Here is a 57,381-nt window from a genome sequence, read left to right as displayed (position 1 = left end):
CCCCGACGCGCGGGACAGGAGCACACGGAGTGGCGGCAGGATCGGCGGGTCGCGTCACCGCGCGTTGGCGAACACCGCCAGATTGAGCCGCCGCCCACCATTGTAGTTGGCGGCCTTGATCACGGTGAGGAGCTGAAAGCGCAGGCCGACCTGCTCGGCGCCGAGCGAGAAGGCGCGCTCGTGGCGGCGGTCGACGATCGCCACCCGGCAGTCGCCCTCCCGCAGGAATTCGGCCGCGCCGCGCGCGTCGGTCAGCAGCACGTCGGTACCGCCGAGAAACACCAGGCTGGGCTCGCGGTAGCTCACCGAGGCGATCTTGGTGTCGGCGCAGCCGGGAAGCTGCAGCGCCGCCAGCGTGCCGGCCGGGAAATAGGTGCGCGTTGCCGGAATCAGCACCTGCAGCACCGCCACATAGACGGTGAAGGCCGCAAGCGTCGCCACCAGGAAGCCGCGCTCCGGCCCCTCCACCCGCAGCATCTCGACCGCCTTGAAGCCGAGAAAGCCGGCGGCCAGCATGAACGGCCAGGCCAGGAAGCCGGCACCCTTGTGGAACAGCAGCAGACCGGTCAGCGCCAGCGCCGGCACCAGCACGGCGACACCCGCCCACCACCATTCCGCCCCGCGCGTCCACCAGCGCGCCGCGGGCTCCACCTCGCCCCTCTCCAGCGCCCGCGCCGCCAGGATGGCCAGCGCCGGATAGAGCGGCAGCACGTAGTGCGGCAGCTTGGTCGGCACGAGCTCGAACACCAGCCAGGCCGGTATCACCCAGGCGGCCAGGAACAGCACCTTGGGGTCGAGCCGGTCGCGCCAGGTCGCCGGGGCGGCGAACAGCACCATCGGCGCCGCCGGCCAGAACGTCACCCAGAAGGCGACGAGGTAGTAGCCCGGCGGTCCCCAATGCTTCTCCTGCGCGGTGGCCACCTTGCCCAGCATGTCGCGGCCGACCGCCTCGTCGAAGAAGGTGCCGCCGGTCTTCAGCGTGATCGCGACGAACCAGGGCAGGACCAGCAGCAGCGCCCACGGCGCGCCCCACCCCGGCTTCAGCGCCAGGAGCCAGCGCCAGGAGCGGGTGGCAAAGCCGATGCCGAGAATGGTGAAGGCGGCCACCATCAGGATGATCGGCCCCTTCAGCAGCACGCCGGCACCGATGCCGGTCCAGAATGTCGCCGGAATCAGCCAGTTCTCGCGCTCGCTCCATCTGGCATGCCGGAAATAGGCGTGTGCGAGCGCGCCCTGGGCAGCGATGATGGTGAGGAACAGCATGGCGTCGGTCTTGGCGAGCCGCGCCTCGACCCCAAGCAGGATGCAGCTCGCCATCATCGCCGCAGCCAGCACCGCCCCCCGGCGCGACACGAAGGCCAGCGCCGCCCAATAGGTCAGCAGCACCCCGCCGATCGCCCCGAACAGCGACGGGAGGCGATAGAGCCAGATGCGGGTTCGCGCCTCCGGCACGCCCAGCGCCTCGGCGGCGCCAACCACGCCGGCCTGCAGCCAATAGATGCCGACCGGCTTCTTGTGGCGTGCCTCGGACTGGAAGCGGATGTCGACATAGTCGCCGGTCTCCAGCATCTGCTTGGTGGCCTGGGCGAAGCGCGCCTCGTCGCGGTCGACCGGCGGGATGCTGAAGAAGCCGGGCAGGAAGCAAAGCACCGCCAGCGCCACCAGCAGGGCGCAGGCGCGCCGGTGCGATGCGCTCGCCACGTCCACCAGCCACGACAGCCGGGCGCCAAGGCTCGGCTGCGGCGGAAGATCGTCCTCGACCGTCTCGATCGTCACGACGCCCTGTCTCCTGCCCTCACGCCGAGCCCGTCGTCAGCATGCCAAGTGCCTGCACCGGCCATGCCAAACGTCTCGCGCCAACCGTCTCGTGCCAACCGTCTCGTACCAAGTGCCTCGTCACGCCGGCAAGCCGCCCCTGCCGGCATTGGCGGTTGATGCGTCCGCGCGAGATGCACAAAGGGTCTATACCGCCAAGGATGGGGCCTATATAGCCGAACCTTGGGGTCGGCACCTACCGGCCGCTCGCAAGCCATCACAACCTGTTCCGAATCGCCCTCGGGAAATCCCGTAGGTCGAAAGAACCGGGCCGGGAGCTAGCGAAAACCACCGATCCGTTCCTATAAGGAGCGCTGGCGGATAGACCCGCCGCGGTCGAAGGCAGTTTCTCTGGAGAGGCGAAACGATGAAGATTGCCATTCCCGTCGAGACCGATGAGGCCGAGCCGCGGGTCGCGGCGACGCCCGAAACGGTCAAACGGCTGGTCGGCCTTGGGGCCGACATTGTAGTTCAAGCGGGGGCCGGTCTCGCCTCCGGAATTCGCGACGCCGAGTTCGAGGCGGCCGGCGCCAAACTGGCCCCCACCGCGAAGGATACCGTCGCCAGCGCCGACGTCGTGCTGAAGGTGCGCCGGCCGACCCCCGACGAATTCGCCGACTACAAGTCCGGCGCGCTCGTCATCGCCATCATGGACCCCTACGGCAACGAGGCGGCGCTGAAGGCGATGGCCGAAGCCGGCCTTGTGTCCTTCGCGATGGAGCTGATGCCGCGCATCACCCGCGCTCAGGTCATGGACGTGCTGTCCAGCCAGGCCAACCTCGCCGGCTATCGCGCGGTGATCGACGGCGCCGCCGAATACGGCCGCGCGATGCCGATGATGATGACCGCCGCCGGCACCGTGCCCGCCGCCAAGGTGTTCGTGATGGGCGCAGGCGTCGCGGGCCTGCAGGCCATCGCCACCGCCCGGCGCCTGGGCGCCGTGGTCACCGCCACCGACGTCCGCCCGGCCGCCAAGGAGCAGGTGGAAAGCCTCGGCGCCAAGTTCATCGCCGTCGAGGACGACGAGTTCAAGCAGGCCGAGACCTCCGGCGGCTACGCCAAGGAGATGTCGAAGGAGTACCAGGCCAAGCAGGCGGCGCTGGTCGCCGCGCACATCGCCAAGCAGGACATCGTCATCACCACCGCGCTCATCCCCGGCCGCCCGGCGCCCAAGCTGGTGTCGAAGGAGATGGTCGAGAGCATGAAGCAGGGCTCGGTGGTGGTCGACCTCGCGGTCGAGCGCGGCGGCAATTGCGAGCTGTCGGAGCCCGGCGCGGTCGTGGTCCATGAGGGCGTGAAGATCGTCGGCCACAACAACGTGCCCGGCCGTCTCGCCGCCACCGCCTCCGCCCTTTACGCGAAGAACCTCTTCGCCTTCGTCGAGACGCTGGTGGACAAGGCTGCCAAGGCGCTCGCCGTCAAATGGGATGACGAGCTGGTGAAGGCGACCTGCCTGACCAAGGACGGCGCCGTCGTCCACCCCTCGTTTTCGCCCAAGCATGCGGCCGAGTGAACGCACGGCCGGGTAACCCCCTTCAGTTTTGCAAGCGGAAAATCATCTCATGGCCACAGTGAATGCAGACCAGGCCGCTGAGCAGTTGCGCCAGGCGGCCGAAGCGGCCCGCCAGGCCGCCGAGACCGCGCAGGCCTATGCCGACGCGGCCGGCGCTGCCATCGGCGTCGCCTCCGGCGGGCTCATCGACCCGTTCGTGTTCCGCCTTTCGATCTTCGTGCTGGCGATCTTCGTCGGCTATTACGTGGTGTGGTCGGTGACCCCGGCGCTCCATACGCCGCTGATGTCGGTCACCAACGCCATCTCGTCGGTGATCGTGGTCGGCGCCCTGCTCGCCGTCGGCGTCGACCTCTCCAGCCCCGACGTCTCGGGCTGGTCGCGCACGTTCGGTTTCGTGGCGCTGGTCTTCGCCTCGATCAACATCTTTGGCGGCTTCCTGGTCACCCAGCGCATGCTGGGCATGTACCAGAAGAAGCAGAAGTGAGGGGACGGTCATGAGCGCCAGTTTCGCCGCCCTGCTCTATCTGGTTGCGGCCGTTCTGTTCATCCTGTCGCTGCGCGGGCTCTCCAGCCCGGCAACCTCGCGCCAGGGTAACCTCTATGGCATGATCGGCATGGGCATCGCCGTGCTGACCACGCTGATCCTGAGCCCGCCGTCCGGTTTCTCCGGCTTCCTGCTGACGGTGTTCGGCATTGGCATCGGTGGCGCCATCGGCGCGACGATCGCCAAGCGCGTGGCGATGACCGCGATGCCGCAGCTCGTCGCGGCCTTCCACTCGCTGGTCGGCATGGCCGCGGTGCTGGTCGCCGCCGGCGCGCTCTACTCGCCGACCGCCTTCGGCATCGGCGCACCGGGGCACATCCATGGGGCGAGCCTCATCGAGATGGCGCTCGGCGTGGCCATCGGCGCCGTCACCTTCACCGGCTCGGTGATCGCCTTCCTCAAGCTCGACGGACGGATGAGCGGCGCGCCGATCATCCTGCCGAACCGGCACATGCTCAACATCGGCCTCGGCATCGCGCTGCTGCTGCTGATGCTGATCTTCATGGCCAGCGAGAGCACCACGGTGTTCTGGCTGATCGTGCTGGTGTCGTTCGTGCTCGGCGTCACCCTGATCATCCCGATCGGCGGCGCCGACATGCCGGTGGTGGTGTCGATGCTCAACTCCTATTCGGGGTGGGCGGCGGCCGGCATCGGCTTCACGCTCGGCAACACCGCGCTGATCATCACCGGTGCGCTGGTCGGCTCGTCGGGTGCGATCCTGTCCTACATCATGTGCAAGGGCATGAACCGCAGCTTCATCTCGGTCATCCTCGGCGGCTTCGGCGGCGAGGTGGCGGCGTCCGAGGGCAAGGTCGAGGCGCGTCCGGTGAAGCAGGGGTCGGCCGACGACGCCGCCTTCATCATGAAGAACGCGTCGAAGGTGATCATCGTGCCGGGCTACGGCATGGCGGTCGCCCAGGCCCAGCACGCGGTGCGCGAGATGGCCGACCTGCTCAAGAAGGAAGGCGTCGAGGTCAAGTACGCCATCCACCCGGTGGCGGGCCGCATGCCCGGCCACATGAACGTGCTGCTCGCCGAGGCCAACGTGCCCTATGACGAGGTGTTCGAGCTCGAGGACATCAACAACGACTTCTCGACCGCGGACGTCGCCTATGTCATCGGCGCGAACGACGTCACCAACCCGGCGGCCAAGACCGACCCCAAGTCGGCGATCTACGGCATGCCGATCCTCGACGTCGAAAAGGCCAAGACCGTGCTGTTCGTGAAGCGCTCGATGGCGTCCGGCTATGCCGGCGTCGAGAACGAGCTGTTCTTCCGCGACAACACCATGATGCTGTTCGGCGACGCCAAGAAGATGACCGAGTCGATCGTCAAGGGCCTCGGCCACTGACGGCAGCCTCGTTCGGCAACGAACGGCCGGGCCTCGCGCCCGGCCGTTTTCGTTTCACGTCCGCGCTGCTTTCGGGAATCCCGCTTTCGCGAGCTATGTACTTTCCCGACTGCGGCTGCACGCCACATATTCAAACCTTTCTATTTGTTCATTTTCCAAACTCATGACATCGCCCGGCGATCGTGGCATAGAACGCCGTGGAGATAGACATCTTCCGAGGGATCTCATGACCACCACCAACTCAGCAGGAACCAGCGCCCCCGGCTATGACGGCGTCGCCGTCGTGCTGCACTGGCTGATCTTCTTCATGGTCGTCGGCTTGTTCACGTCCGCCCAGATCGCCGAGGGGATTGGCGACCAGATCAAGCAGCTCCAGAGCCTTGGGACTGACCCGGAAGGGGTCAAGGCGCTGATGGGCCAGCGGATGCAGCTCATGGGCATGCACAAGGCCGGCGGCGTGATCGTGTTCGCGCTGGTCGCTGCGCGCCTGTTCTGGCGGGCCACCCGCGGCGTGCCCGCGCCGGTCGAGACGTCGCCGATGATCGACCTCGCGGCCAAGGCCGCGCACGTCGCGCTCTATGCGCTCCTGATCGTGATGCCGGTGAGCGGCTTCCTGATGTCGATGTATGCCGGCCGCGGCGTCGACCTGCTCGGCATTCCGCCGCTGCTGACCCCCGTCCCCGAACTGGCCAAGCAGTTCAGCGCGGTGCACGGCTTCACCATGAACCTCATCCTGCTCGTCGTGTTCCTGCACGCCGCCGCCGCCCTGTGGCACCACTATGTGCGCCGCGACGCGACGCTCGGCCGCATGGTGCCGTGGCTGCGCGGGCAGGCGTGAGTCCTCGCCCCAAGACGGCTTGACGATCCGGGACGGTGGCGGCCTCGCCACCGTCCCTTTTCGTATCCCGCTGTCGTCATGCGGTTTCCGGTTGATCCCTTCGGGATACCGGAAACGATCTCGCCAAAAAATCCTTGATCCGAAAGGGATTTTTTGGCGATCGGACTACGGTTCTCCGGCTCTGAAGGCCGGAAACCGTATCACCCCGCCTGGGTCGCCAGCATGTTGCGGAAGCGGGCCAGCGCCGCCGCAAGGGCGATGGCGCCGAGCGCCGCCATCACCACGATTTGCGGCCACACCACGTCGAGCCCGGCGCCGCGATAGAGGATCGCCTGGGCGAAGGCGACGTAATGGGTGGTGGGCGAGACCTGCACCGCGGTCTGCAGCGCCTCGGGCATGCTCTCCAGCGGCGTGTTGGCGCCCGACAGCAGGTTCATGACGATGAACACCGGGATCGCCAGGAGGCCGAACTGCGGCATGGTCGGCGCCACGGTGGCCAGCAGCACGCCGAGCGAGGTGGTGGCGAACAGGTAGATCGCCGATCCGGCCAGGAACAGCGGGATCGAGCCGTGGATCGGCACCCCCAGCACCCCCTCGATCATGATGATCAGCGACAGGAAGGCGCCGGCCAGGATCACCGCCCCATTGGCCCAGATCTTGGCGGCGGCGATCTCGGCCGGGGTCACCGGCATCACCAGGAGGTGCTCGATGGTGCCGTGCTCGCGCTCGCGGATCACCGCCGCCGCCACCAGCACGATCGACAGGATGGTGATGAAGTTGATGATCGCCATCACCGAGGTGAAGCGGATCGAGTCGAGATTGGGGTTGAAGAGGGCGCGCGTCGTCACCTTGATCGGCAATTGGGCTTCGATGCCGCGGCCCTGCAGCCAGGTCGTCACCTCGTTCAGCACGATCTGCTGGATGTCGAGCGAGCCGACCCCGGCCTGGGTCATGGCGGTGGCGTCGATCAGGATCTGCACCGCCGGCTTCAAGCCGCGCAGCACGTCGGCCTCGAACGATGGCGGGATGTCGATGACGAAGGTGATGCGCCCCGACTCCATGGCCGCGTCGACCTGATCGCGGTCGAGCATCACCGGCGACTGGAACAGCGGCGCCTGCAGCGCGCCGGCGATGCGGCCGGAGAGCTGCGAATGGTCGGAATCGACGATGCCGATCGAGGCGTTGACCACCTCGGTCGAGATGCCGTGGGCGATGGAATAGATCGCGCCGGTAAAGACGTAGAGCAGCAGCAAGAGCATGACGCGATCGTGGCGCAGGCTGGCGAACTCCTTCAAGCCCAGCGTCCAGACATTGGCGAGCGCGCGCATCAGGTCTCCTGCTTCTTCAGGAACAGCCGCGCCGCCATCAGGAAGCCGATGGCGAACAGGCCGAGCACCACGAGGTCGAGCACGAAGGCCGAGGCCGGCAGGCCCTTGGTGAAGGTTCCCAGGCTGATCTGCTGGAACCAGGCGGCCGGGAAGCCGATGCTGAACAGCTTGGCCGAGCCGGTCAGCGTCGAGGTCGGATAGAGCAGGCCCGAGAAATTGATGGCGATGGTGTTGCACAGCACCGCCGTCACCAGCATCGCCGCGATCTGGCTCTTCACGAAGCTCGACACGAACAGGCCGAACGCGGTGGTGGCGGCAATGTAGAGCAGCCCGCCGCCGAGCAGCGCCAAGACTGAGCCGCGCACCGGCACGCCGAAATGCACGACGACGAGGACGATCAGCAGCAGGAAGCTGACGAAGCCGAGCGCCAGATAGGGAAGCTGCTTGCCGATGAGGAATTCGCCCACCGTGGCCGGCGAGGCGTAGAGATTGGCGATCGAGCCGATCTCGCGCTCGCGCACCACGCCGAGCGCGGTCATCATCGCCGGGATCATCGCCAGCAGCATCATGATGATGCCGGGCGCGATGGCGTAGACGCTGCGGAAGTCCTGATTGTAGCGAAAGCGCGGGCGAAGCTCGATGGCGGTGAGGTCCGGCACCGCGCCTGCGGTGCGCCGCGCCAGATCCTCGGCATAGGCCAGCACCACGCCATTGATATAGCCGCGGGTGGTTTCGGCACGGAACGCGTTGGCGCCGTCGAGCCAGAAGCCGACCTCCGGCCGGCGGTTGTTCAGCAAATCGCGCCCGAAGCCCGGCGGGATGGTGATGGCGAGGCGCAATTCGCCCGCGCGCATGCGCGCGTCGATCTCCGCCTGATCGCGCAGCGGCGGCCGCTCGCGGAAATAGCGCGAGCCGGAAAAGGCTTCGAGAAAGGCGCGGCTCTCGATGCTCTGGTCGCGGTCGAGCACGGCGAAGGGCAGCTTCTCGACGTCGAACGAGATGCCGTAGCCGAAGGTCAGCATCAGGATCAGCGGCCCGATCAGGCCGAAGGCGAGGCGCACCCGGTCGCGCAACAGCTCCACCGCCTCGCGGCGGGCGAAGGCCCAGATGCGGCCCATCGAGACGGCGAGCGGACCGCGCGCGCGCGGCTCCGGCAGGGGATCGACCGGCGGGTCGGCGGGGGAATCGGCTGAAGAATCTTGGGCGCCCTCGGCGTGCCCGATGCTCTCGCCGCTGGCCTCGGTCAGATAGGCGATGAACGCCTCCTCCAGCGAGGGCGCGCCCTTGGCTTGGGTCAGCTCGGCCGGCGGGCCGACCGCCAGCACCTTGCCGGCGTGCATCAGCGAGATGCGGTCGCAGCGCTCGGCCTCGTTCATGAAATGGGTCGAGACGAAGATGGTGACGCCGTCGCGCCGCGCGAGCTCGATCAGGAGCCGCCAGAACAGGTCGCGCGCCGCCGGGTCGACGCCGGAGGTCGGCTCGTCCAGGATCAGCACCTCGGGCTGGTGCAGGCAGGCCGCGGCGAGCTGCAGGCGCTGGCGGATGCCGAGCGGCAGGCTGGCCGGCAGGTCGTCGGCGAAGCCCGCGAGGTCGAAGCGCGCCAACGCATCGGCGATGCGGGCCGAGGCCTCGGCCTTGGGCAGCCGGTAGAGCTTGGCGTGCAGGTCCAGGTTCGCCCGGACCGACAGCTCCTCATAGAGCGAGAACGACTGCGACATGTAGCCGACCCGCATGCGGGTGGCGATGTCGCCCGCATCGACCGGCTTGCCGAGCAGTTCCGCCCTGCCCTCGCTGACCGACAATAGGCCGGTCAGCATCTTCATGGTGGTGGTCTTGCCGCAGCCGTTCGAGCCGAGGAAGCCGAAGATCTCGCCGCGCTCGATGCGGAACGACACGTCGTCGACCGCGACGAAATCGCCGAAGCGGCGGGTGAGATGCTCGGCGATGATGGCCGGTGCGCCGTCATGATGTGTGCGCGGCGGGATCACCAGATCGCCGCTTTGCCCGCGCCGCTCCGGCCGCTGCAGCGCGACATAGGCTGCCTCCAGCGTTGCGGCACCGGTGCGCGCCAGCACGTCGGCGGTCGGCTCCGAAGCGAGGATGCGCCCCTCGTCGATGGCGATCAGCCGCTCGAAGCGCGCCGCCTCCTCCATATAGGCGGTGGCGACCAGCACGGTCATGCCCGGCCGCTCGGCCCGGAGCTGATCGATCAGCGCCCAGAACTGGCGGCGCGACAGCGGATCGACGCCGGTGGTCGGCTCGTCGAGAATCAGCAGGTCCGGGTCGTGGATCAGCGCGCAGCACAGCGACAGCTTCTGCTTCATGCCGCCCGAGAGCTTGCCGGCGGCGCGGTCCGGAAACGGCGCAAGGCCGGTGGCCTCCAGCAGCCGGCCGATGCGTGACGAGCGCTCGGCGGCGCCCTGGCCGTGCAGGCGGCCGAAGAAGTCGATGTTCTCGACCACCGACAGCGTCGGATAGAGGTTCTTGCCGAGCCCCTGGAGCATGTAGGCGATGCGCGGCGCCACCGTGTTGCGGTGGCGGGCCTCGCGCATGTCGCCACCGAGCACGGTGACGCTGCCGGTCTGGATCTTGCGCGTGCCGGAGATCAGCGACAGCAGCGTCGACTTGCCGACACCGTCCGGCCCCACCACCGCGGTGGTGGAACCCGCCGGCAGATCCAGCGTCGCGTCGATCAGCGCCGCCTTGCCGCCGAAGCGGTGGCTCAACGCTTCGATGCGGACGATCGGATCACGGGACATCCGGCAGCTTCGGCTGAAGGTCGGCGGGCCAGGCGGCGGCGGGGTCGATCCTGAGATAGGCGTTGCCGGTGAGGCCCGCCTTCACATAGCTGCGATAGGTGGTGAGCAGCTTGGGCTCGATCGACACCTTGATGCGGTACATCAGCTTCTCGCGCTCGGTCGCGGTCTCGACCGCCTTCGGCGTGAACTGCGCCTCGGAGGCGATGAACGACACCGTGGCGGGTATGACGAACTCAGGCCCGGCGTCGAGGATGATGCGCGCCTCGGCGCCGAGCGCCACCTTGCCCACCTGGGCGGTGGGCAGGAACACCGTCATATAGACGTCGGTAAGGTCGAGCAGCGTGACCACCCGGCCGCCGGCGGCCAGCACGGCGCCCGGCTGGGTGAGCTTGTATTCGACGCGGCCGGCCACCGGCGCCGTGAGGTCGGTCTCGTCCAGCGTCGCCTGGATCTGGTCGACCTGGGCGATCGCCACCGCGCGATAGGCCTTGGCGTCGCCGACCGCGGCCTTGGCGCCGTCGACCACCGCCTTGGCGACGTCGCGCTGGGCCCGGCGCTTGTCGACGTCCGACACCGAGGCCACCGAGCGCTTGCCGAGTTCGGTGCCGCGCGAGAGTTCGAGTTCGGCGAGCGCGAGGCTGGCCTCCTGGCTCGCCACGTCGGCCTCTGCCTTGATGATCGCCTGCTCGGCGCGCAGCACTGCGGCCTTGGCGGCGGCAAGCTGGGCGCGCAGCTCGGTCGAATCGAGCCGCGCGACCAATTCGCCCTTGGTCACGTCATCGCCTTCCCGCACCCGGATTTCGGCGATTCGACCGGCGATCTTGGTGGCGACGTCGACGCGCTCCACCTCGATGCGGCCATTGGCGCGGGCGAAGCCCGCCGGCACGCGGCTCGCCGCATCGCGCGACCACAGCACATAGCCGCCCGCCGCCCCAGCCATGACGATCGCCAGCGCGGCGACAACGGTGGTCATGCGCATGAAAGCCTCCGAACCAATGAGCCGAACGGTAGTGCCGGCACTCCGAATCCGGCAAGGCGGGCAATGCGGGGCTGCTCTGCAGCGGCGGACTCTTGCCGGCGTCGTCCCGGGCGAGCGAGAGCGAGCCCCGGGACCGTCAGCAGGAAAAGGCGCAAACGCCCGCAACGATTCCGGGTCGCGCGGCTTCGCCGCTTGCCCGGGATGACAACCCAGATGTCGTCGCCCCGGACGGCGCGAAGCGCCGAGCCGGGGCCGTCAGCAGAAGAGACCCCTTTCGACGCACGATCCCGGCTCGCGCGGCTTCGCCGCTTGGCCGGGATGACGCAAGAGGAGAGGTCGTCGTCCCGGGCAAGGGCCGCAGGCCCGCGAGCCGGGACCGTCTGCAGCAAGGGGACCTCTTTCTGACGACAGCGCCTCACCTCTCCTTCGGCCACAGCACCACGGCGGCGCGGCCGGTGAGCAGCGGCCGCCCGGCCGGGTCGAGCGCCTCGCCGGTGACGATGAGCTTGGCGCGGGTGCCGGCACTATTGGCGTCGATCTCGGCGACCGTCCAGGCCATCCGCACCGGCGTATCCACCCGCACGGCCTGGTCGAACCGCACCTGGAACTCCTGGCCGATGATCTCCCAGTCCGGGGCAAACCAGTTGGCGATCAGCGCGATGAACACCGCCGAGGTGTGCGGCCCGCAGGCGATCAGTCCGCGAAAGCGCGAGTTGGCGGCGTATTCGGGATCGTGGTGCAGCGGGTTGGTATCGCCGCAGCGGGCGGCGAAGTCGGAGATCTCCGTCGCCGAAAAGGCGAAGGTCTTCTCGAAGCGGTCGCCAAGCTCCGGCCAGCGCGGCCGCGGCGACGACGCATCCGGCCAGGGCGACCGCAGCCTATCGTCGGTCAACGTCAATAGAGCCCACCGGTTCCGGCGCCCACGGCACGGTCTGCCTCCGGCGAGACGGTGAGCGGCCGTCCCTGGGCGTCGACGACGCCGATGATCGAGTAGGAATCCGGCGGCGCGGTGCCCGGCTTGAACGCTTCCAGGATGGTGCCGCCCTCGCCCGGCTGGGCGCGCAGGCCGGTCTTGGCGTTGATGCGGATCAGCTTGATGCCGGGCGGCACGCGGAACGGCACCGCCGGCTTGTCGGCGAGCGCGAGCTTCATGAAGTCGCGCACCACCGGCGCAACGATGCCGCCGCCGGTCGCCTTCTGGCCGAGCGAGCGCGGGCGGTCGTAGCCGAAATAGGCCGCCACCACGAGGTCGGGCGAGAAGCCGACGAACCACACGTCCTTCGCATCGTTGGTGGTGCCGGTCTTGCCGGCGATCGGCTTGCCGACCTCCTTCAGCGCCGTGCCGGTACCACGCTGCACCACGCCTTCCAGCATCGAGGTGATCTGATAGGCGGTCATCGGGTCGAGCACCTGCTCGCGCTTGTCGATCAGCGTGGGCTCGGGCTGGTTGGCCCATTTGTCGGCGTCGCAGCCCTGGCAGCTCCGCTCGTCGTGACGGTAGACGGTGTGGCCGTAGCGGTCCTGCACCCGGTCGATCAGGGTCGGCTTGATGCGCTTGCCGCCATTGGCGAACATGCCGTAGGCGCCGGCCATGCGCAAAAGCGTGGTCTCGCCGGCGCCGAGCGCCATCGACAGCATCGGCAGCATGTCGTCATAGACGCCGAAGCGCTTGGCGTATTCGGCGATCAGCGGCATGCCGACGTCCTGGGCCAGCCGCACTGTCATGACGTTGCGCGACTGCTCGATGCCGAAGCGCAGCGTCTGCGGCCCGTAGAACTTGCGGGAATAGTTTTCCGGCCGCCACGCCTCCTGGCCGGGGCCCTGGTCGATCTCGATCGGCGCGTCCATCACCACGGTGGAGGGCGTGTAGCCATTGTCGAGCGCGGCGGCATAGACGAACGGCTTGAACGAGGAGCCCGGCTGGCGCTGCGCCTGGGTGGCACGGTTGAACTGGCTTTCGTCGAACGAGAAGCCGCCGACCAGCGCCAGCACGCGCCCGGTCCACGGATCGAGCGCGACGATGCCGCCCTCCACGTCCGGAAGCTGGCGCAGCTTGAAGCTCTTCGAGCCCTGCCCCGGCGCGTCGGCGGCCGAGGCATCCTCGACATAGATCACGTCGCCCGGGCGCACCGCCTGGGACACCTTGGTGATCGGCTTGCCCTTGTCCGGCCCCTGGGCCCAGCGCGCCCACTTGGCGCCGTCGAGCGGCAGCAGACCGATCTCGCGCGTGGTGGCGAGCTGGCCGGAGCGCTCGCGCGGCGGCTGCAGGCCGATGCGCGCGGTCTGGTCCCCCGCCTCCAGCACCACCGCGAGCCGCCACGGAATGTCGCCATAGGCCCGCATCTCGCCGAGCTTGACGCCCCAGTCGCCCGAGGCGAGGTCGATGCGATTGACCGGGCCGCGCCAGCCGCGCTGCTCGTCGAAGCGCACCAGATGCTCCATCAGCGTCTTCTTGGCCATCTGCTGCAGCTTGGGGTCGAGCGTGGTGCGCACCGACAGGCCGCCTTCGTAGAGCTTCTTCTCGCCGTAGCGGTCGATCAGCTCGCGCCGCACCTCCTCGGCGAAATACTCGGCCGCGAAGATATGCGCGCCGGTCGGCCGGGTGGTGACGGTCAGCGGCTGCTTCTTGGCGGCCTCGCCGTCCTCGGCGGTGATGAACTTCTCCTCGACCATGCGGTCGATCACCCAGTTGCGGCGCTCGATGGCGCGCTCGCGCTGGCGGAACGGGTGGAACAGGTTCGGCCCCTTGGGCAGCGCGGCGAGATAGGCCGCCTCCGCCACGGTGAGCTCGTGGACCGACTTGTCGAAATAGAGCAGCGAGGCGGCGGCGACGCCATAGGCCTGCATGCCGAGGAAGATCTCGTTGAGGTAGAGTTCGAGGATCTTGTCCTTCGAATAGGTCCGCTCGATGCGCAGCGCCAGCAGCGCTTCCTTGATCTTGCGGTCGATCGACACCTCGTTGGTGAGCAGGAAGTTCTTGGCGACCTGCTGGGTGATGGTGGAGGCGCCCTGCGGCCGGCGATTGGTGCCGAGGTTCTGGAAATAGACCACCGCGGCACGGGCGATGCCGGAAAAGTCGAGGCCGCCGTGCTGGTAGAAGTTCTTGTCCTCGGCCGCCAGGAAGGCGCCGATCACCAGTTTCGGCACCGCCTGGATCGGCAGATACAGCCGCCGCTCGCGGGCATATTCGCCCACCAGCGAGCCGTCCGTGGCATGAACCCGCGTCATGACCGGCGGTTCATAGTCCTGGAGCGTGGAATAGTCCGGCAGATCCTGCGAATACTTCCACGCGAAATAGGAAACCGCCCCCACCCCACCGAGGAAGATCACGGTTCCGATCGCGAACAGAAAGCCGAAGAACCTGATCAGAAATCGCATTTCGTTCCTTGCGGTTCGTGGCGGGCCAGAGCCCTTGCGGTTCGTGCCGGGGTGGCGCCGTGGCAGACGGCCGGCGCTCACGGCAGGTGCCGCCCCGCGTTTCGCGTGCGTGGAGCATGCCTCGCCCGCCTTCATGGCAAAACAGAGGCCCCGGCAACCGGCTCACAATCTCGCGATCACCAGGGGCCGGAACCGCCTCACTTCGGCGTCCGCCCGCCCGCCGTGCGCATCGCCACGAAGCGCTCGATGGCGTCGGCGATCGCCTCCGTGACCTTCGTGCGCCACGCCACCGAGGTGATCTGGCGAAGCTCCTGCCGGTTGGACATGAAGCCGAGCTCAAGCAGCACCGAGGGCACGTCGGGCGCCTTGAGCACCTTGAACCCGGCCGATTTCAGCGGCGTGCGGTGCATGCGGGCGGTCGGTCGGATCTCGCCCACCAGCGTGTGCGCGAAATGGGCGGAGAACGACTTCGTCTCGCGCTGGACGAGATCGATCAGGATGTCGGCGACGTCCTCCGCCTCTTCCTGCAAATTGACGCCGGCGATCAGGTCCGCCTTGTTCTCCGACTCGGCCAGCCGCTCGGCTTCCGCATCGGAGGCCTTCTCCGACAGGGTGTAGACGGAGGCGCCCGAGGCGATGCCGTCGCGGGCGCGGATCGAATCGGCGTGGATCGACAGGAACAGCGCGGCCTCGTTGCGCCGGGCGATTCGAACCCGTTCGCCAAGCGGCACGAACACGTCCTCGGTGCGCGTCATCACCACGTTCACCCGGCCGCCCTTCTCCAGCCTGTCGCGCAGCATCAGGGCGACTTCGAGCACCACGGTCTTTTCGGAGACCCCGCCGCCCGGGGCATTGGCGCCGGTGTCGATTCCGCCATGGCCAGGATCGATCACCACAACCGGAAGACGCGATCGCGCCGGAGAATCGGCCTTTGGCGGCTTGGTCTCGGACAGCTTGGCCTCGGGAGGCTTGCTCTCGGCCGCCGTGCCGGGTTCGGCCGTGGCGTTGCGAATGGCGGCCATCGGATCGACCCGCGACGACGGAACCTCGGCCGAGCGCAGGAAGCTCGTCCGGTCGGTCGGCACGAGATCGATCACCAACCGCGCCGGCTGTTCGTCGATCGCATCGAGCACGAACGACTTGTCGACGCTCACCGGCTCGCGCACCTCCAGCACCAGGCGGGCCTTGCCCGGGCCGACCTGGCCATAGCGGAAGGCCGTGATCAGGCCGCGGCCGTGGTGGCCGGCCGTCGCCGGCAGATTGAAATCGAGGCCGGCGACATCCACCACCACGCGGTAGGGATCGGCGAGCGTGAACACCCGCATCTCGACCGTCGCCGTCAGGTCGAGCACCAGGCGCGTGCGAACGAGATCCCCCGCGAGGCGGACATCGACGGCCGTGACGCCCTTGTCTTTGCCGGAACCGGCGGGCGCGGTGGCCGCAACCGCAGCGTGCTGGGCCACGACCGAAGCGGCCCCTGCCGAGAGCACGGCACAGGCGAAGAGAAGGAGCGCGGCGCAGCGGCGAAACGCAAGCATGACGACCCGACGCAAGATCCCAGCCCAAGATCCCAGCCTCTGTAGCCCAATAGCTCCGCACGGTTAACCCCGTCTTGCCGGACGGAGAATTCGCAGCGAACCTTGCCAATGGGCCACGGCTGCCGCTATTTAAAAGACGGCTCATGGTTCGTGGTTCCGGCAGGCCGCAAACGGTCCCGACCGCACCGACAGCCGACAGCCCGCCACCGGCGGATTGTGGTGCCCTGTCGGCTTGCCTGCCGCGCTGTCTCAGCGCCGGATCAGCCGGACAGCCAGAGTGTTACGGCGGCAATCGTCTTGCCGTACCAAGAGACCCTAGACCTCGATGGATGCACCCACGATAGCCCGACTGCCATCCGATGCCGCTCCGGCGGCCGGCAGCGTCGCGTTTCGGCATCACGGGTCGCCCCCCACCTATTCAGACACGGCTTCAGATACCGCGCGGCGTTCCGCATCGCCTGCACTGACGACGGCGTTCCGCCGTCGCGTTCGCGATGCGATGGCGCGACGCTGCGCAGAGAGAGTTCAATGGCCAACAAAATGCTTATCGATGCCACCCACCCGGAAGAGACGCGGGTGGTGGTGGTCCGCGGCAACCGGGTCGAGGAGTTCGACTTCGAGTCCGCAGCCCGCAAACAGCTGCGCGGCAACATCTATCTTGCCAAGGTAACCCGGGTCGAACCCTCGCTGCAGGCCTGCTTCGTCGAATATGGCGGAAACCGCCACGGATTCCTGGCCTTCAACGAAATCCATCCCGACTACTATCAGATCCCGGTCGCCGACCGGCTGGCGCTGCTGGAAGAGGAGAAGCGCGCCGCGCGCGCCGAGCGCGAGGCCGAGGATGCCAAGCTGAAGCGTGACCGCAAGCGCCGCCGGCGCCGCAAGCCGGAGGCCGACGTGCTCACCGCGCGCGCCTCTGCCGGCGACGCCGTGGTCTCGCAAGCGTTGTCCCCTGAGCAAGCGCTGTCGCCTGAGTCGGACGAGCAGGCCGCCGACGAACCGGCGCCGACCCCCGACTCCGCCGCCGAGCCGGCCGGAACTGTCCAGGACGTTGCGCCGGAGTCCGGGGCGCAGCCCGAGGCCGCCGAAGCGGAGGCCGCCGGGACCGAGGCTGCCGGGGCCGTGACCGTCGAGGTGGCGGCCACGCTCGATGTTTCGGCCGAAGCCGCGCCGCCCGAACTCCCTGACAGCGGACAGGACGACGAAGACGAGGACGAAGAAGAGGACGAGGACGAGGACGAAGAAGACGACGAGGACGAAGAAGACGACGAAGACGAGGACGAGGAAGAAGACGAAGACGAAGACGAAGAGGAGGACGAAGAAGACGACGAGGACGAGGACGACGACGAGGAGGAAGACGACGAGGACGAGGACGAGGGCGGCAAGAAGGCCGACACGGAAAGCGTCGTCGAGATCGTCGGCTCCGGCGAGGCGCTGGAGGACATGCCCGAGCGAGTCGCCCGTCCGCTGCGCCGCCAGTACCGCATCCAGGAGGTGATCAAGCGGCGCCAGGTTCTGCTGGTCCAGGTCGTCAAGGAGGAGCGCGGCACCAAGGGCGCGGCGCTGACCACCTATCTGTCGCTCGCCGGCCGCTACTCGGTGCTGATGCCCAATACCGCCCGCGGCGGCGGCATCTCGCGCAAGATCACCAACGCCGTCGACCGCAAGCGCCTGAAGTCGATTGCCGGCGACCTGGAAGTGCCGGAAGGCATGGGCGTGATCCTGCGCACCGCCGGCGCCAACCGCACCAAGACCGAGATCAAGCGCGATTTCGAATATCTGCTGCGGCTGTGGGAGACGGTGCGCGAGCTGACGCTGCGCTCATCCGCCCCGGCCCTGGTCTATGAGGAGGGTTCGCTGATCAAGCGTGCCATCCGCGACCTCTACAACAAGGACATCGACGAGGTCCTGGTGGCCGGCGAAGATGGCTATCGCGAGGCCAAAGAGTTCATGCGCATGCTCATGCCGAGCCATGCCAAGAGCGTGCAGCCCTATCGCGAGGCGACACCGATCTTCGCCCGCAGCGGCGTCGAGCCGCAGCTCGACGCGATGTTCTCGCCGACCGTGCAGCTCAAGTCGGGCGGCTACATCGTCATCAACCAGACCGAGGCGCTGGTCGCGATCGACGTCAATTCCGGGCGCTCGACGCGCGAGCACTCGATCGAGGAGACCGCGCTCAAGACCAATCTGGAGGCGTCGGACGAGGTGGCGCGTCAGCTTCGCCTGCGCGATCTCGCCGGGCTGATCGTCGTCGACTTCATCGACATGGACGAGAAGCGCAACAACCGCTCGGTCGAGCGCCGGCTGAAGGAGGCGCTGAAGAACGACCGCGCCCGCATCCAGGTCGGCCGCATCTCGCATTTCGGCCTGCTGGAGATGAGCCGCCAGCGCATTCGCACCGGCGTGCTGGAGAGCTCCTCGGAAGTGTGCCCGCACTGCGGCGGCACCGGCCACGTGCGCGCCTCCGCCTCGGTGGCGCTGCATGTGCTGCGGGCGATCGAGGACATGCTGATCAAGTCGGCAAGCCACGACCTGATCGTCCGCACCCGCACCGCGGTGGCGCTCTACTGCCTCAATCAGAAGCGTTCGCACCTCGTCGAGTTCGAGCGCCGGTTCGGCGTGCTGATCGAATTCGAGGCCGACGACGCGCTCAACGGACAGACCCCGTACGCGATCGAGAAGGGAGCGCCGGCCAAGGGACCGGTGATCCGCACCACACCGGCGCCGATTCAGCCCGATGCGATCGAACCCGAGGACGAGATCGAGGACGCGGAGATCGAGGCCGAGGCGGAAGCCGACGAGGAGGGTCCGGACGAGGGCAGCACGGAAGCCGCCCGCGAGGACAATGGTGGCGGACGCCGCCGTCGGCGTCGGCGTCGGCGGCCGCGCAACGGCGAGGACGCCGGCACCGAGACCGGTACGGCCGCGACGGCGGCTGGCGCCGAGGACGACCTCTCCGACGAGGACGAGGGGGATGATGACGAGGCCCGCGAGGGCGCCGAGGCCGGCGATGCCAGTGCCGAGGAACGGCGGCGGCGGCGGCGGCGCGGACGCCGCGGTGGCCGGCGCGGCCGGCGCGACCGCGAGCCGACCGGCGATTCCGATGTGTCCGAAGAGGCCGAGGCCGACGACGGACAGGCCGAAGCTGTGACGTTGCAGCCGGCGGCACCGCACGAAGAGGCGGCCCCAGAGCCCGTGTCGATGGAACCGCCTGCGTTACCGCCGGCAGCGGCCGAGCCGATCGCCGAAGCGGCCAGCGAGCCCGCCCCGGCTGTCAGCGAACCGGCGGCAGCCGAGCCGGCGGCCGAACCGGCCCCCGAAGAGCCGGCGCAGCCGCGCGGCGAGCCGGTGCACATGGTGCTGACGCCGACCGAGGAAGACCCGAACCGGCCCAAGCGGTCCGGCTGGTGGTCGCGCCGGGTCGGCTGAGGCCGGGCGAGCCGACGTTCAGGTCGCCCCGGCCGGCGCGCAGCGCCGCGCCGGGAGCGACCGCAAACCAAAAACGTCGTCCCGGGCAAGGGCCGAAGGCCCGCGACCCGGGACCGCTTGCCGTCAGCCCGTCGCCCCGGCCAAGCGAAGCGCGAGCCGGGGCCGTCTTCCGGGGCCGTCTTCAGGAAGGGGACTTGTTCTGATGACGATCCCGGGTCTCGCTGACGCTCGCCCGGGATGACGGCGCATCCGATATGACGACGTGCCCTGGACAACCAAGGGCGCGTGTCGCCTCACACCGCGAAGGGCTGACCCTTTTCGGGAACGGTGACCTCGATCCCCGAGCCGATCATCTCCTGGCAGAAGCGCTCGGCGGTGGGCTCGATGATCGGGAACGAGCCGTAGTGGCAGGGAATCGCCACCTTCGGCGTCACGAACTTCCGCATCGCCAGCGCCGCGGTGTGCGGCCCCATCGTGAAGCGGTCGCCGATCGGACAGAGGCAGATCTTGACGTCGTGGATCTCGGCCAGGAGCCCCATGTCGGAGAAGACGTCGGTGTCCCCCATGTGCCACAGCACCGGTTCGCCGCGCGCCTTGACGATGACGCCGTTTGCCGAGCCAAGCGGAAAGCCGACGTCGCTCTCGACCATGCCGGCCGAATGATCGGCCCGCACCAGCGTGACGCTGAACTCGCCCTGGTCGGTGGTGCCGCCGGTGTTCATCGGGTCGAAGTGCTCCACCCCCTGCTTGGCCAGCCACATGCAGAGATCGAAATTGGTCACCACCTTGGCGCGGGTCTGCCTGGCCAGCGCCACCGTGTCGCCGACGTGGTCGGAATGGCCGTGGGTGACCAGAATATGGGTTGCGCCGGCCGTCGCTTTGGCCATATCGCCCTCGAACGCCGGATTTCCGGTGAAGAACGGATCGATCAGGACGACCGACCGGCCGAAATCCAGCCGGAACGTGGAATGGCCGAACCAAGTCACTTTCATGCGTTCTATCCTCCCCGAGCAATCTGCCTGCCGGTTATAGAACGCGGCACCCCATTCAACCAGATGACGGCGGGGCCGGACGCCGCAGCAACCGCCCGCAGGGATTGAGCCATGGCCGCCCGCATCGCGCCTCTCGTCGACCTCGCGCCCGATCTCGCAGACGGGCCGCTGATCGGGCTCGACCTCGGCACCAAGACCATCGGCCTCGCCCTCTCCGATCGCACCCGCACCATCGCCAGCGCGGTGCGGACCATCCTTCGCACCAAGTTCAAGGCCGACGCCGCCGAGGTCCTGGCCTTCGCTGCGGCCGAGAAGGCGGCCGCCCTGGTGCTCGGCCTGCCGCTCAACATGGATGGCTCGGAAGGCCCGCGCAGCCAGGCCACCCGGGCCTTCGCCCGCAATCTCTCGGCCCTCACCGAGACCCCGATCGCGCTGTGGGACGAGCGGCTGTCGACCGCCGCCGTCACCCGCACGCTGCTCGATGCCGATGCCTCGCGGGCGCGCCGGGCGGAGGTGGTCGACAAGATGGCCGCCGCCTATCTGCTGCAGGGCGCGCTCGACCGCCTGCGCTTGCTCTAAGGCCTGCCCCCTACCCGCCGCCGTGGCGTTCCGGAGCCGGCCGGGCGAGGCAGCGCGCCTGCCGCGCCGCCCGCCACAGCGTCCATTGCCGCCGCCATTGCGGCACCTGCACCAGGGTGGTGAACGGGTCGTAGCCGGCGCATTCCATCCTGGCCAGGTAGCTGCGGACCAGCGCCACCGGCAGGAACGCCGCCATCACCTCGGCGGGAATCGACCCCATCGTCCGGCTCATCGCCGCCAGATGGCGGTGGACATGGCCGCGCATCTCGGCGAGCGCGGCCTTCAGCGCCGGCGTGTAGCGCCCGGCGAACACGTCGGCGCGGTTGACCCGGTGGCGGTCGAGCACCTCCGCGGGCAGGAACATCTGGCCGCGCGAGGCGTGCAACGGAAACGAGCGCAGCAGGCCGGTCATCGCATAGGCCACCCCGCCGTGCCCGGCGATTTCGGCGGTGTCCTGGTCGCGCCCGCCCGCGAGCAACAGCGCCGCAAGCTGCATCAGCGCCGACGAGGTCTCGCCCGTATAGCCTTCGAGGTCGGCCAGCGTCGGCATCGGATCGTCATAGAGGTCGAACACCCGCGCCTCGATCAGATCGAGGAACGGATCCACCGGCAGCCGGCACTGGGAGATCGTTTCCATCAGCGCCGCCGCCACCGGGTGCGCGGCGACATCGCCCTGCGCGCTGCCGGCCAAGGCGTCGCGCCACCACTGCAGCCGCATCTCGCCGGGCAGCGGATCGGAGACGATCTCGCGCACCCGCGCCACCTCGGCGTTGAACGCGTAGAGCGCAAACAGATGCGGGCGCGCGGCGGCCGGGGCGAACAGGGTCGCAAGGTAGCGGTCCTTGTCGGCCTCGCGCACAAGGCTCTCGCAGTAGGCGAAGGCTTCGCTGGGCATGAGGGGAGAGATAGCGCGCAGGCGGCGTCAGTCCACGGCGATCAGGCCGGCGGCAATGCGTCGCGACTCCGCCAGCAGGATGTTGTAGGTGTGCGCCGCGTGCGCCGTCGCCATGGACTCGACCGCCATACCCAGCCCGCGCAACCGCGCATGCAGGGCCGCCGGCAGCGGTCTGAGGTTCGTGCCGCTGCCGAAGATGAACAGGTCGACCTCCCCGCTTTCGGCGAACAGCCTCTCCAGCGACGCCGCATCGACCGCGGCCGGCTCGCCGACCGGCCACGCCCACATGCCGCTCGGCAGGATCAGCAGCGAGCCGCGGTGCGACATGTCGCCGAAGCGGAACCCACCGGCGCCGAACGACTCGATCGCGTACCGGCCCGGCAGATGTGGTGTGCCGTCAAGCGTTGCCATCAGGCCTTGGCGGGCGCCGCCGTCTCGACCTTGTCCTTGTCCTTCCCCTGGCCCTGGGTCTTGACCCCCAGATAGATGAGGAAGGGCGCGGCGATGAAGGCCGAGGAATAGGTGCCGATCACCACGCCGAAGATCATCGCCGCGGTGAAGGAGCGGATCACCTCGCCGCCGAATGAATAGAGCGCAATCATCGCCAGCAGCGTGGTCGAGCCGGTGTAGACAGTGCGCGACAGGGTCGAGTTCATCGCGATGTCGAGCAGTTCTTCGGTCGAGATACGCTTGTATTTTCGGAGCATCTCGCGAATGCGGTCGTAGATGACCACCGTGTCGTTGACCGAATAGCCCATGATCGTGAGAATCGCCGCAATCGACGTCGAGTTGAACTCGATCTGCGTGATGGCGAAGAAGCCGATGGTCAGCACGATATCGTGCATCGTCGCCACCGTGGCGCCGATCGCGAACTGCCACTCGAAGCGGAACCACAGATAGAGAATGATGCCGAGGATGGCGACGATCGAGCCGATGGTGCCGCCCTGCACCAGCTCCTTCGACACCTGCGGCCCGACCACCTCGACGCGCCGGTACTCGACGTCGGCGCCGAGAACGCCCTTCACCTTGTCGACGACCGCCTGCTGGGCGGCATCGCCCCCCGGCTGGGTCTGGATGCGGATCAGCACGTCGGTCGGCGCACCGAACTGCTGGATCTGCACGTCGCCGAGGTCGAGCGATCCCAACTTGTTGCGCATCTCGCTGATGTTGGCGGGACCGCTCTTGGACTGCACCTCGATCATGGTGCCGCCCATGAAGTCGATGCCGAAATTCATCCCCACCGTGAGGAACAGCAGCAAGGAGAGGATCGACAGCACGGCCGACAGCGGAAAGCTGAGCCGCCGCCATGCCATGAAGGGCAGCTTGGTGTTGGCCGGGACGAGTCTCAGGAGGCGCATCGGGATCGGTTTCCGGATCAGATCGGCAGACGCGTCGGGCGCGCCCAGCGGACCCAGCTTGCGATGATCAGCCGTGTGAACACAAAGGCGGTGAACACGGTGGTGACGATGCCGAGCGACAGCGTCACCGCGAAGCCCTTCACCGACCCCGTGCCGATGAGGAATAGCACGAAGCCGGCGATCAGCGTGGTCATGTTGGCGTCGATGATCGTGGCGAGCGCCTCGCGGAAGCCGTGGTCCAGCGCGGTGATGGCGGACCGGCCGTTGCGCGCCTCCTCGCGGACGCGCTCATAGATGAGCACGTTGGAGTCGACGGCCATGCCGACGGTGAGCAGGATGCCGGCGATGCCGGGCAGCGTCAGCGTCGCCTCCAGCGCCGACAGAATGCCGATCAGCATCAGGATGTTGACGATCATGGCGAGGTTGGCGAACACGCCGAACAGACCGTAGATCAGCAGCATGAAGACGACGACGAAGATCGAGCCGATGATCGAGGCATAGCTGCCCGCGCGCACCGAATCCTGGCCGAGGCTCGGACCGATCGTGCGCTCTTCCACCACGGTCAGCGGCGCCGGCAGCGCGCCGGCCCGCAGCAGGATCGCCAGATCGTTGGCCTGCTGCACCGTGAAGCGGCCGGAGATCTGGCCGGAGCCGCCAAGAATCGGCTCGCGGATCACCGGCGCCGAGATCACCTGATTGTCGAGCACGATGGCAAACGGCCGGCCGACATTCTCCTGGGTGACCGCCGCGAACCGCCGGGCGCCATTGGTGTTGAAGCGGAAGTTCACCACCGGCTCGCGGGTGCGCGAATCGAAGCCGGGCTGGGCGTCGACCAGATCCTCGCCGGCCACCATGACGCGGCGCTCGACCAGAACCGGCCCCGCGCCCTTCTCGGCGCTTTGCAGCACCTCCGAATCGGGCGGCGCACGGCCGGATTCGGCAATCTCCGGGCTCATCGACATATCGACCAGCCGAAAGCTCAGCTTGGCCGTGGTGCCGATGAGCTGCTTGAGGCGGGTCGGATCCTGAAGGCCGGGTACCTGCACCAGGATACGGCTCGATCCCTGGCGCTGGATCGCCGGCTCGGTGGTGCCGAGTTGGTCGATGCGGCGCCGGACGATCTCGATCGACTGCTCGACCGCGTGCTTGACGCGCTCGTTCAGCCCGGCCTGGGTCATGACGAGCTGGATCAGCCCGTCCTCGCCCTCGCGCACGTCGAGGGTGCGCTGCGTGCTGCCGCCGAACATCCCGCCGATCGGCTCCGACAGTTCGCCGAGCTTGCGCACCGCCTCGGCGTAGTTCTCGCCTTCGCGGATGCGCACCTGGACGCTGTCGCCCTGGATGCCGAGCCCGGTGTAGCCGATGCGCCCCTCGCGCAGGACGCGGCGCACATCGTCGCGCAACGCCTCCAGCCGCTCCTTGCGCACCGCCGGGGTATCGACCTCAAGCAGGATGTAGGAGCCGCCCTGCAGATCGAGGCCCAGCACCATGGTGCGCTGGGCCCAGCTCGGCAGCGCGTTCAGCACCGACGCTGGCAGCACATTCGGCACCGCGAACAGGCAGCCGACCAGAGCGACCGCCAAGATCGCAAGCGCTTTCAGGCGTGTGAACACCAGCATCTAGAGCATTCTCCGCAAAAGTGGGACCCGGTTTTGCGAAAGAGAATGCGACAACTCAACAACTTAGAGCGGTCGCTTCGTTCAATGGGATCGTCGGACGCTCTGGACGTCCCCTCGACCGCGCGGCGGAACCCCGGCCGGCGGCTCAGCCGGCGGCGTCGTCCTTCACCGGCTCGCTCTTGGAGCGGACCTCGGTGATCATGCCGCGGATCTGGCGGACCTTGAGCCCCTCGCCGAGCTGCAGCTCGATCTCGTGGTCATCGATCACCTTGGAAATCTTGGCGATCATGCCGCCAGCGGTCACCACCATGTCGCCCCGGCGCAGATTCTTCACCATCTCCTCGTGCGCCTTCGCCCGCTTCTGCTGCGGCCGCAGGATGAGGAAGTACATGATGATGAAGATCAGCACGAACGGCATCAAGGACAGCAGCATGTCTGTGCCGCCACCGGCGCCGAGGGGCGCGCTTTGCGCGAACGCGGGCGAGATGAACATCGATGAACCTCGTGAAACGCTGATCGGACTGCGGCGGCTGTTCAGGCGATCCCGCGCCGCCACCTGCGGCGGCCCGGGAAGGCCTGCAAATCGGCTCGTTTCGACCGGCCCGGACCAGCCGGACTCGCGAACCGGCCCGTCCGGAGCTGCCCGAACGAAGCGGCGCGGACTATAGCCAGCCCCCCCTCGAATGCAATGGCGCGCCTTGCGGCGCGCCGGCCGCCCCATTAAGCACGCCCGGAATTCCGGAATCCACATGACCGACAACGCTTCATCCCCGGCCCCGCCCGCTCTGGCACCCCTCCTCGACCGCATCGCCGCGGCGCTCGAGCGGCTGAGCCCGCCCGCCCCGCCTGCGCCTGACTTCGCCGCGGCGGACGCCTTCGTCTGGCAGGCAGCCGGCCAGCGCCTGCAGCCGGTCGCCAAGGTCAACCGCGTGGCGATCGCGCTGCTCAAGGGCATCGACCGCGTCCGCGACATCCTGCTCGACAACACCGCCCGCTTCGCCGCCGGCCTGCCGGCCAACAACGCGCTCTTGTGGGGCGCGCGCGGCATGGGCAAGTCCTCCCTCGTCAAGGCCGTCCATGCCGAGGTGGTGGCCGCGCGCACCGGCGGCCAGCCGCTCAAGCTGATCGAGATCCACCGCGAGGATATCGAGACCCTGCCCGATCTGATGGCCCGGCTGCGCCCGGCGCCCTGCCGCTTCATCGTGTTCTGCGACGACCTGTCGTTCGATGGCGGCGACACCTCCTACAAATCGCTGAAGGCGGCGCTGGAGGGCGGCCTCGAAGGCCGTCCCGACAACGTGCTGTTCTATGCCACCTCCAACCGCCGCCACCTCATCCCGCGCGACATGGTCGACAACGAGCGCGCGACCGCCATCAATCCCGGCGAGGCGGTGGAGGAGAAGGTGTCGCTGTCGGACCGCTTCGGGCTGTGGCTCGGCTTCCACAATTGCAGCCAGGACGACTACCTCGGAATGGTCGCCGCCTACGCCGCCTATATCGGCCTGCCGGTTCCAGGCGAGGTTCTGACGCGCGAGGCGCTGGAATGGGCGGCGACTCGCGGCTCGCGCTCCGGCCGCGTCGCCTGGCAGTTCATCCAGGATGCCGCCGGCCGCGCCGGGGTGGCCATGCCGGGCTGACGCACAACCCGCGTTGCGTCAAGTCAAGGCAGCGCGTCCGGCAAACCTTACCGTTCCGCCGCTCACGCAGTTTCCGGTTGATCCCTTCGGGATACCGGAAACGGTCTCGCCGAAAACCCCAGGTCTTCAAGAGATTCTCGATAACGGGATTTTCGGCGATCGGAATACGGTTCACCGGCCTGATCGGCCGGAAACCGTATCAGGGGAGGACGGACGATGCTCTCGCTTCTTTCGCGCCGGCAGGCGCTGCTGCTTGCCGCTGCCGCTGTCGTGCCATCCGCAGGCCGGGCCGATCCGGCGGCGCCGGCCTCCCTCGACGGCACCTATGTCGGCAGCTTCGCCGGCGAGGCGACGGGCACGCTGACCTTCACGGTGGAGAACCGCCAGCTCAGCGGTTCCCTCAAGGGCGTTGTGAAGAACGACCCGATCGAAGCCACGTTCTCCGGGGCGATCGGCGAGGATGGTTCCGTCGCCATGCCGCTGGCCGGGACGGTCCGCGACACCAGCCGGTTCAACCTCGGCACCTTCCCGTTCAGCGGCGCCGTGAACGGGCGCATTGCCGGCGAGACCTGCTCCGGCGGCTGGACGGGCGCCAACCAGTTCGCCCGCCACGCCGGCACTTGGAGTGCCTCGCGGAAATAGGCGCCAGAACGAAGCGGCGCAAAGATGCCGGCCCCGGCCGACGCAGGCCGGCGCGTTGCGTCAGATCAAGGCAGAAATTCAGGCAAACCCTAGCGTTCCTCCGTCTTGAGGAGGACCGATGCCGATGCCTTCATGTCCGTCGCGCCGGCAGGCGCTGCTTCTTGCCGCCGCCCTCGCCGCCCTGCCGTCCGAGAGCCGGGCCGCGCAACAGGATTTCGTCGACTCCCTCATCCGACGCATTTCCGGCACCCTCGCCTCGTCCCGCGACAATCCCGACTGGCGCAAGAAGTACGACCTCGCGCTGCGCAACATCGAGGATCTGAAGAAGACCTTGCAATATGGCGGCCGCATCTCGTCCAACCCGGTCGCGCCGCTGCGCGCCGAGCTTGGCGAGCGCCTCAAGGAGCTGCGCGACGAATGGGAGGCCTACACCAAGGCCGAGCAGAAGATCGAAGCGCTGCGCAAGAAGGAGGCGCAGGGCACCATCGCCGACATCGGCGGCGAGATGATCTCCCGCATCGTGCCCAGGCCCGGCGTTCTGACGCCGCTGGCGCAGGCCAAGACCAAGAACGCCGAGATCATCCGCCAGGACTTCGCCCGCCTGAAGACCTTCGACGAGGCGCTGATCAAGATCCGCGAGTACAAGAAATACATGCTGCCGGCGATCCGCGATACCCGCGACCGCTATCATGGCCTGGTGCCGCTGATGGAGGCCTGGGCGGCGCTCACGCCGGTCTCGTTCGACGGCAGCTATTCCGGCAGCTTCCAGGGCACGGCGTCCGGCTCGCTCGCCTTCACCGTCTCGAACGGCCGCATCAGCGGCACGGTTCAGGGCCGCGCGGGTGGCGACCCCGTGCAGGGCAAGTTCTCAGGCTCGGTCACCGAGGATGGCACCATCTCCACCAGCCTGTCGGGCACGCTGCGCGATTCCAGCAAGTACAATCTCGGCACCTTCACGTTCAGCGGCAATCTGAACGGGCGGATCAACAGCGCCATCGCCTCCGGCAATTGGGCCGGCGCCAACAAGCACGGCAGCCAGAGCGGCAGCTGGAGCGCCTCGCGGCGGTGATCCGCCGCCGCGCTCAGCCGCCGCTGAGCAGCGGCACCGGATCGACCGGGTTGGAGCCGCGGCGCACCTCGAAGTGAAGCTGCGGCGAGGTCACCGAACCGCTCTGGCCGGCGCGCGCGATGGACTGGCCGCGCTTCACGCTGTCGCCGCGCTTCACCATCACCTCGCTGTTGTGGGCGTAGGCGGTCACCCAGCCGTCGCTGTGACGGATCAGCACGAGGTTGCCGTAGCCCTTGAGCTCGGAACCGGCATAGGCGACCACGCCGTCCTCGGCTGCCTTGATCGTGGCGCCCTCGGGCACGGCAATATTGATGCCGTCATTCTTCTCGCCGCCCGGCTTGGTACCGTAATTGGCGATCACCCGGCCGCGCACCGGCCAGCGGAAGGCCACGCCCTTGCGCGCGGGCTCCGCCTTGGTCTCCTCGGGCGTCTCGGTCGGCTGGACCATCGCCGCCGTCTCGACCGGCTGCTGGGACTTGTGGGACGGCTCGAGCTTCTGCGCGGGCGCGGCGCTCGCCGTGCGTTCGAACCGGCCGGGCGTCGGGGCCATGGCCTCGGCCCGCAACGGCGAGGCGGAGGCCGGCGGCTGGGCAGCCATCTGGCGCGCGGGCGCCGTGGCGGCGACCTGCTGGGCCGGCGCGGCGCGTCCCGGAATGGTGAGGCGCTGGCCGATGCTGAGGTGCGACTCGGCGCTCAGGCCGTTCGCCGACGCCAGCGCCGTGCGGTTGACCTTGTAGCGGCGGGCGATGGCGTTCAGCGTATCGCCCGAATTGACGATGTGGGTGCCGGCGGCGGCCACGGCCGGCGGCACGCTGGCGGTGGCGAATCGCTCGGCCGGCGGCTGCACCGCCGGTGCGGGCTGGTAGCCGGACCCCGGGATCACCAGCCGCTGGCCGGCGCGCACCAGCCGCGCATCGGCGATGTTGTTGGCGCTCATGATGGCCTTGGACGACACGCCGTAGCGGCGGGCCAGCGAGGCGATCGTCTCGCCCGACTTCACGACCACCGTGGTACCGCCAGCGGCGGGCGCGCCGGCCGGCGGCAGCGATCCGGTGACGTCGGCGCGCGGCGGCGTGACGCTGGACATCGGCCGGTAGGCCGGACCGGGCGAAGCGGACGCCATCACCGGTCCGTTGGAATAGGTGGCCGGCGGCGGCGCGGCACTCGCCTGCCCCCAGCGATTGGCCGGCGGCGGCGGCAGCGCGCCCTGCTGGCCGTAATAGGGCCCTGGCGCCTGCTGCGGCGGCACCGAGGCTGGCGGATACGACGCCGCCGGATACGCCGCCGGATAGGAGGGCGGCGGCAGCGGCTGGTTGGAAACCTGGGTGGTCGGCGCCGCCATCACCGGTGCCGGCGGGGCATTCGAGGCCGACGACGCGCCGGCCTCCCCGGGCCGCGGACCGAACGGCGAATGCAGAGGGTCGGACCCAAAACGAGTATCGGCGCAGCCGCTCACGGCCGCGGCCACCAACCCGGCCACGGCAAACCGCGCGACAATTCGCGACCGAACGACATCGGTAGGGTTACGCATTCCAGCAACTCACTCGCACGCGACCACAATGCGGCGAGTAGAGACCATCGGGGTAAACGGTCGCTTAAGCTTGCCGGAAGATGAACGTTCCGGCGTCGATTTCTGGGGAAGCCGCCATCCGCCACCCGGACCGGGGCCGGAGCGCCGCACGCTAAACACCGGAAAAGTCTTTTCAAGCAAGGGCTTTTGCGGAAATGCTGCTGCGATCCCGAAGCGGGCGCCGGCCGGCGGCCTACAGGGATTTGGCGACGCCGCCGAGCATCGGCACGAAACGCACCGGTAGCAACAGCTTCTTCTCGCAACCCGATTCGGTGCGCCGGATCTGCAGCAGATCCTGGATGCCGCCCTCCGGCCCGATCGGCCCGACCAGCACCCCGCCGACCGCGAGCTGGTCGAGCACCGCGGGCGGAATCTCGGGCGCCGCCGCCGTCATCATGATGCGGTCATAGGGCGCGGCCTCCGGCCAGCCCAGCGTGCCGTCGGCGAGGCGAACCTCGACATTGCCGAGGCCGAGCCGGCGCAGCCGCGCCTCGGCGAGGTCGGCCAGCGTGCGGTAGCGCTCCAGCGTCACCACCCGCTTGGCGAGCTTGCCGAGAATCGCCGCCTGATAGCCCGAGCCGGTGCCGATCTCGAGCACGGTATGATCGGGCCGGACATCGAGCGCCTCGGTCATCGCCGCAACCAGGCTGGGCTGGCTGATGGTCTGGCCGCAGGCGATCGGCAGCGCCCGGTCCTCCCAGGCGACGTCGCGGTCGGCCGGATCGACGAACAACTCGCGCGGCACCGTCTCCATCGCCCGCAGCACGTTCGTGTCGCGGATGCCGCGCTGGCGCAGGCCGAGCAGGAACTGCATGCGGCCGACGCCATCCTCGGGCTTGGGATTGAAGGCGCCCATCTCAACTCCGCACACGACAGCCTCCCCGCGGATGGCCCAGCCGGACCGCAGGGAAGTGTGGGAAATTTACAACAGGCGCGACGAAAGCGCAGCCCTCCGCGTCAGTAGCAGAAAAAGAGCGGGGACCAGCCGAAGACTCGGGACCAGCCAAAACCCCGGAATCAGCCAAAGACTGGGAATCAGCCAAAGACTTGCGCCAGCCGGGTCATGAACGGCTCGTCGGTCATGTCGAGGCGCAGCGGCGTCACCGCCACCTTGCGGGCGTGCACCGCCCACAGATCGGTGCCGTCGGCGCGCTCGGGCTCCTGCCGGTTGAAGGCGATCCAATAGTAAGGCAGCCCCCGCCCGTCGTGGCGGGCGTCGATGCGCAGCAGATCCTGGGCGCGGAAGCCCTGGGTCGCCACCGCGATGCCGGTCACCTCGTCGGGCAGGCAGTCGGGGAAATTGACATTGACCAGCACGCCCTTGGGCAGCCCCTGCCCCAGCACGCGGCGGATCACCTCGGGCGCGAACCGCTCGGCGGTGGCCCAATGCGGGTTCTGGCGGGTCTCGTAGCCATAGAGCTGCGACAGCGCGAACGACGGCACGCCGAGAATCGTGCCCTCGATGGCGCCGGCCACCGTGCCGGAATAGGTGACGTCCTCGGCGATATTGCCGCCTCGATTGACCCCGGACAGCACGAGATCGGGCGGCGTGCCGTTCATCAGGTTGCGCAGGCCCATGATCACGCAGTCGGTCGGCGTGCCCTTCACCGCATAGTGGCGCGGGCCGATCTCGCGCAGCCGCAAGGGATCGTTCAGCGACAGCGAATGCGCCACGCCCGACTGGTCGGTCTCCGGCGCGATCACCCACACGTCGTCGGAGAGCGTGCGGGCGATGCGCTCGCACACCTCCAGGCCGGGGGCGTAGATGCCGTCGTCATTGGTGACCAGGATGCGCATCACGCCGCCCGCTCGATCTTGGCGAGCCCGCCCATATAGGGTTTCAGCACCTCGGGGATGGTGATCGAGCCGTCCTCGTTCTGGTAGTTCTCCAGCACCGCCACCAGCGCGCGGCCGACCGCGACGCCCGAGCCGTTCAGCGTATGGACCGGGCGGATCTTGCCGTCCTTGTTTCGCACCCGCGCCTGCATGCGCCGGGCCTGGAACTCGCCGCAATTGGAGCAGGACGAAATCTCGCGGAACATCCCCTGCCCCGGCAGCCACACCTCGATGTCGTAGGTCTTCTGCGAGGCGAAGCCCATGTCGCCGGTGCACAGCGTCACCACGCGGTAGTGCAGGCCGAGCCGGCGCAGCACCTCCTCGGCGCAAGACAACATGCGCTCGTGCTCGGCGGCGCTCTCCTCGGGCGTGGTGATCGACACCAGCTCGACCTTGTAGAACTGGTGCTGGCGGATCATGCCGCGGGTGTCGCGCCCGGCAGCGCCGGCCTCGGCCCGGAAGCAATAGGTGCCGGCGGTGAAGCGCCTGGGCAGCTCGGCCTCGTCGAGGATGGATTCGCGGACGAGATTGGTCAGCGGAACCTCGGCGGTGGGGATGAGCCAGAAGGCATCCCGATTCTCAAGCTGAGCCCTCATCTCGTCGAGTGCCCGCCCAATGCCAGCTAAGCCCTCTTCTTCAGTAACTTTTTTTACACCTAGGTGCCAAATCTCCGGATCGATAATTCTAGATGCTTGAAACTGATCATCCCGGAACTTCGGCAGTTGCGCGGTGCCGAACATCGCGTGGTCGCGCACCAACAGCGGCGGCGCGACTTCGGTATAGCCATGCTCGTCGGTGTGGGTATTCAGGAAGAACTGGGCAATGGCGCGCTCAAGCCGCGCCAATTGGCCCTTCAGCACCACGAAGCGCGCGCCGGACAGTTTCGCGGCGGCGTCAAAATCCATCAGCTTGAGGTTCTCGCCCAGCTCGAAATGCTGCCTGGGCCGGAACGCCAGCACCGGCGGCGCGCCGAAGCGGTGGCGCTCGACATTGGCGCTCTCGTCCGGGCCGTCGGGCACATCATCTGCCGGAAGATTCGGAATCGCGGCGAGCGCGGCATCCAGCGCCTCGGAGGCCGCCTTCTCGGCCTCGACGAGCCTGGGCAGGTCGTCCTTGAGCTTGGCCACCTCGGCCATCAGCTCGGCGGCCTTCTCCTCGTCCTTCTTGGCCTTGGCCTGGCCGATCTCCTTGGAGGCGGCGTTGCGGCGTGCCTGCGCCGCCTCGACCGCGACGATGGCGGTGCGCCGCACCTCATCCAGCGCGATCAGCCTCGCCGCCTGCGCCTCCAGCCCCCGGCGCCCAAGGCCGGCGTCGAAGGCGTCGGGATTGTCGCGGATCCATTTGATGTCGTGCATGAAACTGGGCCTGGAAGAATTTGATATATTTACGCGATCGATCGCCGACGATTGGTCTTGACGATGGGCCGCCCCGTCCCTCTCCCCTTGCGGGAGAGGGTGGCGAGGATGAGCGAAGCGAACTCCGAGCCGGGTGAGGGGTATTCGGCGTCGTGACCCCTCGCCCGCCTTGCGATCTTATCGAACGCTCGGCACCCATTCCCACAAGGGAGAGGGAAGAGTCGCAGCGTCATAGCGCCGACCGGCGTCGACCGCCAGCCTTTGCGCGTCATACGGTTTCCGGTTGATCCCTTCGGGATACCGGAAACGATCTCGCCGAAAAATCCTTGATCCGGAAGGGATTTTTCGGCGAACAGTATACGGTTCTCCGGCTTGATCAGCCGGAAACCGTATCAAAGGTTTGGCTGCTCGCTCACACCGTGCCCGCGGTGTTGCGCATCTCCCGCGCCCGGCGGATCTCGATCATCCGCACCGCCCAGATCGCCCCCTCGTAGAGCAGCAGCAGCGGCACGGCCAGCGACAACTGGCTGATCACGTCCGGCGGCGTCAGCACAGCGGCGATGACGAAGGCGCCGACGATGAAGTAACGCCGCTTCGCCTTCAGCATCACCGAATCGACGATGCCGATCTGGCCGAGCAGCGTCAGGATGACCGGAAGCTGAAACGCCACGCCAAACGCCAGGATCAGCGTGGTGATCAGCGACAGATACTCGCCGACCTTGGGCAGCAGCGCGATCTCCGCCTGTCCATCGCCGCCCGTCTGCTGCATGCCGAGCGAGAACATCGTCAGCATCGGGATGACGATGAAATAGACCAGCAGTGCCCCGAGCAGGAAGAATACCGGCGTGGCAACGAGATAGGGCCGGAAGGCATTGCGCTCGTGCGCATAGAGGCCGGGCGCCACGAACGCATAGATCTGGATGGCGATGACCGGAAACGACAGGAACAGCGCGCCGAACGCGGCGATCTTCAACTGCGTGAAGAAATATTCCAGCAGCGCCGTATAGATGAACTTGGTGTTACCCGCCCCGGCCACCCAGGTGAACGGCAGCACCAGCACGTTGTAGATCTGCTTCGCGAAGAAGAAGCACAGGATGAACAGCACGAAGAAGGCGATCAGCGACTTGATCAGCCGGGCGCGCAGCTCGACCAGATGATCGAGCAGCGGCGCCTTTGTGGAATCGATGTCTTCCTGCGTCATGCCGACTTGCTCTCGGCCTTGGGCGCGCCCTCGGACCCGGGCACCGTCTCAGACGCAGGCGTGGCCTCAGCCCTCGGTGCATCCCCAGCGCTCGGTGCATCCTCAGTCTTGGGCGCGGCCGTCTCCGCCGCGCCGGCCGCCAACGGGGCGGGCGCCGGTTCGGCCGCCACCTCTGCCAGATCGAGCGGCGCCGCGGGGGCCACTTCCGGCGCCGCGGGGGCCGCTTCCGGCGCCGTTCCGGGCTGCTGCGGCGCCGTTCGGGAACTCTCCGGCGCCGTTACGGCGTTCTCGATCGTCTGCCGCACCTCGTCCTTGAGGGTCTGCAGCGGATTGGCGATCGAGCGGATGTCGTCGACGCTCTTCTTGAGGTCGGTCAGCTCGGCCTCGCGCAGCGCCTCGTTGAACTGGCCCTGGAACTCGGCCGCCATGCCGCGCAGCTTGGCCACCGTGCGGCCGACGCCGCGGATCACGTCCGGCAGCTCCTTGGGGCCGATGACCACGAGGGCCACCACCGCGATCACCAGGAGCTCGCTCCAGCCGATGTCGAACATGCTGTCACTCGGGCTGTCACTCGGGCGCCGGGCCACAAGCCCTCACCCCCACCCCCGCCGCCGCGCGCCGGGTCGCGGCGCTCAGGTCAGCCGGCCTTGCCGGGCTCGACCGGCTGCGACGCGGAGCCCGCGGGCTTCGCCGGCTCGTGGTCGATGATCTTGGCATCGACGATCTTGGCATCAATGGGCTTCGGCTCGACCGGCTTCACCGGCTCGGCCGACGCCGCAGGCTTGTTGAGGTCCGGTTTGGCGTCGTCGTCCTCCGCCATGCCTTTCTTGAACGACTTGATGCCCTTGGCAACGTCGCCCATCAGTTCGGACAGCTTTCCCCGGCCGAACAGCAGCAAGATGACCAGCACAACGACGACCCAGTGCCACAGGCTCATCGAACCCATCAAACATCCTCCCCGCGTGGGCTGCGTGCACCCGCCCGATACGGCTTCCGGCCCAAAGGGCCGGGGAACCGTCGTCCGATCGCCGAAACCCCGTTATCGAACAAGGGTTTTCGGCGAGACCGCTTCCGGCATCCCGAAGGGATCAGCCGGAAACCGCCCGGTACGGCGGATTGCGAGACCTTCGGCCTCTTCGGAAACCCAGCCGCGCCCGAAACCCCATTCGTTTGAAACCTAGGTCGCCGGGCCAGCGAACACAAGCGCCTCTACACCCGCCGGGGCGCGCACCGCACATGGTGGACGCGGCGGCCGGGTTCAACCCGGCCGGCGCTGCCCTACAGCCTGGCGAGCCGCGCCAGCTCCGCCTGCACCGAGTCGCACAGCGCCTGGATGTCGAGGTCGGCGCTGGTGCCGGACGCGCTCTCGTTGACGGCGTGGCCGGTGGAGAACGAGCGCACGAAGGACGAGCGGTTGCCGATCGGCGGGCCGACGCTCTCGCCGAGCATCGCCAGCTCCTCGGCCACCTGCCGGCCTTCGAGGGTGCGCGGATCGACCCGGTTGGGCACGATGATGACCCCGAGCGGCGTCTCCCGCCGCCGGCGCACCTCGTCGATCAGACCGAGGGTGCGGCGCGTGGCCTCGATGTCGAGCCCGGAGGGCGTGCACGGCACCACCACCAGATTGGCCAGCGCGATCGCCGCCCCCAGCGCCCGGTCGTTGGGCGCGGTGTCGATCACCACGATCTCCGCCGTCACCCGCCGCACCCAGTCGGCCCACTGGAGAACCGAGACGTCGCCGAGCCCGATCTCCCACACGGGATATTGCAGGTTTCCCAGTTCCGCCCACTGGCAGGCCGAGCGCTGCGGATCGGCGTCGATCAGGCTGACGTCGGCGCCGCGCTCGCGCAGCTCGGCCGCGACCGAGACCGCAAGCGTGGTCTTGCCGACGCCGCCCTTGCACTGCGCGAATGCGATCACCTGCGTCATCGGCTCATTGAGTCATCGGCTCATTGCGTCATCGAATCGTCCGGGCGGCGCCCGCGACATCCTCCCTGTCCGGCAACCAGACCGGTACGCCGGTTGCGCCAAGGCTTCAAGCGGCCGTCGGGACCTCTGCCGTTCCCGGCCGATCAGCGCGGCTTCTTTCTTCCCTCTCCCCTTGCGGGAGAGGGTGCCGAGCGATCGAAAGATCGCGAGGCGGGTGAGGGGTGAATCTTCCCGCACATGCCGCATGTACCCCTCACCCGGCTCGACCTCGCTTCGCTCGGTCTCGCCACCCTCTCCCGCAAGGGGAGAGGGAAGAACACACCTCCCGGCCGGCGACCATTCCGAGCCGACCAAGCGAAAATCGCAAAATTCGGATTCCGGTCGATCCCTTCGGGATACCGGAAACCGTGCTACGGCCGCGGCGCGCGCGCGGCTGCGGCGGGCAGGCGCCCCTCCCCGGCCGCGCGCGCGCCGCGCGGCATGAAGACGCGCGGCCCGGCACCGGCCGCGCCGGCCAGCGGGATTTCGAGCAGGCGCATCATTTCGGGCAGGCAGCGGCGTTCGAGGTCGAACCGCTCGACAGCCGTCTCGCGCGCCCGCCGGCGCAGGCCCGCAAGCTGCGCGCGGTTGGCCAGCGCCTCGATCACCCGCTCGGCGAGCTGCGCCGTGTCGAAGAACGGCACGAGCATGCCGTTGCTGCCGTCGATCACCTCGCGCACCGGCGCGGTGTCGGAGCCGATGACCAGGCAGCCGGCGCTCATCGCCTCGATCAGCGACCAGGAGAGCACGAAGGGATAGGTGAGATAGACGTGCGCCGACGACACCTGGAGCGCCGCCAGATAGTGCTCGTATGGCAGGGGGCCGGTGAAATGGACGCGGCGCATGTCGAGCCGGCCTGAGACCTCGGCCAGGAACCGCTCGCGCCACGTCGTGCCGGCCGGCGGCGATGCGCCGTACGAGGTGCCGTCGCCGCCGATGATCAGCACCTGCGCATTGGGCCGCGCCGCCAAAATGCGCGGCAAGGCGCGCATGAACACGTGGTAGCCGCGCAGCGGCTCCAGGTTCCGCGCCACGAAGGTCACCACCTCGTCGGCGCGGGTGAGCCGCCGGCCATTGCGCAGCGGAAACGCGGCATCGGGCCTGGGCTTCACCGCGTCGACGTCCACCCCCTCATGGACGACGTCGATCCGCTCCTGGAACGTCTCCGGATAGGTCGATTTCTGCCACAGCGTCGGCGAGATCCCGCGCTCGCAATCGGCGAGCGCCAACAGCGTGGTGGCGTTCTTGAGGTGCAGGCCGACATGGCCGTCGACCCCGGTCGTCGGGAATTCCGCATCGAAGCCGACGTCGCGGCCTTCGACGCCGTAATAGAACTCGCAATAGACGAACAGCTTGGCCTTGGGGAAGATCGTGCGCACCGGCAGGCACTCGCCCCAGCCGGGGTGGCCCATGATCACGTCGGGCACGAAGCCGCCGGCATTGAGCGAGGACAGCGCATAGAGCACCTGCTCGGCCCGCCGGCATTCGAGATCGAAGCGGCGCGCGAACGGATGCGTCAGCGACACGTCGCCGTCGAAGCCGGGATAGCGGACGAGCCTCACCCCCTCGACCGGCCGCGCCGTCACCGAGCCGATGGCCGCCATCTCGACGCCCGGCTCGCGCGCCAGCCGGTTGGCGAGGTGGCGGTACTGCGCAGGAAAGTTCGTATGAACAAACAGAATCTTCATGGCGTGCGATGTCGCTGCCGGGGCACCGCCCGCGGCGGGCCGCAATGTTCCTGCTGCCTTGGCGCAGCTCGTCTTGGCACCAGTTCGCATCTCGCGGCGCGGCCCGACCGGATCGGATCGGGAGACGAGCCGGACCTGCCCTTGGGACAAGGTCTTATACCAACTGCCGTCGAGTATGACCCCGCCGTCGTCATGGCCGGGCTTGTCCCGGCCATCCACGTCTTTGTTTCCAAAGACATTTTAAGTCGTGGATGCCCGCAACAAGTGCGGGCATGACGAGTCATAGTCTGCGGCAGTTGGTCTTAACGCCGAATCGAGCCTCCGATAACTATATGAATCCAGACTGAACGGCCATTGCAGCCGGCTCTCTTGACCCCTCAACACGGCGATCGTTAGGCTGGCCCGACCTGGGGGTTGGCATGAGCAGACCGAAGATTTCCGGACCGCAGAAGACTGTCGACGTCCCGCGGGGCCTATTCGTTCTCCGGTACGACCGCGCCGATGTCGAACGCTTGCAGCCCACCGTGCGCGTCTCGACCAAGGACGCGACGACCGAGATCATCTTCCACCCCGACGTGACCGACGCGACGCTGCACGCACCGGGCGCGGCGGCGGTCATCCATGCCAGCGCGCCGACCACGCTGATCATCGAGGTGGTGCCGGCCGTCGAGAACGGCTCGGAGGCGGCGTCGCTGAAGCTCGACCCGCTCTCCATCGGGCGGGAGGCGCAAGGGCAGCCCGCCGCGCCCCGCGCCGCCGGCAAGACCGCGCGCCGCAGCACGCCTGCGCCCGCGGCGGCCGAGCCCGTCGCGCAGGAGTCCGTGGCCTCTCCGCCCGGCACGGGCGCGCTGAAAATTCTCGGCCACGTCGCCGGCATCGGCGATGTCGTGGTCGAGGCCGACCGCTGGGTCGCCGGTCCGGCGGCGCCCTCGCGCATCGAGGGCATCAAGATCGACTGGCCCGACCGGCCGGCGGACGTCACCTGCCGCTACGCGGTCAAGTTCGCCAAGCCGCGCGGCGCGACCAGCGCCATGACCGACGCCGGCGAATACGCCGGCAGCCGCAAGCGGGCGCTGGCGCTGGTCGGCGTGGTTCTGGAGCTGTCCGGCCCCGGCGCCGCCCGCTACAAGTTCCAGACGGAGGCGCTGTTTCTCGGCTCGCCGGTGATGAAGGCGTCCGGCCAGCGGGTGGTGCTGGGCGGCCCAACCGGCGGCGAGCCGCTGGTGGGCCTGCGCCTCGCCATCCAGCCGGCCAAGGCCGGCGCAGCGGCGGGTGCGGCCAAGGCGGCGCCGGAGAGCCCGCGTTCCCCGGCCTCCGCCAAAGTCGCGCCCACGCCCGCCCCCGGCCCCGCCGAGGCGGCTCCTGCGGCTGCCCGCCCGTCCGGCCGCGTCCGCGTGTTCCGCAGCCGGCCCAAGCCCGAGACGGCGCCCTGACCGCGCAGGGAGCATTTTCAGCAAAAAATGCGACAACTCAAATACCCGGAGCATTTTCAGCAAAAGTGGAAACCGGTTTTGCGAACGAAAATGCGACAACTCAAATATCCAGAGTGTCAGACCGGATGATGCTCCTGGCGTAATCAGCCCGAATTCTGCCCGCCCGAATCGTCTCCGCCGATGTCCCGCGCGCCCATCCATGTCGAACTCGAACGGGGGGCGGTCGCGGCCCTGTCGGCGGGCGACCACCGGCGGGCGTTCCAGCTTGCCGACCGCCGCTGCCGCACCCGGCCGGCCGCCTCGGCGCAGTGCTTCGTGCTGCGTGCCGAGGCGCTCAAGGGCCTGGGCCATCACGCCGACGCGCTGGCCGACCTCGCGCGGGCGCTGGACGTCGATCCCACCGACGTGTCCGCCAACCGGCGGCTCGTGAGCTGGGGCAGCGGGCCGGCGCGGCTGGAGGCCGCCGCGGCGCTGGTCGCCTGCGACCGCGACCTTGAAAGCCTGCGCCGCTGCCTGGAGGTGCTGCGCGAGGCCGGCCGCGTCAATGTGGCGTCCGTCACCGTGCTCGACGGGCGGATTGCCGGCTGGGCGGCGTGGGCCGGCGACGCGCCGATCGAGGTGGTGATCGCCGCCAATGGCGACGCGCAGCGCACCCGCGTTCCTGCCGATCCGTTCCACCCGCTGGCGGGCCCCGGCATGGCGGCGGCGAGCTTCGAGATCGTCCGGCCGCGCTCGCCCACGCCCCAGCGCATCGAGATCCTGCTGGCCGGCGAGCTGCTGCGCGCCGAGACCGCCGCGCCCAACGCCGCGCGTCCCCCGGCCCGCCGCGCCGTGCCGCCCCAGGACACGCTGATCGAGGAGGCACCGAGCGGCGCCGCCACCGTCATCGTGCCGGTCTATGCCGACCCCGAGGCGACCGGCGCCTGCCTCGACAGCCTGTATTCGCAACTGCCGTCAGCCGCCATCGACCGCGTCATCCTGGTCGATGACGCCGCCCCCGACCCACGCATCAAGGCGCTGCTGAAGACGGCGGCCCGCCACCCCTCGGTGCTGGTGATCGAGAACGCCAAGAATCTCGGCTTCGTCGGCTCGGTCAACCGCGCCCTGGCGCTGACCACGACGACCGACGTCATCCTGCTCAATGCCGACACCGTGGTGCCGCCGGGCTTCGCCCAGCGCCTCGCTTCGGCCGCCCACAGCGCGCCCGACATCGGCACGGTGACGCCGCTGTCGAACAATGGCGAATATACCAGCTTCCCGGTGTTCTACCGCTCGGCGCCGCTGCCGGACGCAAGCCTCCTGCAGCGCCTCGACGAGGCCGCCGCCACCGCCAATCGCGGCGTCGTCATCGACATGCCCAACGGCATCGGCTTCTGCCTCTATATCCGGCGCGACTGCCTCGACGCCGTGGGGCCGCTCGCCGAGGTCTACCACCGCGGCTATTTCGAGGACGTCGACATCTGCCTGCTGGCGCGCGAGCGCGGCTACCGCAATGTCTGCGCCGCCTCGGTGTTCGTCGGCCACGCCGGCTCGCGCTCGTTCGGCCTCGACAAGCGGGCGCTGGTGCTGCGCAACCGCAAGGTTCTCGACCAGCGCTTCCCGGAGCACGAGCGCGAGGTGACCGCCTTCCAGGCCGCCGACCCGCTGCGGCGGGCGCGCGCGGCGATCGAGCGGATGGTGCCGCCGGCCGCCCGCCACGCCCGCCTGATCGTCACCGATGCCGGCCCCGGCGAGGCGGTGGCGCGCGAGCGCGCGACCACGCTCGCCACTGCTGGCGAAGCCGTGCTGATCGCCCGCATCGAGCGCGCCGCCCTGGGCTGCGACCTCGCCATCTGCGGCACCGGCGAGGACATGCCGCAGTCGCTGCGCTTCGCGCTGGCTGATGCGTCCGAGCGCCGGGCGCTCAAAGCCTGGCTCGACCTGGCGGCGCCGGCGCGGATCGAATGGGCGGCGCCGGCCGCGGTCGACCCGGCCTTGGTCGACCTGCTCGCCGCGGATGGCCGCCCGTACGACATCCTGATTGCCGATGCCGGCCTCGTCGCGCCGCGCGGCATGCGCTATTCGCCGGCCATGCTGGCCAAACACCCTGCGCACGAATCTCCGGACGCCGCCGCCCATCGCGCGCGGTGGCAGCGCATCGCCGCCGGCGCCGACGCGATCCTGCTGCCCTCGGCGGCAGCCGAGGCGTTCGCCGCCCGCGCCCTGCCGAAGAGCATCCAGGCCAAGCGCGTGCGCCTCGACGCCGCCGACAAGCCGCAACCCGCGCCGAACCGCAATGATGGTGCGCGCCTTGGCCTGCTGGCGCTCGGCGCCACGCTTGCCGACCGGGCGCGGCTGCGCGGCCTCGCGGCCCATCTTGCCGCCGGCACGCCCGGCGTCGTCGTGGTCGGCGACGTGCTGGAGGCGGAGAGCGCCGCATGGCCGCCGGACGTCGCGATGACCGGACGCATCGCGGCCGCGCAGGTGCCGACCTTGATCGAGCGCTACGATATCGGCGCCGTGGCCGCGGTGTCGGCGGCGCCGCTGTTCGGCCATCCGCTGGAAGCCGCAGCGCTCGCCGCCGGTTGCCGGCACGCCGCCTTCGACTGGTCGGGCGCGGCCGCGAAAAACCGCAAGGCGCGGAACCACCTCGCCCTCGATCCGGACGCCGACCTTTCGGCAACCGCAACCCGCCTGAAGCACTGGTGGCTGTCATGACCGCGCGGCGACGCCGCCCCCCGACCGAACAACCGGCCGGCTTCGACACCGCCTTCGTCCGCGACGGCGCGGCGACGTTTGCCGGCCACGCCTTCGACCCCGCCGATCCGGCGCGCCGGCTGGTGCTCGACATCCTCGTCGACGGCGTGGGCTTTGCGACGCTGCGCGCCGACCGGTTCGTGCCGCACCTCGCGGCGCGCGGCCTCGGCGACGGCTGCTGCGGCTTCGCCCTCGACCTCGACCGCGAGGTGCTGGCCACCGCCGGAATGGTCGAGGCGCGCATCGCCAACACCGGCGCGCCGGTCGGCGCACCGATCGCGCTCGACGCCGCACCCGCCGCCAACGACAGCGCGCCGCGCGGCGCCGGCCAGATCCGCTGGGCCGGCGGCCTGCGTTTCCAGGGCTGGGTGGCCGGCGAGGCCGATGGCGTGTGCGTCGACATCCTCGTCAATGGCGAGCGCATCGACCGCGTGGCGGCCACCGGCTGGGGCGAGTCCGGCGCCGATCCGGACGACGCCCGCCTCACCCGCACATTCGACGTGCACCTGCCGGCGCGCTTCGCCGATGGCCGGGTTCGCCGCGTCACGGCCGTCCACGAGAACGGCACGACGCTGGAGGGCAGCCCGGCCGCCTTCGTCGCCTTCGCCGACGGTCTGGCGCGCACGCTTGAAGCGCTCGGCGATCTCGACTCCGAACGTCTGCGCGGCGAGATGTTCGACCGGCTGATGCCCGCCTCCTGGCCGATGGCCGGCCTTGCCGACTGGCGCACGCGCTTTTCGCCGCCGGAGCCCTGCGCCATCGATGTCGAGATCGCGGTGGTGATGGTCGGCCCCGGCGATGCCGAGAAGACGCAGGCGAGCCTGGAGCGCCAGCGCCATGCCGCCTGGGTCGCCGCCGCCATGCCGGCGGCCGAGGCGCAGGCGCAGTTCGACCCGGCGCTGGTGCACGATCTCCTCGCCGACGATGCCGCCGACAGCGAGCTGGTGCTGTTCTGCCTCGCCGGCACCCGGCTCGACGATTTCGCATTGGCGCGCATCGCCGACGCCTTCGCCGCCTTTCCCGATGCCGACGCCGCCTATGGCGATTTCGACCTCGCCGATGACGACGGCCGGCCGTGGCCGGTCGTGCTGCCGGCGTTCGACAATGAGCGCCTGCTCGAACAAGGCTATGGCGCGCATCTCTTCGCGCTGCATCGCGACGTCGCGCTCGATGCGCTGGAGGCCGGCGCTGCGAACCTCTACGCGCTGGCGCTGTTCGCCGCCGGTCAGAACGGCGACAGCGCGAAGACCGTCCACATCCCCGGCAGCCTCGGCGAAGTGCCGCAGATCGCGCGGCACACCGCCGAGCCGCTGCTGGCGGCGGCAACGAAGGCGCACCTGGAGGCGCAGGGCATCGATGCCCAGGTGCAGCGCGCCCATGGCGTGCTGCTGCCGGCGGTGGCCGTGCGGCGCGCCCGCCCCGAGGGCCGCGTCACGCTGGCGGTGCCGTCCCGCAACCGCGGCCGGATGCTGCGCCGCGCAGCCTTGAGCCTGCGTGCCGGGCTCGACGCGGTGGGCGGCGATCTCATCATCGTCGACAACGACTCGACCGATACCGAAACCCTGTCGCTGCTGGCGGAGCTTGAGGGCGAAGGCGCGCATGTGCTGCGCGTGCCCGGCCCGTTCGGTTGGGCGCACCTCGTCAACCGCGCCGCAGCCACGACCAAGACCGAGTTCCTGTGCGTCGCCGATGATGCCGTCGAGGCCGCCGACGACCGCTGGCTCGACGAGATGCTGCGCCGCATGGCCGACCCCGGCATCGCCGCGGTGGGGCCGCTGCTGCTCAGCCCCGGCGGCCTCGTGCGGCATGCCGGCTGCGTGCTCGGCCCCGGCTTCGATGTCGCCGATGCCTTCCGCGGCCAGCTCGGCACCGATGCCGGCTATGGCGATCTGCTGAAGGTGGCGCACGAGGTGAGCGCCCTCTCCGCATCCTGCCTCCTCACCCGGCGCGCCGCGTTCGAGGCGGTGGGCGGCATGGACGAGAGCCGCTTTCCCCGCGTCTACCCCACGGTCGACTATTGCCTGAAGCTGCGCGCCCAAGGCGGCCGTATCGTGCTGACGCCGCGGGCGCGGCTGATCGATCACCGGACGGAAGGACGCGACACCACGCCGGGATCCGTGCTCGCGCCGCAGCACGCGCGCGAGCAGCGCGCCTTGCGGGCCCGCTGGGGCGAGGCGCTTGTCGCCGATCCCTGCTACAGCCCGCTGCTCGGGCTCGACGGAACGCCGTTCTCGGCGCTGGCGTGGCCGCCGCGCAGCTTCGCCCCACGCCTCAATTTTTCGCCGCCACCGGTCGCCGTCCCGCCGGGATGGTGACGTCCTCTACCCGCGCAGTTCGGCGGCGAGGCGATCGAGCTCCGGCTGCAGCGCCGCCTCCCAGTCCGGCGTGGTGACGCCGAACACGGTGCTGAGCCGGCCGAGATCGAGCCGCGAATTGGCCGGGCGGTGCGCCTTGGTCGGATAGTCGGCGGTGGCGATCGCCGTCACCGCCTCGACCTTGAGCGGCACGCCGCGCGCCCGCAGGCCGGCGACGATGGCCGCGGCAAAGCCGTGCCAGCTCGTCTCGCCGCTGGCGGCGAGATGGACGAGCCCCGAGGCGGCGGCGAAGCGCCCGGCGATGTCGTCTTGCGCCGATGCCAGCACCTTAACCAGCGCATCGGAGATCAATGCGGCCGAGGTCGGCGCGCCGATCTGGTCGGCGACGACGCGCAGCTCGCTGCGCTCGCGCGCCAGCCGCGCCATGGTGCGCAGGAAGTTGGCGCCGCTCGCCGCATAGACCCACGACGTCCGCACCACCAGATGCGGCCCGCCGGCCGCCCGCACCGCCGCTTCGCCGGCAAGCTTGCTCGCGCCATAGACGCAGAGCGGCCCGGTCGAGTCGTCCTCGCGCCACGGCTGCGTGCCGCCGCCGTCATAGACGTAGTCGGTCGAGAACTGGACGAGCGGCACGCCGCGCGCGGCCGCCCAGCGCGCCATCGCGCCGGGCGCCTCGGCATTGACGCGGAAGGCGAGGTCGCGCTCGTCCTCGGCGCGGTCGACCGCCGTATAGGCCGCCGGATTGACGATGAGATCGGGCGACAGCGCATCGAGCGCGGCCGCGATCGCCTGCGGCCGAGCGAGATCGAGCCGGGCGCGATCCGCCGCCACCACGGTGCCGAGGCGGCCGAGCACGGGCAAGAGCGCCGCGCCGACCTGTCCGGAAATGCCGGTGAGCAGGATGCGCATCAGACCTCGCCATAGACCGGCAGGCGGTCGCCGAGATCGGCCAGGAGGGCTGCGTCGGCATCGCGCGCCGACAGCTTCGGCGCCTCGATCCCCCAGTCGATGCCCAGCGCCGGGTCGTTCCAGCGCACCACGAACTCGTCGGCGGGGCTGTAGACATCGTCGCACTTGTAGAAGAAGTCGGCGCTCTCCGACAGCACGGCGAAGCCGTGCGCGAAGCCGCGCGGCACCCAGAACTGCCGGCGATTGTCCTCGCTCAGCTCCACCGCCACGTGCCGGCCGAAGGTGGGGCTGCCGCGGCGGACGTCGAGCGCCACGTCGAGCACCCGCCCGCGCAGCACCGTCACCAGCTTGCCCTGCGAATTCGGGTTCTGGATGTGCAGGCCGCGCAGCACGCCGAAGGCGGAGCGGGACAGATTGTCCTGCACGAACGGCCGCTTGAGGCCGGCCTCGGCATAGCGCGCGGCCTGGAACGTCTCCATGAAGAAGCCGCGCGCATCGCCGAACACCTTCGGCTCGATGATCAATACGCCCGGAATGGACGTCTCGACGACCTGCATCTCTCAAGACCCCAATTTGTCGGCAAACCGCTGTCGGCTGCCTGGAAGACCGTCGCGTGAAACGGTCTCCCGTGGTCCGCGCGGCCCTTCCCTCTCCCCTTGCGGGAGAGGGTGCCGAGCGATCATCAGATCGCGAGGCGGGTGAGGGGTAAATACTCAGACGTTCGCCCGCATGCACCCCTCACCCGGCTCAACCTCGCTAACGCTCGGTCTCGCCACCCTCTCCCGCAAGGGGAGAGGGAAGAAAGAAGCCGAGCCCATCACGTGGAACTCGCGTCAGGCGGAGTTCGCCGGAAGACCCCCGCCTACCCAGGCCACCCGCGCCCTGCAAGGAGGATGGCCCACCCTGGTGGCATAAGATTGAAATCCATCGGTGCCATTTGCATCAATGCCACAGCATTCGGCCGGCCGGACGCGGGCCGCCGGGCCGTGCTTGACTTTTCGATAACCAACCTGTGAATAGCCGGCGTGCAGGTGGGCCGGACGACGTCCGGCCCAGGGAACACGGTGAGGAAGGGGTGCGTGCGCCCCGCCTGAATCCGAGGCTGCCCCCGCAACTGTGAGCGGAGAGCCCATCGCCGAGAGCCACTGGGGAAACAACCCTGGGAAGGCGGCGACGGGCGACGACCCGCAAGCCAGGAGACCGACCTGCGCAAGTCACCTTCCGGCGTGCGGGGCGCGCGGCCGGAGCGGTCTCTCCGCACGGTGACAGTGAAACCGTCGCGGAGGCCGGCCGTGCGCCACTCGTCAAGCCTTGCTGAACGCCTGCGCCGGGTGCAAGCCCGAGCCGCCGTGACTCCTGTCGTTTCTTTGACACCCGGAGACACGTCATGGCGGCTATTGCCCGCTCGGCCCTCAAGGGCCTGCTGCTCTCGACATCGCTGATCCCGCTTTCGGCGCTGCCGGCCCTTGCCCAGTCGGCCGCCGGCCAGCCGCCTGCCACCCAATCCGAGCAGTCGCTTCCCGAAGTCGTCATCACCGCCAACCAGGTGCCGGTGGCCGCGGACAAGGTCGGCTCGGCGGTCACCGTGATCAGCGGCGACGAGTTGCGCGCCAACGGCATCATCCTGTTGCCGGATGCGCTGCGCCAAGTGGCGGGCGTTGCCGTCAACACCTCTGGTCCGCGCGGCGGTCTGACCGAAGTGCGCATGCGCGGCCTGAAGCCCACCCAACTGATGGTCATGGTCGACGGGGTGCAGGTGAACGGCGTCGACAACAACATGTTCGATTTCGCCGGCTTCCTGGTCGACGACGTCGAACGCATCGAGGTGCTGCGCGGTCCGCAGTCCGGCGTGTGGGGCGCCGACGCCCAGGCCGGCGTGATCTCGGTGATCACCAGGAGCGGCCGCGGCCTCGCCAAGCCGGAGGTCAACGCCCGGGCCGAGATTGGAACCCACAACTCGGGTGGCGGATCGGCGTCGGTGCGCGGCGCGGTCGGCCCGGTCTATGGCGCGTTCTCGTTTTCGAACGACTCGACGCGCGGCTTCAACACCTCGCGGTTCGGCTCGGAAACCGACGGCGACCACGCGACCGTCGTGTCCGGCAAGGCGGGGATCGATTTCAACGAGTATTTCAACCTGGAAGGCTCGGTCCGCTGGATGGACCGCTGGACCCGCATCGACAACAGCGACTACGCCGCGACCTATCCGCCGCCGTTCTTCATGCCGGTGCCGGTCAACCCGGTGACCTACGGCCTCCTGGTCGATAAGACCGACACCTCGGCCTACGATAATCTTTCGGCCGGCGCGGTTGGCACACTGACGCTGTGGGACGGTCACTATACCCAGACTTTCAGTGCCAACTCCTTCGAGCACAACCTGTTTTCGCGTTCGGAGGACTATGGCAACTATTCCTACGGCGGCCGGCGCACCACGGCGAACACCAAGGGCGCCCTGAAGTTCGACACGCCGTGGCTGGGCGGCGCCCATCACACGCTGGCGCTCGGCGCCGACTACCAGGATGAGGAATACCGGCAGGCCGGTCCGTTCATGGACCCGAGCTGGGCCACCGGCTATTCGCGCACGCAGACCGGGCTGTTCAGCGAGTATCTGCTTGACCTGCCGTTCGGCCTGTCCATCTCGGCGGCAGCGCGCCATGACGATTTCGAAGCGTTCAAGGACGCCGACACCTGGCGCCTGACCGCCTCGCAGAAGCTCGCCGCCACCACGCGCCTCCACACCAGCGTCGGCACCGGCGTCACCGCGCCGACATTCGTGCAGCAGTTCGGCAGCATTCCCGGCACCTTCGTCGGCAATCCCGACCTCAGCCCCGAGAAGTCGACCGGCTGGGACGTCGGCGTCGAGCAGACCCTGATCGAGGGCCGGCTGACCGCCGATGTCACCTATTTCTGGGTGAACCTCACCGACGAAATCGTGACCAAGAACCTCACCGGCGGCCTGAAGACCGTGGTCAACTCGCCGGCGGAAACCAGCCGCCAGGGCGTCGAGGTGACGCTGAGCGCCGACCTGCTGTCTTGGCTGTCGCTGGAGGGCACCTACACCTACACGGACGCCGACGCCTACGACACCAACTTCCTGGCGGTGATGGAGGCGCAGCGGGTTCCCCAAAGCGCCGCTTCCGGCCGCGCCACGGTCAAGTTCGCCGACGGCCGCGGTCGCGCCACGGTGGCGGTGATGTACAACAGCTCGACAATCGATACCTACTGGGGCCTCGCCACCGAGCGGGTGACGCTCGACCCCTACACGGTCGTCAACGGGCTGATCTCCTACGACCTGACGCCGAACACCACGATCTATCTGCGCGGCAACAACCTGTTCGACGAGCACTACGAGCAAGTCTATTCCTATGTCGCGCCCGGGCGGGTGATCTATGCCGGCCTGAAGGCCAAGTTCGGCCATTGATACGGTTCTCCGGCTGATTGGTTCGGCTTCTTCCTTCCCTCTCCCCTTGCGGGAGAGGGTGGCGAGACCGAGCGTCAGCGAGGTCGCGCCGGGTGAGGGGTAAGTACGCGCGCACTTGAGAATTCACCCCTCACCCGCCTCGCGATCTCACGATCGCTCGGCACCCTCTCCCGCAAGGGGAGAGGGAAAGAGCGCGGCTCCCGGCCAGCGGTTGTTCTGATGGGATCAAACGGAAACCGTATGAACAGGCTCGGCCACGGAGCAGGCTCGGCCACGGAGCAGGTTCGGCCAGCGAGGCCGTGCCTGCCCCGGACGCCGGCGCGGCCCCCGGGCGTCAGCCGTCCTTGCCTGAGCCGTCCTTGCCCCCGTCCGGCTGGCGTTCGCGGACCTGCCGGCCGCGGGTGAGGTCGGCCTCGAAGTGCACGCAGTCGCCGCGGATCGAGCTCAGGCCGAGATAGGCCAGCCGGCCGGCGTCGTCGACGATCATGATCCGCGACTCCGCGGTGGGAAAGCCGATGCCGACCTTCAGCAGCTTGGCGATGTGGTTGCTGGCCGAATCGACGGTGAAGGTCTGGCGCGCCCGCGCGATGCGCTCGCCGAGCAGCGAATAGACCACGACGATCACCGTCTCCTTGCGGAAACGGTCGGGCGCCGCCTCGAACAGATCGCTGGCCACCCACAGGCGCGACACCGCGAACGGCAGGGTGTCGCGAAACTGCATGTTCTCGATCTTCACATAGGCTGGCGCCGGCGTGCCCTCGTCCTGCCGCAGGGGCGGCAGCCCGGCCTCCGCCGGCTCGGCGGTCAGCCGCGACGTCACCGTAAAGGCGAAGCGCATCAGCCCGTCGAGGTGCAGGTCCATGACCAGCCACCGCTTGTCGTCAGTCTTTTTAAGAACAAATGTTCCCTTTCCCTGCACTCGCCGCACCAGGCCCTCCTTCTCGAGGATCTCCATGGCCTGGCGGATCGTCACCCGGGCAACGCCGAAATCGTCCTCGAACGCCTCCAGCGGCGGAAGCCGGTCCCCGAACCTCCATTCGCCGGCTTCGATGCGGCGGCGAAGATCGGCAGCAACCTGGGCATAGCGGGGAAAGAGACTGCGATGGTAATTAGGTATACTCATGAATCCATTCACTCAACGAGCACCGGAGGTCAATCGACCCATGTATTCAACCCTCACGATAAATCAAAGGAGGACTGAAGGTGATTTGCAAGAATTTCGTGACGACGATGCGCGCCGATATCCGTAACTTAACTCTTCGACGCATCCCGGCCGAAGCGAGGCGTGACGGATGACAAGGCATAAGCAGGTTCAAGTAAGTTGCGAATGAATTCGCCTTGCACGCTTGGCCGGGGCTTGGCGTCCGGCCGGGCCGGTCGATATCCAGAAGTTGTTACTGTAGATAAATACAATTAGAAATGGTGGATACACTCACGAACAGTTGCTCGCCCCCATATTGCGAATCGTTCGGAGAATTGATTTTCAATTCCAGGTAGACCTCGCTTAGATGTTAGTAGTGCTTTGTGAGGCTTTACCCTGCGGAGTTTTCCACATGAGTTGACTCGCAGGCCTCCTTTCGAATAACCCATCAATTGGTATATGGATTGTCTCGATCAAAAACATATGTTCGTTGAATGAATTAACGAATCTTGCCACTTTCCTGGAGTGCACCTGATGTCCGCGAAGTCCCCGAACCCGATCGACAAGCATGTGGGGGCCCGCGTCCGCATGCGGCGGATGATGATCGGCATGAGTCAGGAGAAACTCGGGGACGCGCTCGGTATAACCTTCCAGCAGGTCCAGAAGTACGAAAAGGGCACCAACCGCATCGGTGCCAGCCGTCTGCAGCAGATCGCCAAGACGCTCGGCGTGTCGGTGTCCTTTTTCTTCGAGGGCGCTCCCGAAATCGGCGAGCCGGGCGGCTTCTCGGACAGCCCCTCCCCCGCCTACGTCGCCGAGTTCCTGGCCTCGTCCGAGGGCCTTGCGCTCACCCGCGCCTTCACCCGGATCAAGAGCCCCAATGTCCGCCGCCGCGTCGTCGATCTGATCGAGGAACTGGCCGACCCGCCGCCGCCGCCGCCGAGCTGAGCGGGCGGGCGCGAGACGGGCGGACCTGCTGTCCAGCCATCGGGCCATCAATATTCGTCAGACGGTTTCCGGCTGATCCCTTCGGGATGCCGGAAGCGGTCTCGCCGAAAACCCCAGTTCTGCAAGAACCTCTCGATAACGGGATTTTCGGCGGTCGGACGACGGCTCGAAGGCTTGATCAGCCGGAAACCGCATCATTCGCCATCCCGTCGCCAAGCAGGCCTTCCAGGGTGACTTCCCGGTCGAGGCCGTCGACTTTCCGGTCCAGGCCGTCGGCCCGCAGCAGGTCGCGAACCCGCCCGTGCGCGCCGACGATGCGCAGAGCGATGCCCCGCGCGGCCAGTTCGTCATGCAGCGCGTGCAGCGCCCGCGAGCCGGCGAGATCGAGATAGGGCGACGCCGAGAGATCGCAGACCACCAGCCGCACGGCGAGGGGGCCGGACGCATCGAGACGGGCCAGAACGGCCTCGAGCACCGCCTCGGTATTCACATAGATCAGCGATGCTTCCGGACGGAAGGCAAGGACGCCGGGCAGCGCCTCGTTCTCGGGGTGGCGGGCAACGTCGGAATAGTGGCTGGTGCCGGGGATGCGGCCAAGAAACGCCACGTGCGGACGCGAAGTGTCGACCAGCAGAATCAGCAGGGACGCCAAAGCGGCGAGCAGAATGCCCTGCAGAATGCCCAGCAGCAGCACGCCAACGAGTGCGACGGCCGCGGCATAGAAATCCGCCCGGCTCACCCGCCACATCCGCGCCAGCGCCGGGACGTCGAGCAGGCCATAGATGGCGGTCAGCACCACGGCGGCCAACACGGCTTTCGGCAGGTTTTCGAGCAGGCCGGTGAGAAACAGCAGGCACGCGGCGAGAGTCGCCGAGGCGATGACGAGCGCCAGCGGCGTGCGCGCGCCGGCCTTGTCGTTGACCGCCGACTGCGACAGGCCGCCCGCCACCGGGAAGCCCTGCCCCACCGCCGTCGCCAGGTTGGCGGCCCCGATGCCGAGCAGCTCCTGCCGCGGATCGAGCGCGTAGCCGTGCTTGGCGGCAAATGTGCGGGCCGCGGAGACCCCTTCGATATAGGCGAGCAGCAGGCAGCCCGCCGCGAGCGGCACGATGCCTTCGACATCGCCAAGCCGCAGCGCCGGCCCCGCCAGCGTCGGCAGCCCCGGCGGAATCGCCCCGGTCGTGGGAACGCCGAGCGCGCCGAGGCCGAACGCCGAGGACACGACGATCGACAGCGCCACCACCGCCAGCGCCACCGGCCGCCCCGGCAACAGGCGCTCGCCGAGCACGAGCAGCGCAATGGCGCCGAGGCCCGTGACCATCACCAGAGGCTGGACGTCCCCGATCTGCCCGGCGAACGCCGCAACACGCTCGAGGACATGATGGCCGCCGCCGGCAACGCCGAACAGGCTCGGAAGCTGGGTCATGGCGATGGTGAGCGCCGCGCCGGCCTTGAAGCCGACGAGGATGCTGTCGCTGATCAGCTTGACGAGCGCGCTCAGCCGCAGCGCCCACGCCACGACGCAGAGCGCGGCAACGGTGAAGGCCGCCAGGCTGGCGATCTGGGCGTAGCGCGCGGCATCGCCATCGGCCATTGCGCCCACCGTGCCGGCGATCATCAGCGATATCGCCGAGGTTGGCCCGATCGCCAATTGCCGCGACGAGCCGAGCAGCGCGTAACCGATACCGCCAAGCAGGTAACCGTAAACTCCGACCTGCGGCGGCAGGCCTGCCAGCCCCGCATAGGCCAGAGAAACCGGGATCGCATAGGCCGCGAGCGTCACACCGGCGATGGCGTCGCCGCGCAGCCAGCCGATTCGGTAGTCCGCCAGCCAGCGAGCCGCCGGAACAAGCCGAACCCATGCCGAGCCGTCCGCGCGGCCGTTCACATCCGTCATGCGCCCTTCCCGGAAGACCTGCTCACAGCGCCGCCCGCCTCCGCCGTCGGCAGGCTGCCGTCAATGTCTCAAGCACCAAATGCCCTTTCGGTTTCGGGTCGATCCCGCCGGGAGACTGGAAGCGGCCTCGCTGGGACTCCGGCCGGGACTCCGCATGTCGGCGCGGGGCAGTCGGCAATCGGCGGAGTGCGCACAGACTCGAACGGTCGGAAAAGCTCGAACGGTCGGAACAGGCTTGATCGGCCGGAAACCGCCTAAATTGAAAGTGTCCGGGCCAACCCCGCCCGACCCCACCGGCTCCCGGCCGCGAGGCGCTTTCATCGCCGGCGGGTCGGGTTTCCGGTGGTGAACTCATACCAACGACCCCAAACGCTGACGCGTGGGGCCGTTGACCCTCGCAGATTTTCTCATCCGAAATCAGATATTTCGCGAAAATCTGCGACCGGAACCAACGGTCCGCGTTCGCGGCCGTTGGCATCAGCCGCCAGCTCCGTCGACGCATCCGTCTCGAAGCCCGGCGCCTGTGGCGGCTGGAAGAGCCGAAAGCCTGACGCCTCAGGCGCCTGGAAGACCCGAAAGCCTGACGCCTCAGGCGCCTGGAAGACCCGAAAGCCCGGCGCCTGTGGCGCCTGGAAGGTCTGGAGCGGGTGAAGGGAATCGAACCCTCGTCATCAGCTTGGAAGGCTGTTGCTCTACCATTGAGCTACACCCGCGCCGCCCTTTGTCGGCCGCGCGCGGCCGGTCGGACCTAGATTTCAAATTTCCCCGGAGGCGTCAAGGATCCCGGCAAGCGGCGGCGATCGTCCGCGCCGCCCGCAAGGGACCTGCAAAGGCATTGGCGCGAGGTCGAAGACGGCGCGGCGGCCGCTGCCGGCGGCAAACGCCGGCGACCCCTGTCCGCGTGGTGCGGCCACGCGTGGCCAACCAGTGTGGTTCGCCGACCTTCGACCCGGTTTAAGTCTTTGATTTTGCTGATGTTTGAAGAAGTGGTGGGGGAGGTAGGACTCGAACCTACGAAGGCATAGCCAGCGGATTTACAGTCCGCCCCCTTTGCCGCTCGGGACACTCCCCCGCACCGCTCGTTCCGCACAGTCGTCGCGCGACCGCCGGCACCGGCTCGGTGGGCGGTCTTATGGTGGTCGGGCCGGCCCCTGTCAACACGCCAGAGCATCCGACCAAGCGATCGCGCCGCTCGGACGCGCCAAGCTTGTGAATTGCCGCATTCCCCACCGCAAAACCGGGTCCCACATTTGCGGAAAACGTTTGCGGGGAAGGCTCGGGAGCAACCCTGTCCGCGGCCGTGCGCGGCGGGCGCCCCTCCCCTGCGTTGCGGGCGTTCGTCTTGCCGGCGCGCGGGCGCCGTGAGAAGAGGGCGTCATGCCCCACACATCCCACACCGCGCCCGGCGACGACCTGCCGGGCAACGATCTGCCCGGCGACGACCTGCCGGGCAACGATCTGCCCGACGACGACCTCCCGGACGACGATCCGCCGGACGATGACGACCCGGCCGCCATCGGCAGCTGGGCCGCCCCGAAGCGTCCCCCCTCCTCCGCCAAGGCCGGCGCGGGCAGGATGGGCCAAGGCAGCATGGCGTCCAAAGGCAGCACGGCCGCCAAAGGCTTCAAGCCGGGCAGCCGGGCGTTCGCGGGCAAGGGCGCGCCGCGCCGCCCCGGCCGGCCGGCGCCGCGCAGTGGCCGCGAGCGGCCGCGCCACGCCGAGAACACCGTCATCCTCTATGGCTGGCACCCGGTGTCCGAGGCGCTGCGCAATCCGGCGCGCCGCATCCGCCGGCTGCTGGCCACCGAGAACGCCGCCAAGCGCCTCGCCGAGGCGGGCCTGCTCGATCCGTCGCCGGAGATCGTGCGGCCGGCCGAGATCGACCGGCTGGTCAGCGCCGACGCCGTCCACCAGGGGCTCTATGCCGAGTGCGATCCGCTGGAGTCGCCCGAGCTCGACGCCGTGCCCACCGACGGCATCGTGCTGGTGCTCGATCAGGTCACCGATCCGCACAATGTCGGGGCCATCGTGCGCTCGGCGGCGGCGTTCGCGGTGCGCGCCATCGTCACCACCAACCGCCATTCGCCCGAGGCCACCGGCGTGCTGGCCAAGGCCGCCTCGGGCGGGCTGGAGCACACGCCGCTGGTCACCGTGCAGAACCTCGCCCGCGCGCTGGAGGGCCTGCGCGACCGCGGCTTCACCCTGGTCGGGCTCGATTCCAACGGCGATGTCGAGCTCGGCGACATCGAACTGACCGCGCCGGTGGCGCTGGTGCTCGGCGCCGAGGGCAAGGGCCTGCGTCAGAAGACCCGCGAGACCTGCGACCGGCTGGCCCGCATCGACCTGCCCGGCCGCATCGACAGCCTCAACGTCTCCAACGCCGCGGCGCTGGCGCTCTATGTCGCCAGCCGCGCCATCAAGCGCTGAGACGGTTTCCGGCCCGCAGAGGCCCACTCCAGGCCGCCGGGGCGTTCTGCCCCCCACCCCCGACCCCTCCCCGCCATTCACTGCGTTCATGGTGGGAGGGGAGAAGAGGCATCCCGCTTCTCCCCTCCCCCCGCGAGCTTCGCGAGCGGTGGGGAGGGGTCGGGGGTGGGGGGACTTCTGTTCAACCGGGAAGATGGTCGACACTTTGGACCGGGATGATGGTCGACAGGTCTGGGTTGGGGTTTGCGGTTTGTTCCGCCGCTTCGCGGAGCCCCGTCCGGGGCGGAGCGAAGCGGCGGAACAAACCGCGGCGATCGATCAGGCCGACGTCGTGCGCGCAGAAGCGCACGACATGGTCGCCCGTCTCGAGTTCCTCGAGGCCGAGCAGCTCGCCCGCGAAGGCTTCGGCGATGGAAGCATTTCGCCGCCGGGAGCCGTTGGAGTGGGCTTGCTCCGGACGCGTTCGGTTCAAACGTCTCAGCGCGGCCGCGGGCCGGGCGGGCGCGGCCCCGGCGGCCCCGGCGGGCCGGGCGGGCCCGCCTGCGGCGCATAGATGACGTCCGGCCCCTGATAGGGCGGCGTCGGCTGTACGTCGGGCATGGTCGGCGTGGTCCACACGCGGAAGAACGGTTCGGCCGGCTTGGGCGCCGAGGCCGGCTTGGGGGCGGGCTGGTCGCCGGGCTCGACGCCGCCGGGGAAATAGTGCTGCCACCTCGGCTCGGACCACACCTGCCCGACCCAGCCCTGCTCGACCGCGCCGGAGCGCGTCGACGGCGGCGTGTCCTTGCGCACGATCCCGTCGTTCGGCGGCACGCCCTGCACGAACCCGCGCCGGGCGTAGAACATTTCATAGTGGACGCGCAGCGGCTCGGGCATGCCGATCGGCCGCGGGACCGGCATCAGGATCGGCCCGTCGAGGATGCGCGGGCTGCCGTGGCCGGGGCGGTAGAGGCCCCAATCCTGTTCGATGATCGGCCCGCCCGGTCCGAGCTGGACCGGCGTCCAGTCGGCCACGGCCGGTCCGCCGGCCAGAACGGCCAGCGGCAGCGCCACGATGGCGGCGAGCGAGACGCGCATGATGCCTCCTGGTCGGGGAACCCCGACCCTCTGCGGATGCCCGTTCGACACCCGGCGATCGAGTGTCGTGGACTGTCATTTCCGGACTCGGACTGCCGCGGGCCGAATTGTCCCGGCATCCGCATCGACCGGCGCCGGGTTCGGACCGCCCGCGTCCGGGGCCGGATTCGAGGCACCATCTTTCCGCCAGGATGGTGAACAGTCGGTTGACGCGGCGCTATTGCCGCGCTGCCGCTTGCGCCAAGCCAGGAGGGCTGCTAGCCGTTTTCGCGCAGCGTGGCGTTTCGTGTTCGTGGGCCGGGTTAGCACAGCGGTAGTGCAGCGGTTTTGTAAACCGAAGGTCGGGGGTTCGATCCCCTCACCCGGCACCATTTTTCGCAGGTTGGCGCCCCGCACCAACATAGGTTCTTATTTTGTTCTTCCCTCTCGTGGCGTTCTAGGCTACAGGTTCCTCCAACTATAGCTTGCCTAATCGGCCATCTGGAGGGGCGCCCGATGATACTTGAGAGCTTTCGGGTCACGAACTTCCGCTCGATCAACTCGAGCGGGGACATTAAGGTTTCGCGGATCACAGCCCTCCTGGGACGAAACGAAAGCGGCAAGTCCAACCTCCTCCGGGCCCTCCAGAGTTTGAATCCGGTGGACGGCTTCGCCGCGCTGAATCCTATCAAGGACTTTCCCAGGCATCGGTGCCTGGAGGAGTGCAAGCCCGACACGCGTAACTGCTCAGCCCGCTGCGGGCGTCGTCAAGCCGGGACGGGGATGTGCTCGCCCTTGAGGGTGAGGCGGATGGCGTCGATGGCGCGGACGGCGCGGCGGCGAGCGGTTTCGACGACGGAGCGGATGTTGGCGTAGAGGGCGGCGCCCCATTCGGAGCGGAAGCCGCAGGTGATCTTGCGGTAGACGGCGCAGGGCCGCAGCGCACGCTCCGAGCCGTTGTTGGTGGCCGAGAGCTCGCGGTTCTGCACGAACACGAACAGGTGGCGGCGGACCTTCTTGATGATCCGCATCAGCTTGAGGCCGGCGGGATGGGTGGGAACCTGCGCCATGATGCGGTCGAGACGGCGATTGAGGTCGGCCTCGTAGGTCTTCAGGGTGCCGTCGGTCAGGTCGGGTCGTCGCCGGCCGATGGCGCAGGCGCGCTTGAGCAGGCCCTTGAAGCCGGGGGCGAGGACGCTGTCGCCAGCGTCGATGGCATA

The 57,381-nt window shown here is 68.7% G+C and carries 45 protein-coding genes, 3 tRNA genes and 1 riboswitch; of the genes, 17 read left to right on the top strand and 31 right to left on the bottom strand.

Translation table 11 applies throughout. The features are described from left to right. Positions 1-54: 54 nt before the first annotated feature. Positions 55-1,776: an ArnT family glycosyltransferase gene (locus F1193_RS06995; protein WP_150096967.1), complete on the bottom strand. Its 1,722-nt coding sequence runs from the start codon at positions 1,774-1,776 to the stop codon at positions 55-57. 406 nt (positions 1,777-2,182) lie between these two features. On the opposite strand from F1193_RS06995, the gene F1193_RS06990 reads away from it, so the two are divergent. The 4 genes from F1193_RS06990 to F1193_RS06975 all read left to right on the top strand — a co-directional run bounded on the left by F1193_RS06990 (position 2,183) and on the right by F1193_RS06975 (position 6,061). Continuing rightward, the gene (locus tag F1193_RS06990; protein ID WP_150096966.1) at positions 2,183-3,328 is read left to right on the top strand and encodes a Re/Si-specific NAD(P)(+) transhydrogenase subunit alpha; all 1,146 of its coding nucleotides are present in this window, start codon (positions 2,183-2,185) and stop codon (positions 3,326-3,328) included. A gap of 49 nt (positions 3,329-3,377) precedes the next feature. Further along, complete coding sequence (locus tag F1193_RS06985) at positions 3,378-3,812, top strand: proton-translocating transhydrogenase family protein (RefSeq protein WP_150096965.1); 435 nt, start codon at positions 3,378-3,380, stop codon at positions 3,810-3,812. A 10-nt stretch (positions 3,813-3,822) separates the two neighbouring features. Next, complete coding sequence (locus F1193_RS06980; protein WP_150096964.1) at positions 3,823-5,223, top strand: NAD(P)(+) transhydrogenase (Re/Si-specific) subunit beta; 1,401 nt, start codon at positions 3,823-3,825, stop codon at positions 5,221-5,223. A 226-nt stretch (positions 5,224-5,449) separates the two neighbouring features. Beyond that, complete coding sequence (locus F1193_RS06975) at positions 5,450-6,061, top strand: cytochrome b (RefSeq protein ID WP_150096963.1); 612 nt, start codon at positions 5,450-5,452, stop codon at positions 6,059-6,061. Between the two features lie 200 nt (positions 6,062-6,261). Here F1193_RS06975 and F1193_RS06970 read toward each other — a convergent pair whose 3' ends face one another. From F1193_RS06970 to F1193_RS06945, 6 genes are all read right to left on the bottom strand, one after another. Next, positions 6,262-7,389, bottom strand: coding sequence for an ABC transporter permease (locus F1193_RS06970; protein WP_150096962.1), 1,128 nt, complete (start codon positions 7,387-7,389; stop codon positions 6,262-6,264). Next, positions 7,389-10,148: a ribosome-associated ATPase/putative transporter RbbA gene (gene rbbA / locus F1193_RS06965; protein ID WP_150096961.1), complete on the bottom strand. Its 2,760-nt coding sequence runs from the start codon at positions 10,146-10,148 to the stop codon at positions 7,389-7,391. The genes F1193_RS06970 and rbbA overlap by 1 nt, the downstream gene beginning before the upstream one ends. After that, positions 10,138-11,121: an HlyD family secretion protein gene (locus F1193_RS06960; protein ID WP_246164181.1), complete on the bottom strand. Its 984-nt coding sequence runs from the start codon at positions 11,119-11,121 to the stop codon at positions 10,138-10,140. Before F1193_RS06960 ends, rbbA begins: the two co-directional genes overlap by 11 nt. A 421-nt stretch (positions 11,122-11,542) precedes the next feature. Next, a complete protein-coding gene (locus F1193_RS06955) occupies positions 11,543-12,019 on the bottom strand; it encodes a MaoC family dehydratase (protein ID WP_170263431.1) in 477 nt (158 codons plus the stop codon). Between the two features lie 2 nt (positions 12,020-12,021). Then, positions 12,022-14,505, bottom strand: coding sequence for a penicillin-binding protein 1A (locus F1193_RS06950; RefSeq protein WP_150096958.1), 2,484 nt, complete (start codon positions 14,503-14,505; stop codon positions 12,022-12,024). 197 nt (positions 14,506-14,702) lie between these two features. Beyond that, a complete protein-coding gene (locus tag F1193_RS06945; RefSeq protein ID WP_246164179.1) occupies positions 14,703-15,968 on the bottom strand; it encodes an N-acetylmuramoyl-L-alanine amidase in 1,266 nt (421 codons plus the stop codon). Positions 15,969-16,571: 603 nt separating this feature from the next. Here F1193_RS06945 and F1193_RS06940 point away from each other — a divergent pair. Beyond that, positions 16,572-19,472 (top strand): Rne/Rng family ribonuclease, encoded by a 2,901-nt coding sequence (locus F1193_RS06940; protein ID WP_150096956.1) that lies wholly within the window; start codon positions 16,572-16,574, stop codon positions 19,470-19,472. Positions 19,473-19,765: 293 nt separating this feature from the next. Here F1193_RS06940 and F1193_RS06935 read toward each other — a convergent pair whose 3' ends face one another. After that, positions 19,766-20,464: a metal-dependent hydrolase gene (locus F1193_RS06935; protein ID WP_150096955.1), complete on the bottom strand. Its 699-nt coding sequence runs from the start codon at positions 20,462-20,464 to the stop codon at positions 19,766-19,768. A gap of 111 nt (positions 20,465-20,575) precedes the next feature. Between F1193_RS06935 and ruvX the strand changes: the two genes are divergently transcribed. Then, entirely contained in the window at positions 20,576-21,043 is a 468-nt protein-coding gene (gene ruvX, locus F1193_RS06930) for a Holliday junction resolvase RuvX (protein ID WP_150096954.1), read from the top strand. A 10-nt stretch (positions 21,044-21,053) separates the two neighbouring features. Here the strand turns inward: ruvX and F1193_RS06925 are convergent, their stop codons facing one another. The 5 genes from F1193_RS06925 to yajC all read right to left on the bottom strand — a co-directional run bounded on the left by F1193_RS06925 (position 21,054) and on the right by yajC (position 25,408). Next, positions 21,054-21,938, bottom strand: coding sequence for a phytoene/squalene synthase family protein (locus tag F1193_RS06925; protein ID WP_150096953.1), 885 nt, complete (start codon positions 21,936-21,938; stop codon positions 21,054-21,056). 27 nt (positions 21,939-21,965) lie between these two features. Beyond that, positions 21,966-22,349 carry an Mth938-like domain-containing protein gene (locus tag F1193_RS06920; protein ID WP_150096952.1) on the bottom strand — a complete coding sequence of 128 codons (384 nt, stop codon included), beginning with the start codon at positions 22,347-22,349 and terminating at the stop codon, positions 21,966-21,968. Next, on the bottom strand, positions 22,349-23,296 hold the full coding sequence (gene secF / locus F1193_RS06915; RefSeq protein WP_150096951.1) for a protein translocase subunit SecF: 948 nt from the start codon (positions 23,294-23,296) through the stop codon (positions 22,349-22,351). Before secF ends, F1193_RS06920 begins: the two co-directional genes overlap by 1 nt. 17 nt (positions 23,297-23,313) lie before the next feature. Beyond that, positions 23,314-24,915, bottom strand: coding sequence for a protein translocase subunit SecD (gene secD, locus F1193_RS06910; protein WP_150096950.1), 1,602 nt, complete (start codon positions 24,913-24,915; stop codon positions 23,314-23,316). 145 nt (positions 24,916-25,060) lie between these two features. Next, positions 25,061-25,408, bottom strand: a complete 348-nt coding sequence (gene yajC / locus F1193_RS06905) for a preprotein translocase subunit YajC (protein ID WP_150096949.1) — start codon at positions 25,406-25,408, stop codon at positions 25,061-25,063. Positions 25,409-25,664: 256 nt separating this feature from the next. Here yajC and F1193_RS06900 point away from each other — a divergent pair, with 256 nt between their 5' ends. From F1193_RS06900 to F1193_RS06890, 3 genes are all read left to right on the top strand, one after another. Beyond that, positions 25,665-26,552: an ATP-binding protein gene (locus F1193_RS06900; RefSeq protein ID WP_150096948.1), complete on the top strand. Its 888-nt coding sequence runs from the start codon at positions 25,665-25,667 to the stop codon at positions 26,550-26,552. A gap of 216 nt (positions 26,553-26,768) precedes the next feature. After that, positions 26,769-27,194 carry a hypothetical protein gene (locus tag F1193_RS06895; RefSeq protein ID WP_150096947.1) on the top strand — a complete coding sequence of 142 codons (426 nt, stop codon included), beginning with the start codon at positions 26,769-26,771 and terminating at the stop codon, positions 27,192-27,194. A gap of 118 nt (positions 27,195-27,312) precedes the next feature. Next, positions 27,313-28,263, top strand: coding sequence for a hypothetical protein (locus tag F1193_RS06890; protein WP_150096946.1), 951 nt, complete (start codon positions 27,313-27,315; stop codon positions 28,261-28,263). A 13-nt stretch (positions 28,264-28,276) separates the two neighbouring features. On the opposite strand, the gene F1193_RS06885 is transcribed toward F1193_RS06890, so the two are convergent. From F1193_RS06885 to F1193_RS06845, 9 genes are all read right to left on the bottom strand, one after another. Then, positions 28,277-29,605 carry a LysM peptidoglycan-binding domain-containing M23 family metallopeptidase gene (locus tag F1193_RS06885; protein WP_246164177.1) on the bottom strand — a complete coding sequence of 443 codons (1,329 nt, stop codon included), beginning with the start codon at positions 29,603-29,605 and terminating at the stop codon, positions 28,277-28,279. 421 nt (positions 29,606-30,026) lie between these two features. Next, positions 30,027-30,689: a protein-L-isoaspartate(D-aspartate) O-methyltransferase gene (locus F1193_RS06880; RefSeq protein ID WP_246164187.1), complete on the bottom strand. Its 663-nt coding sequence runs from the start codon at positions 30,687-30,689 to the stop codon at positions 30,027-30,029. Between the two features lie 179 nt (positions 30,690-30,868). Further along, positions 30,869-31,630: a 5'/3'-nucleotidase SurE gene (gene surE / locus F1193_RS06875; RefSeq protein ID WP_150096944.1), complete on the bottom strand. Its 762-nt coding sequence runs from the start codon at positions 31,628-31,630 to the stop codon at positions 30,869-30,871. Then, a complete protein-coding gene (gene serS / locus F1193_RS06870) occupies positions 31,630-33,024 on the bottom strand; it encodes a serine--tRNA ligase (RefSeq protein WP_150096943.1) in 1,395 nt (464 codons plus the stop codon). Before serS ends, surE begins: the two co-directional genes overlap by 1 nt. Positions 33,025-33,436: 412 nt before the next feature. Continuing rightward, positions 33,437-34,225 carry a twin-arginine translocase subunit TatC gene (gene tatC / locus F1193_RS06865; RefSeq protein WP_150096942.1) on the bottom strand — a complete coding sequence of 263 codons (789 nt, stop codon included), beginning with the start codon at positions 34,223-34,225 and terminating at the stop codon, positions 33,437-33,439. Beyond that, positions 34,222-34,776 carry a Sec-independent protein translocase protein TatB gene (gene tatB, locus F1193_RS06860; protein ID WP_150096941.1) on the bottom strand — a complete coding sequence of 185 codons (555 nt, stop codon included), beginning with the start codon at positions 34,774-34,776 and terminating at the stop codon, positions 34,222-34,224. The genes tatC and tatB overlap by 4 nt, the downstream gene beginning before the upstream one ends. 86 nt (positions 34,777-34,862) lie before the next feature. After that, a complete protein-coding gene (locus F1193_RS06855; RefSeq protein ID WP_150096940.1) occupies positions 34,863-35,171 on the bottom strand; it encodes a twin-arginine translocase TatA/TatE family subunit in 309 nt (102 codons plus the stop codon). A gap of 332 nt (positions 35,172-35,503) precedes the next feature. Further along, positions 35,504-36,154, bottom strand: coding sequence for a ParA family protein (locus F1193_RS06850; RefSeq protein ID WP_150096939.1), 651 nt, complete (start codon positions 36,152-36,154; stop codon positions 35,504-35,506). 410 nt (positions 36,155-36,564) lie between these two features. Next, a complete protein-coding gene (locus F1193_RS06845; protein ID WP_150096938.1) occupies positions 36,565-37,881 on the bottom strand; it encodes a glycosyltransferase in 1,317 nt (438 codons plus the stop codon). Positions 37,882-38,393: 512 nt separating this feature from the next. Between F1193_RS06845 and F1193_RS06840 the strand changes: the two genes are divergently transcribed. The 3 genes from F1193_RS06840 to F1193_RS06830 all read left to right on the top strand — a co-directional run bounded on the left by F1193_RS06840 (position 38,394) and on the right by F1193_RS06830 (position 44,365). Further along, positions 38,394-39,314 (top strand): hypothetical protein, encoded by a 921-nt coding sequence (locus F1193_RS06840; protein ID WP_150096937.1) that lies wholly within the window; start codon positions 38,394-38,396, stop codon positions 39,312-39,314. Positions 39,315-39,494: 180 nt separating this feature from the next. Continuing rightward, entirely contained in the window at positions 39,495-42,011 is a 2,517-nt protein-coding gene (locus F1193_RS06835) for a glycosyltransferase (protein ID WP_150096936.1), read from the top strand. Beyond that, positions 42,008-44,365 (top strand): glycosyltransferase family 2 protein, encoded by a 2,358-nt coding sequence (locus tag F1193_RS06830; RefSeq protein ID WP_170263429.1) that lies wholly within the window; start codon positions 42,008-42,010, stop codon positions 44,363-44,365. The genes F1193_RS06835 and F1193_RS06830 overlap by 4 nt, the downstream gene beginning before the upstream one ends. A 6-nt stretch (positions 44,366-44,371) precedes the next feature. Here the strand turns inward: F1193_RS06830 and rfbD are convergent, their stop codons facing one another. Beyond that, positions 44,372-45,274, bottom strand: coding sequence for a dTDP-4-dehydrorhamnose reductase (gene rfbD, locus F1193_RS06825; protein ID WP_150096934.1), 903 nt, complete (start codon positions 45,272-45,274; stop codon positions 44,372-44,374). After that, positions 45,274-45,831: a dTDP-4-dehydrorhamnose 3,5-epimerase gene (rfbC, locus tag F1193_RS06820; protein WP_150096933.1), complete on the bottom strand. Its 558-nt coding sequence runs from the start codon at positions 45,829-45,831 to the stop codon at positions 45,274-45,276. The genes rfbD and rfbC overlap by 1 nt, the downstream gene beginning before the upstream one ends. A 455-nt stretch (positions 45,832-46,286) precedes the next feature. Beyond that, a riboswitch (cobalamin riboswitch) is annotated at positions 46,287-46,497 on the top strand. A 164-nt stretch (positions 46,498-46,661) separates the two neighbouring features. Here rfbC and F1193_RS06815 point away from each other — a divergent pair. Continuing rightward, positions 46,662-48,692: a TonB-dependent receptor plug domain-containing protein gene (locus F1193_RS06815; RefSeq protein ID WP_150096932.1), complete on the top strand. Its 2,031-nt coding sequence runs from the start codon at positions 46,662-46,664 to the stop codon at positions 48,690-48,692. 334 nt (positions 48,693-49,026) lie between these two features. On the opposite strand, the gene F1193_RS06810 is transcribed toward F1193_RS06815, so the two are convergent. After that, complete coding sequence (locus tag F1193_RS06810) at positions 49,027-49,815, bottom strand: GntR family transcriptional regulator (RefSeq protein WP_150096931.1); 789 nt, start codon at positions 49,813-49,815, stop codon at positions 49,027-49,029. 552 nt (positions 49,816-50,367) lie between these two features. Here F1193_RS06810 and F1193_RS06805 point away from each other — a divergent pair. Next, positions 50,368-50,781, top strand: a complete 414-nt coding sequence (locus F1193_RS06805; protein WP_150096930.1) for a helix-turn-helix domain-containing protein — start codon at positions 50,368-50,370, stop codon at positions 50,779-50,781. Positions 50,782-50,959: 178 nt separating this feature from the next. Here the strand turns inward: F1193_RS06805 and F1193_RS06800 are convergent, their stop codons facing one another. The 3 genes from F1193_RS06800 to F1193_RS06790 form a co-directional block, all read right to left on the bottom strand. Beyond that, entirely contained in the window at positions 50,960-52,678 is a 1,719-nt protein-coding gene (locus F1193_RS06800) for a SulP family inorganic anion transporter (protein ID WP_150096929.1), read from the bottom strand. A 639-nt stretch (positions 52,679-53,317) separates the two neighbouring features. Next, a tRNA-Gly gene (locus F1193_RS06795) sits at positions 53,318-53,391 on the bottom strand. A gap of 274 nt (positions 53,392-53,665) precedes the next feature. Continuing rightward, positions 53,666-53,750: transfer RNA gene (locus F1193_RS06790), tRNA-Tyr, on the bottom strand. A gap of 518 nt (positions 53,751-54,268) precedes the next feature. On the opposite strand from F1193_RS06790, the gene rlmB reads away from it, so the two are divergent. Continuing rightward, complete coding sequence (gene rlmB / locus F1193_RS06785) at positions 54,269-55,105, top strand: 23S rRNA (guanosine(2251)-2'-O)-methyltransferase RlmB (protein ID WP_170263440.1); 837 nt, start codon at positions 54,269-54,271, stop codon at positions 55,103-55,105. 181 nt (positions 55,106-55,286) lie between these two features. On the opposite strand, the gene F1193_RS17430 is transcribed toward rlmB, so the two are convergent. Together F1193_RS17430 and F1193_RS06775 are read right to left on the bottom strand one after the other, a co-directional pair. Beyond that, a complete protein-coding gene (locus F1193_RS17430) occupies positions 55,287-55,577 on the bottom strand; it encodes a hypothetical protein (RefSeq protein ID WP_246164176.1) in 291 nt (96 codons plus the stop codon). Between the two features lie 5 nt (positions 55,578-55,582). Next, positions 55,583-56,182 carry a hypothetical protein gene (locus F1193_RS06775; protein WP_150096928.1) on the bottom strand — a complete coding sequence of 200 codons (600 nt, stop codon included), beginning with the start codon at positions 56,180-56,182 and terminating at the stop codon, positions 55,583-55,585. Positions 56,183-56,478: 296 nt separating this feature from the next. Here F1193_RS06775 and F1193_RS06770 point away from each other — a divergent pair. After that, positions 56,479-56,553 (top strand) — tRNA-Thr (locus F1193_RS06770). A gap of 124 nt (positions 56,554-56,677) precedes the next feature. After that, the gene (locus F1193_RS17765; protein WP_210247315.1) at positions 56,678-57,037 is read left to right on the top strand and encodes an AAA family ATPase; all 360 of its coding nucleotides are present in this window, start codon (positions 56,678-56,680) and stop codon (positions 57,035-57,037) included. On the opposite strand, the gene F1193_RS06760 is transcribed toward F1193_RS17765, so the two are convergent. Next, positions 56,929-57,381: IS66 family transposase (locus tag F1193_RS06760; RefSeq protein ID WP_150096927.1), on the bottom strand; the 453-nt coding region annotated here is incomplete at its 5' end. The two genes, F1193_RS17765 and F1193_RS06760, sit on opposite strands and share 109 nt — an antisense overlap.

Origin of the sequence: Blastochloris sulfoviridis (assembly GCF_008630065.1) — a bacterium.
GTDB lineage: Bacteria > Pseudomonadota > Alphaproteobacteria > Rhizobiales > Xanthobacteraceae > Blastochloris > Blastochloris sulfoviridis.
This window is presented reverse-complemented; position numbering and strand designations above follow the sequence as displayed.

Bases quoted from the DNA above. Each gene is read 5' to 3' on its own strand.
- F1193_RS06990 (WP_150096966.1), top strand. From the start codon at position 2,183: ATGAAGATTGCCATTCCCGTCGAGACCGATGAGGCCGAGCCGCGGGTC.
- F1193_RS06985 (WP_150096965.1), top strand. From the start codon at position 3,378: ATGGCCACAGTGAATGCAGACCAGGCCGCTGAGCAGTTGCGCCAGGCG.
- F1193_RS06980 (WP_150096964.1), top strand. From the start codon at position 3,823: ATGAGCGCCAGTTTCGCCGCCCTGCTCTATCTGGTTGCGGCCGTTCTG.
- F1193_RS06975 (WP_150096963.1), top strand. From the start codon at position 5,450: ATGACCACCACCAACTCAGCAGGAACCAGCGCCCCCGGCTATGACGGC.
- F1193_RS06970 (WP_150096962.1), bottom strand. From the start codon at position 7,389: ATGCGCGCGCTCGCCAATGTCTGGACGCTGGGCTTGAAGGAGTTCGCC.
- rbbA (WP_150096961.1), bottom strand. From the start codon at position 10,148: ATGTCCCGTGATCCGATCGTCCGCATCGAAGCGTTGAGCCACCGCTTC.
- F1193_RS06960 (WP_246164181.1), bottom strand. From the start codon at position 11,121: ATGACCACCGTTGTCGCCGCGCTGGCGATCGTCATGGCTGGGGCGGCG.
- F1193_RS06950 (WP_150096958.1), bottom strand. From the start codon at position 14,505: ATGCGATTTCTGATCAGGTTCTTCGGCTTTCTGTTCGCGATCGGAACC.
- F1193_RS06940 (WP_150096956.1), top strand. From the start codon at position 16,572: ATGGCCAACAAAATGCTTATCGATGCCACCCACCCGGAAGAGACGCGG.
- F1193_RS06935 (WP_150096955.1), bottom strand. From the start codon at position 20,464: ATGAAAGTGACTTGGTTCGGCCATTCCACGTTCCGGCTGGATTTCGGC.
- ruvX (WP_150096954.1), top strand. From the start codon at position 20,576: ATGGCCGCCCGCATCGCGCCTCTCGTCGACCTCGCGCCCGATCTCGCA.
- F1193_RS06925 (WP_150096953.1), bottom strand. From the start codon at position 21,938: ATGCCCAGCGAAGCCTTCGCCTACTGCGAGAGCCTTGTGCGCGAGGCC.
- F1193_RS06920 (WP_150096952.1), bottom strand. From the start codon at position 22,349: ATGGCAACGCTTGACGGCACACCACATCTGCCGGGCCGGTACGCGATC.
- secF (WP_150096951.1), bottom strand. From the start codon at position 23,296: ATGCGCCTCCTGAGACTCGTCCCGGCCAACACCAAGCTGCCCTTCATG.
- secD (WP_150096950.1), bottom strand. From the start codon at position 24,915: ATGCTGGTGTTCACACGCCTGAAAGCGCTTGCGATCTTGGCGGTCGCT.
- yajC (WP_150096949.1), bottom strand. From the start codon at position 25,408: ATGTTCATCTCGCCCGCGTTCGCGCAAAGCGCGCCCCTCGGCGCCGGT.
- F1193_RS06900 (WP_150096948.1), top strand. From the start codon at position 25,665: ATGACCGACAACGCTTCATCCCCGGCCCCGCCCGCTCTGGCACCCCTC.
- F1193_RS06895 (WP_150096947.1), top strand. From the start codon at position 26,769: ATGCTCTCGCTTCTTTCGCGCCGGCAGGCGCTGCTGCTTGCCGCTGCC.
- F1193_RS06890 (WP_150096946.1), top strand. From the start codon at position 27,313: ATGCCGATGCCTTCATGTCCGTCGCGCCGGCAGGCGCTGCTTCTTGCC.
- F1193_RS06885 (WP_246164177.1), bottom strand. From the start codon at position 29,605: ATGGCGGCGCCGACCACCCAGGTTTCCAACCAGCCGCTGCCGCCGCCC.
- F1193_RS06880 (WP_246164187.1), bottom strand. From the start codon at position 30,689: ATGGGCGCCTTCAATCCCAAGCCCGAGGATGGCGTCGGCCGCATGCAG.
- surE (WP_150096944.1), bottom strand. From the start codon at position 31,630: ATGCGCATCCTGGTCACCAATGACGACGGCATCTACGCCCCCGGCCTG.
- serS (WP_150096943.1), bottom strand. From the start codon at position 33,024: ATGCACGACATCAAATGGATCCGCGACAATCCCGACGCCTTCGACGCC.
- tatC (WP_150096942.1), bottom strand. From the start codon at position 34,225: ATGACGCAGGAAGACATCGATTCCACAAAGGCGCCGCTGCTCGATCAT.
- tatB (WP_150096941.1), bottom strand. From the start codon at position 34,776: ATGTTCGACATCGGCTGGAGCGAGCTCCTGGTGATCGCGGTGGTGGCC.
- F1193_RS06855 (WP_150096940.1), bottom strand. From the start codon at position 35,171: ATGGGTTCGATGAGCCTGTGGCACTGGGTCGTCGTTGTGCTGGTCATC.
- F1193_RS06850 (WP_150096939.1), bottom strand. From the start codon at position 36,154: ATGACGCAGGTGATCGCATTCGCGCAGTGCAAGGGCGGCGTCGGCAAG.
- F1193_RS06845 (WP_150096938.1), bottom strand. From the start codon at position 37,881: ATGAAGATTCTGTTTGTTCATACGAACTTTCCTGCGCAGTACCGCCAC.
- F1193_RS06835 (WP_150096936.1), top strand. From the start codon at position 39,495: ATGTCCCGCGCGCCCATCCATGTCGAACTCGAACGGGGGGCGGTCGCG.
- F1193_RS06830 (WP_170263429.1), top strand. From the start codon at position 42,008: ATGACCGCGCGGCGACGCCGCCCCCCGACCGAACAACCGGCCGGCTTC.
- rfbD (WP_150096934.1), bottom strand. From the start codon at position 45,274: ATGCGCATCCTGCTCACCGGCATTTCCGGACAGGTCGGCGCGGCGCTC.
- rfbC (WP_150096933.1), bottom strand. From the start codon at position 45,831: ATGCAGGTCGTCGAGACGTCCATTCCGGGCGTATTGATCATCGAGCCG.
- F1193_RS06815 (WP_150096932.1), top strand. From the start codon at position 46,662: ATGGCGGCTATTGCCCGCTCGGCCCTCAAGGGCCTGCTGCTCTCGACA.
- F1193_RS06810 (WP_150096931.1), bottom strand. From the start codon at position 49,815: ATGAGTATACCTAATTACCATCGCAGTCTCTTTCCCCGCTATGCCCAG.
- F1193_RS06805 (WP_150096930.1), top strand. From the start codon at position 50,368: ATGTCCGCGAAGTCCCCGAACCCGATCGACAAGCATGTGGGGGCCCGC.
- F1193_RS06800 (WP_150096929.1), bottom strand. From the start codon at position 52,678: ATGACGGATGTGAACGGCCGCGCGGACGGCTCGGCATGGGTTCGGCTT.
- rlmB (WP_170263440.1), top strand. From the start codon at position 54,269: ATGGCGTCCAAAGGCAGCACGGCCGCCAAAGGCTTCAAGCCGGGCAGC.
- F1193_RS06775 (WP_150096928.1), bottom strand. From the start codon at position 56,182: ATGCGCGTCTCGCTCGCCGCCATCGTGGCGCTGCCGCTGGCCGTTCTG.
- F1193_RS17765 (WP_210247315.1), top strand. From the start codon at position 56,678: ATGATACTTGAGAGCTTTCGGGTCACGAACTTCCGCTCGATCAACTCG.